This window comes from Leclercia sp. 119287, from assembly GCF_009734485.1.
GTDB classification, from domain to species: Bacteria; Pseudomonadota; Gammaproteobacteria; order Enterobacterales; family Enterobacteriaceae; genus Enterobacter; species Enterobacter adecarboxylatus_C.
The window spans coordinates 4,753,878-4,811,092 of the sequence record NZ_CP046445.1 but is presented as its reverse complement, the minus strand read 5'-3'; the positions used below and the strand labels follow the sequence as shown (position 1 = coordinate 4,811,092).

Below are 57,215 nucleotides of genomic sequence, written 5' to 3'. Positions count from 1 at the left end.
ACAGCACGCACAACACCACGATATCGGCCCAGCTATGGTGGTTGCAGATCAGCAAATACCAGTTTTTCTTGTTAAGCCCTTCCAGACCCTGAACATCCCATTTCAGATGCGGGTTAAGACGCAGTAGTACCGCCAGGCCTTCGCACCAGCAGTACATCATAAAGTTGCAGAAGGCAGAGACTGCACGCCAGACGACGGGGATCGGCAATAGCAGTTTAATTATTCCGGCGATGATGATCGGCACAGAACAGGCGATGGTGACCAGAATAGTTAATGCGATACTTAACAGGAGTATGATCGCAGCCAGCAGTCTAGACATGATGAATGTTTTCAGGTAGTTAGCTATAATTAGCGCCTGATAAACAGACACCGGGCGCTGATTTTACCAGAAAACGTTCTAAGGATGGCGCTTTTACCTGGTGGGAATTCTGAATTGCATACCCGGTGGAGAAAAATCCTGTGGCGCGGATCCAGTGTGGCTTATATCCACATGGAGTAAATTGTCATCAATCAGCAATATGAGATCGCGATCAAATTATAACTTATTGATTATTAAAATTTAATATTATTTCAACGATCGTCAGATAGCACATTTAGTCCAGGCCGCAGAAACTACTCACAAACTTATCCACAGATTTTATTTGCGAGCGATCCTCAGGATCGCAAAATCTTTGGCTGTATTGGCCGCGAAAAACTGATGTTTTCATCCTTCTGTGGCATCCTTTATTCATAAATTACTCAAAGGCACGGACATTATGGTTCAGATCCCCGAAAATCCGCTTATTCTCGTCGACGGTTCGTCTTACCTCTATCGGGCGTATCATGCGTTTCCTCCGCTGACTAACAGCGCGGGAGAGCCTACGGGCGCAATGTATGGCGTGCTGAACATGCTGCGTAGCTTGATTCTGCAGTATCAGCCGAGCCATGCCGCCGTAGTCTTCGATGCGAAAGGCAAAACTTTCCGGGATGAGCTGTTTGAACATTACAAATCCCATCGCCCGCCGATGCCGGACGATCTGCGCGCGCAGATTGAACCCCTGCATAAGATGGTGAAAGCGATGGGGCTGCCTTTAATGGCTGTCTCTGGCGTAGAAGCGGACGATGTGATCGGTACGCTGGCGCGGGAAGCCGAAAAGCTGGGTCGCCCTGTGTTGATCAGTACCGGTGATAAAGATATGGCGCAGCTGGTTACGCCGGGGATCACCCTGATTAACACCATGACCAATACTATCCTCGGCCCGGAAGAGGTGGTGACAAAGTATGGCGTGCCGCCGGAGCTTATCATCGACTTCCTCGCCCTGATGGGCGACTCCTCCGATAACATCCCGGGCGTGCCGGGCGTAGGCGAGAAGACGGCCCAGGCTCTGCTGCAGGGGTTGGGTGGGCTGGATACGCTGTATAGCGAGCAGGATAAAATTGCCGGGTTAACCTTCCGCGGTGCCAAAACCATGGCCGCTAAGCTTGAGCAAAACAAAGAGGTGGCGTACCTCTCCTATCAGCTGGCGACCATTAAAACCGACGTTGAACTGGATCTGACCTGCGAGCAGTTGGAAGTGCAGCAGCCTGCTGCCGAAGAGCTGTTGGGCCTGTTTAAGCAGTATGAATTCAAACGCTGGATAACCGATCTTGAAGCGGGGAAATGGCTGCAGGCGAAAGGGGCTAAACCGGCGGCTAAGCCGAAAGAGACGCGGGTGATCGATGCAGAAGAGGAGCCGGAAGAAGAAGCCAGCGTCCTCTCTTCTGAACATTACGAAACCATCCTTGATGAAGCACAGCTGCAGGTCTGGATTGAAAAATTAAAGCAGGCGCCGGTGTTCGCTTTTGATACCGAAACCGACAGTCTCGATAATGTCTCCGCCAATATGGTGGGTCTCTCCTTCGCCACTGAGCCTGGCGTTGCCGCCTATGTGCCGGTCGCACACGACTATCTGGATGCGCCTGAACAGATCGCCCGCGAGCGCGTACTCGAGCTCCTCAAGCCGATCCTTGAAGACGAAAAAGCACTCAAGGTGGGGCAAAACCTGAAGTTCGATCGCGGCATCCTGCAGAACTACGGCATTGAGCTGCGGGGCATTGCCTTCGATACCATGCTGGAGTCCTATATCCTCGACAGTGTGGCCGGTCGTCACGATATGGATTCACTCTCCGATCGCTGGCTGAAGCACAAAACCGTCACCTTTGAAGAGATTGCGGGTAAGGGCAAGAATCAGCTGACGTTTAACCAGATTGCTCTTGAAGAGGCGGGACACTATGCGGCTGAAGATGCCGACGTCACGCTGCAACTGCATTTAAAGATGTGGCCAAAGCTGCAAAAACACGCCGGGCCGCTGAACGTGTTCCAGAATATCGAGATGCCGCTGGTGCCGGTTCTGTCCCGGATTGAGCGCAACGGCGTGAAGATCGACCCGGCTGTGCTGCATAAGCACTCGGAAGAGATCGCGTTGCGCCTGAACGAACTCGAGCAAAAAGCGCATGAGATCGCCGGCGAGCCGTTTAATCTCTCGTCCACCAAGCAGCTGCAGACCATCCTGTTTGAAAAGCAGGGCATTAAGCCGCTGAAGAAGACTCCGGGCGGGGCGCCGTCCACTTCCGAAGAGGTGCTGGAGGAATTGGCACTGGACTATCCGCTGCCAAAAGTGATCCTGCAATACCGCGGGCTGGCCAAGCTGAAATCGACCTACACCGATAAGCTGCCGTTGATGATCAACCCGAAAACGGGTCGCGTGCATACCTCCTATCATCAGGCAGTGGCGGCTACCGGGCGACTGTCCTCAACCGATCCTAACCTGCAAAATATTCCGGTGCGTAATGAAGAGGGGCGTCGTATCCGTCAGGCGTTTATTGCGCCGCAGGACTACGTCATTGTCTCTGCTGACTACTCACAGATTGAACTGCGTATTATGGCGCACCTGTCCCGGGATAAGGGACTATTGACCGCCTTTGCGGAAGGACAGGATATCCACCGGGCCACGGCGGCCGAAGTGTTTGGCATGTCCCTTGAGAGTGTCACCGGGGAACAGCGCCGGAGCGCAAAAGCGATCAACTTTGGTCTGATCTACGGTATGAGCGCATTTGGTCTCTCCCGTCAGCTCAACATTCCGCGTAAAGAGTCGCAGAAGTATATGGATCTCTATTTCGAACGCTATCCGGGCGTGCTGCAGTACATGGAGACCACCCGCGCCCAGGCGAAAGAAAAAGGCTATGTCGAAACGCTGGAAGGACGCCGCCTCTATCTGCCGGATATCAAATCCAGCAATGCCGCCCGCCGTGCCGGTGCCGAGCGTGCAGCAATCAACGCCCCGATGCAGGGGACGGCGGCAGATATCATTAAGCGTGCAATGATCGCCGTTGATGCCTGGCTGGAGAAGGAGCAGCCGCGGGTTCGTATGATCATGCAGGTACACGATGAACTGGTGTTCGAAGTGCACAAAGACGATCTGGAAGCCGTCTCGAAAAAGATCCATGAACTGATGGAGAATACCGTGAAGCTGGATGTACCGTTGCTGGTGGAAGTGGATAGCGGAGAAAACTGGGATCAGGCTCACTAACTCTTTATGGGATATGACCTGTTTTTGTAAGTAAGCAACATATCCATGAACGTTTTGTGATGATCATTAGAATTCCCTATGTAAAGAATGAAAAAAAACTACAAAAAGTGCTTTGTCTATAGTCTAAAACAGAGTAGAGTTATTCACGTAGGGTACAGAGGTAAGATGTTCTATCTTTCAGACCTTTTACTTCACGTAATCGGATTTGGCTGAATATTTTAGCCGCCCCAGTCAGTAATGACTGGGGCGTTTTTTATTGCGGCAAAGTAAAATTCAGCGCAAAAAAAGCGCGGACATCGCCGCGCTTATTATCACTCTTCCGCTTCTGTTGCGGGTTCCAGCTCGCTGTACCAGTGATCCAGCTTCTCACGCAGTTTATCCACGCCGAGTTTCTTCAGCGAAGAGAAGGCTTCAACCTGGATGTCGCCGTTGAATGCCAGAACCGCTTCACGCACCATATTCACCTGCGCTTTACGCGCGCCGCTGGCCAGCTTGTCGGCTTTGGTCAGCAGTACCAGCACCTGGATCCCGCTTTCGACGGCCCAGTGGATCATCTGCTGATCAAGATCTTTAAGCGGATGGCGAATATCCATCAGCACGACCAGACCTTTCAGGCACAGGCGTTTTTCCAGATATTCACCCAGGGCGCGCTGCCACTTGATTTTCATCTCTTCCGGAACTTCGGCGTAGCCATAGCCTGGCAGGTCAACCAGGCGCTTGCCTGGCGCAACTTCGAACAAGTTAATCAGTTGGGTACGGCCAGGCGTTTTAGAGATACGGGCCAGGCTTTTCTGATTGGTCAGGGTATTCAGAGCGCTGGATTTCCCCGCGTTGGACCGGCCAGCAAATGCCACTTCAAGACCCGTATCAGCGGGTAAATGGCGAATATCAGGCGCACTAAGGACAAAATGCGTCTGGTGATAATTCAGGTTGGTCACGTGGTTGTCTCCAGAAATTCGTAACGTTGGGGGGATTATACCTGAACAGAGAGAAAAGGCTTTTCCCATCGGCAATGCGGCTGTAAGTAAAAACCATGAGCTTTGTAAGAGATCTGCCCTTTTTACTATGGGAGATTTAAGAAAAATCGCAGGGTGTTAAAAAATCAAAACCATTAAAATCAGACTATTAACGCTTAGTCTTAATCTGAAAGTCGCGCGTAAGTCGCGTGAGTGGGTTGTAGGTTTTGCCTGACAGCGTAAAGTAACGTTCAACGGCGAGGATGCCGAGAGGAACCGGACTTAAGGATAAGGGTCAGGAGCGCCAGGAGGCGAAGACACAGGATTGTCAGGAAGACGCACGCCTCGGAGGCGTTGAAAAGGGAAAAGGACCTATCACGGACGGTACCTGCTAACGGAAAAACAGGGTTAGTTGTCAGCAAACAGGGATTGTCAGACCCATAACGGGTTGTGAGTCAGGAAAAAAGGCGACAGATTGCTCTGTCGCCTTTTTTCTTTGCTTGCTTTCTGCTAGATTTCGCCGCAATTCTATACTGAAGAAAACGAGTTAAAGACAAAACAACATGAAAAAACCGACCTCCGCTGCAGGCGCTAAACGTCCAGCAAAAGCACGCCGCAAAACGCGCGAAGAACTGAATCAGGAAGCGCGCGATCGCAAACGCGATAAAAAGCATCGTGGTCATGCTGCCGGCAGCCGCGCGAGTGGCGGTGACTCATCCGGCGCGTCTGCGAAAAACAAGCAGCAGAAAGACCCGCGTATCGGCAGTAAAACACCTGTTCCATTAGGCGTGACCGATGCCCCGGTCACCAGGCAGCACAAACCCAAGAGCGAGAAACCTATGCTTTCACCGCAGGCTGAGCTGGATTTGCTGGAGAATGATGAGCGCCTGGACGCGCTGCTGGAACGTCTTGAAGAGGGTGAAACCCTGAATGCTGAAGAGCAGTCATGGGTGGATGCCAAACTGGACCGCATCGATGAGCTGATGCAGAAGCTTGGCCTCTCTTACGACGACGAAGAGGAAGAGGAAGAAGAAGAGAAGCAGGAAGACATGATGCGCCTGCTGAAAGGTGGAAACTAACATTTGCACCCGGCAGGCTTTATCGTCCTGCTTATAACCCTTCCGGTTATATGTTATCTGGTGTGGTTATTCGTTAAACTACGGCGGTTGTCGCGGCGACAGAAGTGGCTGCGCACCCGATTCATGGCCCGCACAGGGGCCAGAACGGGCCGCCGTATACGAACGCGACACCAACGGAAGGAGTGAACATGTCTGTACCAACCATCGACTGGGATCTGGCTCTGATCCAAAAATATAACTATTCCGGGCCGCGTTATACCTCTTATCCAACCGCGCTGGAGTTTTCCGACGCCTTCGGTGATAGCCATTTTCAGCAGGCAGTTGCGCGTTACCCTGACCGCCCGCTCTCTCTGTATGTTCATATCCCGTTCTGCCACAAGCTCTGCTACTTCTGCGGCTGCAATAAAATTGTGACCCGCCAGCAGCACAAAGCGGATCAGTATCTGGATGCGCTTGAGCAGGAGATCCTGCATCGCGCGCCGCAGTTTGCCGGTCGCCATGTCACCCAGCTCCACTGGGGCGGTGGTACGCCGACCTACCTGAATAAAGCGCAAATCAGCCGTTTAATGGCGCTGCTGCGTGGCAACTTTAATTTCAACCATGATGCCGAAATCTCGATCGAGGTTGATCCGCGTGAAATTGAGCTGGATGTACTGGATCACTTACGCACGGAAGGGTTCAACCGCCTGAGTATGGGCGTGCAGGACTTCAACAAAGAGGTTCAGCGCCTGGTCAACCGCGAGCAGGATGAAGAGTTCATCTTTGCCCTGCTAAATCACGCGCGGGATATTGGCTTCACCTCGACCAATATCGATCTGATTTATGGCCTGCCTAAGCAGACGCCAGAAAGTTTTGCCTTTACGCTGAAGCGCGTGGCAGAGCTTAACCCGGATCGCCTGAGCGTCTTCAACTATGCGCATCTGCCGACGCTGTTTGCTGCCCAACGCAAAATCAAGGATGCCGACCTGCCTTCTGCCCAGCAAAAACTGGATATTCTGCAGGAAACCATCACCTCTCTGACCGAGACCGGCTACCAGTTTATCGGCATGGATCACTTCGCCCGTCCGGATGACGAGCTGGCTATTGCTCAGCGTGAAGGGGTACTGCACCGCAATTTCCAGGGTTACACCACCCAGGGTGATACGGATCTGCTGGGGATGGGCGTTTCGGCCATCAGCATGATTGGCGACTGCTATGCCCAGAACCAGAAAGAGTTGAAGCACTATTATCAGCAGGTGGATGAAACCGGCAACGCTCTGTGGCGCGGCATCGCGTTAACCCGCGACGACTGTATCCGCCGGGACGTGATAAAAGCGCTGATCTGCAACTTCCGCCTCGACTTCAGCGAGGTTGAAGCGCAGTGGGATCTGCAGTTTAGCGATTACTTTGCGGAAGACCTGAAGCTGCTGGCGCCGCTGGCAAAAGATGGGCTGGTGGATGTCACGGAGCGTGCGATTGAGGTCACGCCGAAGGGGCGTCTGTTGATTCGTAATATCTGCATGTGCTTTGACGCCTATTTGCGTCAAAAAGCGCGTCTGCAGCAGTTCTCGCGGGTGATTTAAGGCGTACCGAAGTAAGTAGGCCGGGTAAGGCGTAGCCGCCACCCGGCAAACCCTCTAACTAAACAACCCAACCAGCGCCGCACACAGCACAGCTGCAATGGCCGCCTGTGGCGTATGTCCCGCTGCTGCGCTGGCTTCGACGCCGCCAGACAAGATTGTAACGATAGATTCCAGCATGATGATCCCCCCGTTTTCCCGGGCAAGATAATACTTAACTCATCGGAACAGTAAAGCGCAAAATAACGCCAGTTTGCGCTTAATTCATCCTCTTTACACAGCGGGTAAAATTTCACTCCATGCCCAGCTCTTTTAACTTACGCGTCAGGGTATTGCGACCCCAGCCGAGCAGGCGTGCTGCCTCCTGTTTATGGCCCTGGGTATGGCGCAGCGCGGTAGTGAGCAGCGTGCGTTCCATCTCGGGCTGTGCCTCGGATAGCAGGTTTTGATGACCGGAACGCAGGGCGCGATCGGCCCACTGCGCCAGCAGCGTCGCCCAGCTGTCAGGCAGGGTCTGACCGGTGCTGCTTTCTGGTACATGGGTTTCGAAAAGCTCAGGGGGAAGATCCTGAATCAGCACCTCCTGGCCTGCGGCCATCACCGTTAACCAGCGACAGGTATTTTCCAGCTGGCGCACGTTACCGGGCCAGGCCAGGCGCGTCAGCGCGGCCTCGGTTTCCGGGTGCAGCAGTTTGGCTTCCACCCCCAGTTCGCGGGCGGCATCCTGCAGGAAATGACGCGCCAGGCGCGGGATATCTTCCCGGCGCTCCCGCAGAGGAGGCAGATGTACGCGAATAACGTTCAGTCGATGGAATAAGTCCTCACGGAATTTCCCTTCCTGCACGCGCTGCTCCAGGTTCTGGTGCGTTGCGGCAATAATGCGCACATCCACCTTCACCGGGGCATAACCGCCTACGCGATAAAATTGTCCGTCGGCCAGCACGCGCAGCAGTCGGGTCTGAACGTCCAGCGGCATGTCGCCGATCTCATCCAGGAAAAGTGTGCCGCCATCAGCCTGTTCGAAACGACCCTGACGAATGGTATTCGCACCGGTGAACGCCCCTTTTTCGTGACCAAACAGCTCGGATTCAATCAAATCCTTGGGGATCGCCGCCATATTCAGGGCGATAAACGGGGCTTTGGCGCGCGGGCTGTGGCGATGCAGGGCATGCGCGACTAGCTCTTTCCCGGTGCCTGACTCGCCGTTAATCAGCACGCTTATGGAGGAGCGCGACAGGCGACCGATGATGCGAAACACATCCTGCATCGCCGGCGCTTCGCCAATGATATCGGTGGTAGGGCCGAATACCGGGGCGTTACGCGGCTGCTGCTGTTCCTGATAGTGGCTGATGGCGCGTTCAACCAGCGCCACTGCCTCGTCAATATCGAACGGTTTTGGCAGGTAATCGAACGCACCCTGCTGGTAGGCGCTGACCGCTGCATCCAGATCGGAGTGTGCAGTCATTATGATGACTGGCAGCATCGGGTGGCGCTGCTTAATCTGTTTTAACAGCGCCAGGCCGTCCATCCCCGGCATACGGATATCGGACAGCAGCACGTCCGGGGTTTTGGTGGTGAGTGCATCAAGCACGTCGGCCCCGCTCTCAAAAGCGGTGCAGCTTAATCCTGCTCCGGTAAGCGCCCGTTCAAGCACCCAGCGGATGGAGCTATCGTCATCAACTACCCAGACTATCCCTCGTTGCATAACCTAACCCTCTATTTCCTGATTGGCAGGTAAACCGAAAACTCGGTATGACCCGGCCAACTGGTAAATTCAATTTTGCCGGAATGCTGATCTATCAAATTACGCGCAATGGATAAGCCAAGCCCGGTCCCGCCTTCACGGCCGCTGACCATCGGGTAAAACAGCGTGTCCTGTAAATGAGAAGGGATCCCCGGGCCGTTATCTTCCACGTCGATGCGGGCCGCCAGACGGTAGCGCGTACCGTGCAGGGTGAGCTGAAAGGCGGTGCGGGTACGCAGAATAATTTCGCCGCCATCCGCCCCTAATGCCTGCAGGGCATTGCGCACGATATTCAGTAATACCTGTTCAATCTGGTCGGGATCGTGCGGCAGTTCCGGCAGGCTGGGATCGTAATCCCGAATCAGCCTGACGTTATCCGGCAGCTCCATCGACACCAGTTTGACGACGCGCTCGGCCACTTTGTGGATGCTCTCGGTGACGTGCATCCCGGGTTGCTGCGGACCTAACAGGCGATCCACCAGATTACGCAGGCGATCGGCCTGTTCAATGATGACGTTGGTGTACTCCGCCAGCGCCGGGTCGGGCAGGGCTTTGGTTAACAGTTGTGCCGCACCGCGCAGGCCACCAAGCGGATTTTTAATCTCATGGGCGAGGCCGCGCACCAGGTCGCGGGCTGCAATCTGCTGAGCATGCTGGAGCTGCTCCTGGCTCAGGCGACGCTGATTATCCATTGGCGCCATCTCCAGCAGGATCAGGCCTTCCGGCAGCCGTTGCGCGGTCAGGGAGAGAATATGCGAGCGCCCGTCGATCACCAGCGTGACTTCGTTATCGGTAAAGCCTTGTCCCGCCTGCAGGCTCTCCTGCATCAGGCCGATGTTCAGGGAAAAATAACTCAACAGCTCGGGTAGCGGCGCGCCAAACAGTTTGCGTGAACTCTGGGCAAGCAACTGCTGGGCCGCAGGGTTGGCGTAATGCACCGCCAGATCGTCGTCGACCAATAAAATGCTGTTGATCAGTGAATTGAGGATCTGCCCAGCATCGGGCAGCGTGCCAGTTGCCATTCAGCAGTCTCCTGGAGTTGGTTGCACCATTTTAGTGCAGTATAGCGTTTCTGCGGTAAAAAGCGCGTGAGATCAGTTTGTTGGTGGTGAAAAAAGCCCATCCGAAGATGGGCTGAAAAGTTTCCACGGCAACAAAAAAAACGGCTATCAATCTCGCGCGGAAAGGCCGCGCGACAGGGATTGAAGATTAAACGCTGTAGTACAGTTCGAACTCAACCGGGTGTGGCGTCATGCGAACACGGTCGTTCTCTTCCATACGCAGCGCGATGTAAGCATCGATCGCTTCGTCGGTGAACACGCCGCCAGCCGTCAGGAACTCACGGTCTGCGTCCAGCGCGTTCAGGGCTTCTTCCAGAGAGCCTGCAACCTGTGGGATCTCTTTCGCTTCTTCTGGCGGCAGGTCGTACAGGTTTTTGTCCATCGCTTCGCCCGGGTGGATCTTGTTCTTGATACCGTCAAGACCCGCCATCAGCAGCGCTGCGAAGCACAGGTATGGGTTAGCCGCTGGATCCGGGAAGCGAACTTCGATACGGCGTGCTTTCGGAGAGGAAACCACCGGAATACGGATAGAAGCAGAACGGTTACGGGCAGAGTACGCCAGCATTACCGGTGCTTCGTAGCCTGGGACCAGACGCTTGTAGGAGTTAGTGGTTGGGTTCGCCAGGGCGTTGATCGCTTTAGCGTGTTTGATTACGCCGCCAATGTAGTGCAGTGCCTGCTCGGACAGACCCGCATATTTGTCGCCAGCGAACAGGTTAGTCCCGTTCTTGGACAGAGACATGTGGCAGTGCATACCGGAACCGTTGTCACCAAACATTGGTTTTGGCATGAAGGTCGCGGTTTTACCGAAACGGTGCGCAACGTTGTGCACAACGTATTTGTAGATCTGAATTTCGTCCGCTTTCTTGGTCATGGTGTTGAAACGGGTGGCGATTTCGTTCTGGCCAGCAGTTGCAACTTCATGGTGGTGTGCTTCAACAACCAGGCCCATCTCTTCCATGATCAGACACATGGTAGAACGGATGTCCTGTGAAGAGTCGACCGGTGGAACCGGGAAGTAACCGCCTTTAACAGCAGGACGGTGACCTTTGTTGCCACCTTCGTATTTGGTGGAGGAGTTCCATGCGCCTTCGATATCATCGATAGCAACGTGGGAACCGGAAGTGGTCGCACCAAAACGGATGTCGTCGAACAGGAAGAACTCTGGCTCTGGCCCGAACAGAACGGTGTCTGCGATGCCGGTGGAGCGCAGGTACTCTTCAGCGCGTTTAGCGATAGAGCGTGGGTCGCGGTCATAACCCTGCAGGGTGCCCGGCTCGAGGATATCGCAACGGATGATCAGGGTAGATTCTTCGAAGAACGGGTCAATGAGCGCAGTGGATGCGTCAGGCATCAGAACCATGTCAGATTCGTTGATACCTTTCCAGCCACCAATCGAGGAGCCGTCAAACATTTTGCCTTCTTCAAAGAATTCGGCATTCACCTGATGAGCAGGAATAGTGACGTGCTGTTCTTTGCCTTTGGTATCGGTGAAGCGCAGATCAACAAACTTCACTTCATGTTCGTTCAGCATCGTCAAAACGTGTTCAGCGGACATACTTAACTCTCCAGATTGGTCATTGTCGTCGTGGTAACGAGGTCTTCAAATTCTGTGTAAGGCAGGCGATGTTGCCTTTGGTTGCCGTATTTTTTATTAAGCGAAATCTGTGCCAACTTTTAAAACACCCCAAAAAGGCGTTATCATGCGCACCATAGTGCAAAAGGGCTGCACCACGATGGTTTTGTTGCACCAGTATAGTGCTTCAATGTGAACATTGAGCACCATATTGGTGCAATTTACGTTAAAGTGCCCTTTTACCGCTCCGTGAAAGCGATCACAAAGCATCTCTGCGATACTTGTTTGCGGGGGATGTTTGTGATCCTGTTTTGTAGTGCGATTAATCCGTGTACAATAACGCGCTATTTCTAAATGCCTGAGGCAAAGTTGTGATCGAAAATCTGCGTAATATCGCCATCATCGCGCACGTTGACCATGGTAAAACTACCCTGGTTGATAAGCTGCTGCAGCAATCCGGTACGTTCGATGCGCGTGCCGAAACTCAAGAACGCGTGATGGACTCCAACGATTTGGAGAAAGAGCGTGGGATTACCATCCTCGCTAAAAACACCGCGATCAAATGGAATGACTACCGTATCAACATCGTTGATACCCCGGGGCACGCCGACTTCGGTGGTGAAGTTGAGCGCGTGATGTCCATGGTGGATTCCGTGCTGCTGGTGGTTGACGCATTTGACGGCCCAATGCCGCAGACGCGCTTCGTAACCAAAAAAGCATTCGCCCATGGCCTGAAACCAATCGTGGTTATCAACAAAGTTGACCGCCCTGGCGCGCGTCCTGACTGGGTTGTTGATCAGGTCTTCGACCTGTTCGTTAACCTCGACGCAACCGACGAGCAGCTGGACTTCCCTATCGTTTACGCTTCTGCGCTGAACGGTATCGCAGGTCTGGATCACGAAGACATGGCTGAAGACATGACTCCGCTGTATCAGACGATTGTTGACCGTGTTCCTGCGCCAAACGTTGATGTTGAAGGCACTCTGCAGATGCAGATCTCTCAGCTCGACTACAACAACTATGTTGGCGTTATCGGCATCGGCCGTATCAAGCGCGGTAAAGTGAAGCCTAACCAGCAGGTCACTATCATCGATAGCGAAGGCAAAACCCGTAACGGTAAAGTCGGTAAAGTACTGACCCACCTGGGCCTTGAGCGTATCGAGAGCGACATTGCTGAAGCAGGCGACATCATCGCGATCACCGGTCTGGGCGAGCTGAACATCTCCGATACCATTTGCGACACGCAAGCGGTTGAAGCGCTGCCAGCCCTGTCAGTTGATGAACCGACCGTAACCATGTTCTTCAACGTCAACACCTCTCCGTTCTGTGGTAAAGAAGGTAAGTTTGTTACCTCTCGTCAGATCCTTGACCGCCTGAACAAAGAGCTGGTGCACAACGTGGCACTGCGCGTTGAAGAGACCCCTGATGCGGACGCATTCCGTGTTTCCGGTCGTGGTGAGCTGCACCTGTCTGTTCTGATCGAAAACATGCGTCGTGAAGGTTTCGAGATGGCGGTTTCCCGTCCGAAAGTAATCTTCCGCGAAATCGATGGCCGTAAACAAGAGCCGTTCGAAAACGTAACGCTGGACGTCGAAGAGCAGCACCAGGGTTCTGTGATGCAGGCTCTGGGTGAGCGTAAAGGCGACCTGAAAAACATGAATCCAGATGGCAAAGGCCGCGTACGTCTCGACTACGTGATCCCAAGCCGTGGTCTGATCGGCTTCCGTTCAGAGTTCATGACCATGACTTCCGGTACGGGTCTGCTGTACTCCACCTTCAGCCACTACGACGACGTTCGTCCGGGCGAAGTTGGCCAGCGTAACAACGGCGTTCTGATCTCCAACGGTCAGGGTAAAGCGGTTGCGTTCGCCCTGTTCAGCCTGCAGGACCGCGGTAAGCTGTTCCTGGGTCACGGTGCAGAAGTTTACGAAGGCCAGATCATCGGTATTCACAGCCGTTCTAACGACCTGACTGTAAACTGCCTGACCGGTAAGAAACTGACCAACATGCGTGCGTCCGGTACTGACGAAGCAACGGTTCTGGTTCCACCGGTTAAGATGACTCTGGAGCAGGCTCTGGAATTCATCGATGACGACGAACTGGTAGAAGTGACTCCAACCTCTATCCGTATTCGTAAACGTCACCTGACTGAGAACGATCGTAAACGCGCAATGCGCGGCCCGAAAGAAGATTAATTTTCTTCTCTCCGTCCTCTAAAACCCCGCCTTCTGGCGGGGTTTTTCTTTTCCGCCATGCCGCACGCCTCATAGCCAAACATCTTCTTTCCCGCTACAGTTAATTTTCACGGCGAAAAGGAGAAACACATGCTCTATATCTTTGATTTAGGAAACGTAATCGTCGATATCGACTTCAATCGTGTGCTGGGAACATGGAGTGATTTCAGCCGCGTTCCGCTGGCAACGCTTAAGCAGACTTTTACGATGGGCGACGCCTTCCATCAGCATGAGCGCGGTGAGATTTCGGATGAGCAATTCGCCGAAATGCTCTGTCATGAGATGGATCTTCCCCTCAGTTACGAACAATTTTCTCACGGCTGGCAGGCGATCTTTGTCGGGATTCGCCCCGAGGTGATTGCCATTATGCACAAGCTGCGTGAGCAGGGGCATCGGGTGGTGGTGCTGTCCAATACCAACCGCCTGCACACTACCTTCTGGCCGGATGAATACCCGGAAGTGAAAGCGGCCGCAGATAAAATCTATCTTTCCCAGGAGATGGGCATGCGTAAGCCGGAAGCACGGATCTACCAGGCCGTCCTGCAGGCCGAAGGATTCTCTGCCGCCGACGCCCTCTTTTTTGACGATAACGTCGATAATATAGAGGGAGCTAACCAGTTGGGTATCACGTCAATTCTGGTGACCGGAAAACAGACGATACCTGACTATTTTGCGAAGCAGTTATGCTAAAAATCGTTCATCAAAAAGCCAGCCACCACACCCAACCACTGCGTGCGTGGCTAAAACTCCTCTGGCACCGCATCGATGAGGACAATATGACTACGCTAGCAGGTAACCTCGCCTACGTGTCGTTGCTCTCGCTGGTGCCGCTGGTGGCTGTCATCTTTGCGCTTTTCGCCGCCTTTCCGATGTTTTCGGATGTCAGCCTGCAGCTCCGCCATTTTGTCTTTGCTAACTTCATGCCTGCTACCGGGGATGTCATTCAGAATTACATCGAGCAGTTTGTCGCCAACTCCAGCAAGATGACGGCGGTTGGGGCGTGCGGGCTTATCGTCACCGCGCTGCTGCTGATGTATGCCATTGATAGCGCGCTCAATACGATCTGGCGCAGCACCCGCGCACGGCCTAAAGTTTACTCGTTTGCGGTGTACTGGATGATCCTGACTCTGGGGCCGCTACTGGCCGGGGCCAGCCTGGCGATCAGCTCTTATCTGCTCTCGTTACGCTGGGCCAGCGAACTCGATAGCGTAATTGACGATGTGTTGCGCATCTTCCCGCTGCTCTTGTCCTGGCTCGCTTTCTGGTTACTCTACAGCATTGTGCCGACCACGCGCGTGCCTAACCGGGATGCCATGCTGGGGGCGCTGGTGGCCGCTCTGCTTTTCGAACTGGGCAAGAAAGGATTCGCGCTCTACATCACCATGTTCCCCTCCTATCAGCTGATTTATGGCGTGCTGGCGGTGATCCCCATTTTGTTCCTCTGGGTTTACTGGACGTGGTGTATCGTCTTGCTTGGCGCGGAAATTACTGTCACTCTCGGGGTATACCGCGAACTCAAAAAAGCGGCCGAAGCCGAAAAACGACGAGAAGCAGACCAACCATGATTGCATTAATCCAGCGCGTAACCCGTGCCAGCGTCACCGTGGAGGGAGAGGTGACGGGTGAAATTGGCCCGGGACTTTTAGTCTTGTTAGGTGTCGAAAGGGATGACGACGAGCAAAAAGCCAACCGCTTATGCGAGCGCGTGTTGGGTTACCGTATCTTTGGCGATGCGGAAGGCAAAATGAACCTCAACGTTCAGCAGGCGGGTGGCAGCGTGCTGGTGGTGTCGCAGTTTACGCTGGCCGCCGATACCGAGCGCGGCATGCGCCCGGGATTCTCAAAAGGGGCGGCGCCGGATCGGGCAGAAGCGTTATATGAATACTTTGTTGACCGTTGCCGTCAGCAAGAGATGCATACACAGACCGGACGATTCGCTGCAGATATGCAGGTCTCGCTGGTAAATGATGGCCCCGTCACGTTCTGGCTCCAGGTATGAGTGAGCTGACGGTATGGCCGCGGGTAACAAGAGAGAGTACAGCTATGTATCACCTTCGAGTACCGCAAACGGAAGAAGAGTTGGCGCTTTACTACCAGTTCCGCTGGGAGATGCTGCGTAAGCCATTACATCAGCCGAAAGGGTCGGAGCGCGACGCCTGGGACGCCATGGCACATCACCAGATGGTGATGGATGAAGAGGGCAACCTTGTCGCCGTCGGGCGGCTGTATATCAATGCCGATAATGAAGCCTCCATCCGCTTTATGGCGGTCCATCCCAGCGTACAGGACAAAGGTCTCGGCACGCTGATGGCGATGACGCTGGAGTCCGTGGCCCGTCAGGAGGGCGTGAAGCGCGTCACCTGTAGCGCGCGTGAAGATGCGGTGGAGTTCTTTGCCAAGCTGGGTTTTATAAACCAGGGCGAAATCACCACCCCGCAAACCACGCCGATTCGCCATTTTTTGATGATCAAACCCATCGCCTCGCTGGATGATATTCTGCATCGTGCCGACTGGTGCGGTCAGCTGCAGCAGGCCTGGTATCAGCATATCCCGCTGAGCGAAAAGATGGGGGTACGCATTCAGCAGTACACCGGGCAAAAATTTATCACCACCATGCCGGAGATCGGCAATCAGAACCCGCACCACACCCTGTTTGCCGGCAGCCTGTTCTCGCTGGCGACGCTCACCGGCTGGGGACTTATCTGGCTGATGCTGCGCGAGCGCCACCTGGGTGGCACTATCATCCTCGCCGATGCCCATATTCGTTACAGCCGCCCGATCAGCGGTAAGCCGAGCGCGGTGGCGGACTTAGGCTCGCTGAGCGGCGATCTCGACCGTCTGGCCCGCGGCCGCAAAGCCCGCGTGCAGATGCTGGTGGAGCTGTTCGGTGACGAGAGGTCTGGTGCGGTGTTTGAAGGAACCTATATCGTGCTGCCCGCGAAGCCGTTTGGTGCCTACGAAGAGGGCGGGAACGAGGAAGAGTAGCATCAGGAGTGAGAGTTACCCGTTGAGAATGGGGTAACTCTCGGTGTTAAGCCTCAGCCCGTTTACTTAAAAACGATAGCCCATACCCACGTTGAAACCCTTGATCGTATAGTCACGCCCCAGGCTGGCCTTCGTGCCTTCATAGCCGAGATTAATGGAAAGATTGTCGAGCGGGTTCATCACCATGCCCACTCCCCAGGCGAAAGATGCTGATTTCTCGGAAATACCGTCATGGTTCACTTCATTATTACCGTAATTCACCCAGCGGGTATTTCCGGTCGCTTTTACCCATGCGGCACCGCCGAGGGCATAAAGTGAAACGTAGTCATTAATACGGTACGCCGGCCCTGCCAGCAGAGAGTAATAATTTACGTCTATGTCATTATGAACAACGTCGCGGGTCGCTAAATAATCCTGCTTAGTATGCGTTTTCATCCACGAGAAGGAACCAAGAAGGCTGAGCGGAGAATCGAATTCGTAGCGATACTGGACGTTGACGCCATTCAGGTTGTCAAAGCCCTTAACGTCGCTGTGCGCGAAGCCTAAAGAAAAGGTGTGATTATTTGCAAATGCCAGGCTGCTGGTCAGAGAGGCTACCAGTAATATTGCCAGAGAGCTTTTATTCATTGATGTAATCCATTAATCAAAGAAGCCAGATATTTAATAATGATGATAAGAGGGGAGCGTGATGATTATTTTTCCTTTATCACACTGCCTTGGGCGATTTATTTTGCTTTGCTAAATTTGCAGGAGCAAATCTTAATTGCTTTATCGTCAATATGGGATTTCTTAATTCATTCTCTTTCCGCCGACACAGCGCCCAAACGCCATGCGATATCCCTCATAACATCCCTCGCCGCCTGGCTTACGCCACCAAGCTGAAAGAAACCGTGAATCACACCCGACCAGCAGTGGCAGGTGCAGTTCACGCCTTGTTCGGTCATGTGTTGATACAAAGCTTCGCCTTCGTCACATAACGGGTCGTACTCGGCGGTGATGATATGGGTTCTCGGTAGGCCATAAAAGTCATCCCGCCATAGTGGGCTGGCTTCAGGATGCTGGCGTTCGGTATGGGGAAGATACATGTTGTATCCGCTGAGGAGCGTATCGCGGGTAATAACATAATCCAGCCCATTGCGAGTGTAGCTTTCAAAATGCGCCGTTGCGTCGAGCATAGGATAGATTAGGATCAGCTGAGCGGGCTGCCACAAACCTGCGGCCTTAAGCCGTAGCGCCGTCACCAGTGCCAGATGGCCTCCCGCACTGTCCCCGCAAAGGGTGATGCGGGTTTTATCCACGCCAAATCTGTCCGCGTACTTCCAGACCAGATTTGCGCCTCTTTCAGCATCATCATGAGCAGCAGGGAAGGTATGTTCGGGAGCCAGTCTATACTGCACTGCAATCACCCGACAGTTGCTGTAATACGCCAGCTGACGCAGTTGGGACTCGTGGGTATCAAAACCGCCACTGACAAAACACCCGCCATGATAATAAATAACGGCGGGTAGCGTTTCAGGCGCGTTGAGCGGTGAGTAGGTCTGAAACGTTATTCCGTCCAGCGCCAGCGTTGCTATCTGGACACGCCTTTCTTTCTCCCCGGCAAGCACTGTTCCGGCAACATAGCCAGCCCTCCGTTCATCAATATTCTGGGCGAGCGAAGAGGGTCGCCCTGCGGCGATAAATTCCTGAACCAGCTTATCAATACCCTTTTCCAGTGCCATCGTTTAATCCTTAAATCTGTATGGATATACAGCGTTATAGCCTGGTTTTCTGCGGATGAAAACAGCAGATTTGGGGAGGATACAAATCTGGAAAGCGGCGCGCAGAAACAAAATGTACTGAGCAGAGCGAGTGGATTTTTCCACTTCATCTCAATAACGTAACAGGGTAGGGATACGTCATTGGCGTACACTTAACTTTTGATACTATAAGCCAATGGCGTATGTTTTATGCTATTCATTGAAACGGATATCTTCACTGAAGACGTCAAAAAATTACTGGATGACGACGAATACCATAAACTGCAGGTCTTTCTGGCAATGCAGCCTGAATATGGCGATCTGATTCAGAACACGGGAGGCTTACGCAAGATTCGCTGGCTTGCTGGCGGTAAGGGAGGAAAGCGTAGTGGTGTGCGAGTCATTTATTTTTATCGCTCACGTGAAAATGAAATTCGATTGCTGCTCATCTATCGCAAAGGGATCAAAGATGACCTGTCAGCAAATGAGAAAGCCGTACTGAAAATGATTATTGAGAGGTGGTAAATGGATAAGGCGCTATTTGAGCGGTTAACTCAAAGCGTGGCTCAGATGAACGAAATTGCCGGGGGCAAACGCGAGCCATCGCGCACCTTTCAAATCGATGCCATGAAAATTAAAGAAATTCGTCAGGCGTCAGGGCTGTCGCAAAGTAAATTCGCGCAACTAATCTCGGTCAGTGTTGATACGCTACGCAACTGGGAGCAAGGTAGACGTTCACCTACAGGCCCGGCCAAGGCGCTACTTCGTGCTATTGCCAACGATCCGCAGCATGTTATTCCTGCTCTATCCCAGTAATTTAGCCCGGCAGCAAAACCTACCGGGCTAAAAGGCAGATTACTCCCCTTCACCCGGGAACAGGAACGGGTTAATAGAGCTGCGGGCAAAGCCCTCCTGCTCCATTTTGGCGTCCAGAATCAGGGTAGCAAGATCGTCAGCGACGGCCTCCACTTTCGGGTCTTTTTCCTGGTACAAAATCTTCAGGTAGGTGCCACAGTCGCCGCAGCTTTCGGCTTTCACCGCGGACTGCTCGTTCTCCAGCGACCAGTAGTGCAGATCGCGGGTCTGCTCGCAGTTGCTGCACTTGATGCGCACCACGTGCCACTCGGTTTCACACAGGTTGCAGTGCAGGTAGCGCAGCCCCTGAGTGGTACCGATTTGCACCATGCTGGAGACCGGCATCGAACCGCATACCGGGCAGAACTGGCGGGCTTCACCGTATTCGGCACGGGCTTTACCTGGGATCAGGCTGGCCATTTGTGCCCAGTAGAGCGACAGGGCGGCCCAGATAAACGGAGCTTTATCGCTGCTGACTGAGGCAAAATCAGAGGCAAAAAGCGCGCTCGCCATCTGCTCCAGTTCCTGCTCAGAGGCTTTCTCGAGATTCTCGATCACCGCCAGCGCAGGGCCGCTCATCTCGGGCTTCAGCTCGGCAATCAGCGAGTGCAACAGTTTATGCCAGTGCTTATCGCGCGGCAGCACGTGGATATCCAGCGGCGGCTTGCCCTGAACGTTGGCCTCTTTGATGCGCGCGGTCAGGTCCATTTGCAGCGGATGGTCGTACAGCACCACTTCCTGGGCATGGGCGATCAGCCCGGCAAAGCGCAAATAATCGCCAAGCGGGTTGTTCTCTGCCAGTTCACGCAGGCGTTCAGCGCGGCGGTTGTAGAGGTTTTTCAGTCTGGGGAACAGTAGCGGCGGAATCACTTCCGCCGTGCGTTTCTCGCTCGAACCCAGCTCATCTTGCGGGATTATGCGAATACTCATTCAGATGACTTTTCCTGTTTCTGGCGGACTTCACGGTACCAGCGCGGGTGATGTTTCTTCGCCCACGTCTTAGTGACCCAGCCTTCCACCATCGCGGTAATGGTGCCTTTCACCCAGAGGGCGGCGTAGATATGCACCATGATAACCACAATTAACGCCACTGCGGCAAATGAATGCAGCATTAACGCAAATCGGATCACCGGGATTGAGAAAGCAGGCGCAAAGTACGGACGCCAGATGATCACGCCGCTCACCAGCAACAGGACCAGGAAGATAATCGCCGCCCAGAATACGCATTTCTGGCCGAAGTTATAACGCCCGGTATCACCTACTTCCTCGTTGACGACGATCTTACGAATATTCTTCGCCCAAAAGATATCATCCCGATTGATTAGGTTATGGTGCCAGTAGCGGAAAAACATGATGATGAACGAGGCGAACATCACCACTCCCACAAACGGGTGCAGGATGCGCGCCAGCTGCGGCGTACCGAGGATCTGCATCAGCCAGTTGAAGGAGGGGAAGAAGAACCCCAGCCCGCTTATCGCCGCCAGCATGAAGCAGAAGGCGGTGACCCAGTGGTTGATACGTTCCGGCGCCGTGTAGCGCACGATGGTGTCACGTTTTCTCATTTGCGCACCTCGTCTTTCTCTTCATGCAGGTTGTCGTCTTCCTCTTCCGCACGGTTCGGACCAACGCCGACGTAGTGGAAGATGCTCGCTGCGAAGGTGGCAGCAAAACCGACCGCTGCCAGCGGTTTCCAGATGCCTTTCCAGAATTTCACCGTGGCGCTGATCTCCGGATTCTCCGGCAGGCCATGATACAGATTCGGCTTGTCGGCGTGGTGCAGGACGTACATCACGTGGGTACCGCCAACACCGGCCGGATCGTACAGGCCTGCGTTGTCGTAACCGCGGGTTTTCAGCTCGGATACGCGCTCGCCCGCCAGCGTTTTCATATCCTCTTTGGAACCAAAGTGGATAGCGCCGGTTGGACAGGTCTTCACGCAGGCCGGCTCCTGGCCGACATTCACACGGTCGACGCACAGCGTACATTTATAGACGCGGTTGTCTTCCGGGTTCAGGCGCGGCACGTCAAACGGGCAGCCGGCGATGCAGTAGCCGCAGCCAATGCACTGCTCGGACTGGAAGTCGACGATGCCGTTGGCATACTGAATGATCGCCCCTTCCGCCGGGCAGGCCTTCAGGCAGCCCGGATCCGCACAGTGCATACAGCCGTCTTTGCGGATCAGCCACTCCAGTTTGTCGTTCTGCTCCACTTCAGAGAAACGCATCACCGTCCAGGACTTGGCGGTCAGATCCGCCGGGTTGTCGTACACCCCGACGTTATGTCCCACTTCGTCACGGAGGTCGTTCCACTCTGAACAGGCCACCTGACAGGCTTTACAGCCGATACAGGTGGTCACGTCAATAAGCTTCGCCACTTCCTGCTGGTGGTCCCGCGCCTGAGGCGCGGGGGTGAAACTGTTAGTCGCGGAACGACGAATAATGTCTTGCGATTGATAAGCCATAAGTCGTCTCCGTTACACCTTTTCCACGTTCACGAGGAAGGCCTTAAACTCCGGCGTCTGCGTGTTCGCATCACCGACGAACGGCGTCAGGGTGTTTGCAATAAACCCTTTCTTCGCCACGCCCTCGTAACCCCAGTGAATCGGGATGCCGATGGTATCCACCTCTTGCCCGTGCACGTTCAGGGTGCGAATACGCTTGGTCACCACCGCCTTGGCTTTGATGTAGCCGCGGTTGGAGGAGACCTTGACGGTATCGCCCTGGGCGATGCCGAGCTTGTTCGCCAGCTTCTCGCCGATCTCCACAAACTGTTCCGGCTGCGCGATGGCGTTAAGCCGCGCGTGCTTGGTCCAGTAGTGGAAGTGCTCGGTCAGACGGTAAGTGGTACCCACATACGGGAACTTGTCTTTTTTACCCAGCGCGTCGAAATCGCCCTTAAAGATACGGGCTGCCGGGTTAGAAACCACGTTCGGGTGCAGCGGGTTGGTGCCCAGCGGCGTCTCAAACGGCTCGTAGTGTTCCGGGAACGGACCTTCCGCCATCTTATCGATCGCGAACAGACGTCCCATCCCTTCAGGCTGCATGATAAATGGCCCGACATCGCTGCCCGGAGGCGCGGTGCTGTAGTCCGGAATATCCACGCCGCCCCATTTCGCGCCGTCCCATTTCAGCAGCTGACGCTTCGGATCCCACGGGTTGCCCTGCGGGTCTGCGGAGGCACGGTTATAGAGGATGCGCCGGTTCAACGGCCATGACCATGCCCAGCCCAGCGTATTGCCGAGGCCCGACGGGTCGGCGTTATCGCGGTTGGCCATCTGGTTGCCTTTCGGCGTCCAGCTCCCGGCAAAGATCCAGCAGCCGCTGGAGGTGGTGCCGTCATCACGCAGGTGCGCAAAGGTGCTGAGCTGATCGCCTTTCTTCGCCAGAACCGCACCGGTAGCCGGGTCGATAACATCCGCCAGCGCTTTACCGTTGCTCTCCATCGCCACCTCTTCCGGGGAAGGGTTCTCCGGCGTCGAGTAGTTCCAGGTCATGTTCAGCACCGGTTCCGGGTTCGCGCCGCCTTCTGCCGCGTACATCTTACGCAGGCGTAAGAAGATACCGGCCAGGATCTCGCCGTCGTTCATGGCGATGCCCGGGGCATCCGCGCCTTTCCAGTGCCACTGCAGCCAGCGGCCGGAGTTGACGATGGAGCCGTTCTCTTCCGCGAAACAAGTGGACGGCAGACGGAACACTTCGGTCTGAATCTTCGACGGATCGACGTCGTTCGATTCACCGTGGTTCTGCCAGAAGGTCGCCGTCTCGGTATTGAGCGGGTCAATGGTGACCAGGAACTTTAGTTTCGACAGAGACGCCACAACCTTGTTCTTGTTCGGGAACGACGCCACCGGGTTAAAGCCCTGGCACAGATAGCCGTTGACCTGACCCTGGTTCATCATCTCGAAGTACTGCAGAACGTCGTAGCCTTTGTCCCACTTCGGCAGCCAGTCAAAGCCCCAGCTGTTTTCAGCCGTCGCTTTATCACCATAGAAGGCCTTCATCATAGAGACGAAGAACTTCGGATAGTTGCCCCAGTAGTTCACCTGGCCTTCGAGCAGCGGTTTTGGCGTGCTGGCCGTCAGATAGGTTTGCAGGTCGGTCTGTTTTTCGCTTGGCAGGTTCATATAACCCGTCAGGCTCTGCGACAGCAGGCCGAGGTCGGTCAGACCCTGGATATTGGAGTGACCGCGCAGGGCGTTGACGCCGCCGCCAGCCATCCCCATGTTGCCGAGCAGCAGCTGCACCATCGCCATGGTACGGATGTTCTGCGCGCCGATGGAGTGCTGGGTCCAGCCGAGGGCATACAGGAACGAGGCGGTTTTATCATGAACGCTGGTTTCAGCGATCATCTCGCACACCTTCAGGAAGTCCGCTTTCGGCGTCCCACAGATGTTTTCAACCACGTCCGGCGTATAGCGGGAAACGTGCTCTTTCAGCAGGTTCCAGACGCAGCGCGGGTGTTGCAGCGTGATATCGCGTTTCGCGAAGCCTTTCTCATCCAGCTCGTAGTTCCAGCTGGTTTTGTCGTACTTACGTTTTTCGGCGTCGTAACCGCTGAACAGGCCATCTTCGAAGTGGTAATCCTCACGCACGATCAGGCTGGCGTTGGTGTAGGCTTCGGTGTATTCGCGGTTATATTTTTCGTTAGTCATCAGGTACAGCAGTACGCCCGACAGGAAAGTGATGTCAGTACCTGAACGAATAGGGGTGTAGAAATCCGCCACTGACGCCGTACGCGTAAAGCGGGGATCGATCACAATCAGTTTTGCACCGTTGTGGATTTTGGCTTCCATCGCCCAGCGGAACCCGACGGGGTGCGCTTCAGCGGCGTTACCGCCCATCACCACGATGAGGTTGGCGTTCTTGATGTCGACCCAGTGGTTGGTCATCGCACCGCGACCAAATGTTGGAGCAAGACTTGCTACCGTTGGTCCGTGTCAGACACGCGCCTGGTTGTCGACCGCGAGCATGCCGAGTGCGCGCGTGAATTTCTGGGTTAAATAGCCGGTTTCGTTACTGGAGGCAGAGGCACACAGCATCCCGGTGGAGAGCCAGCGGTTAACGGTGGTACCTTCGGCGTTCTGCGCCATGAAGTTAGCATCGCGATCTTCTTTCATCAGCTTAGCGATGCGATCGAACGCTTCGTCCCAGCCAATTTGCTGCCATTTATCGGAGCCTGGCGCGCGATATTCCGGGAATTTCAGGCGGCTTTCTGAATGGATAAAGTCCACCAGACCTGCCCCTTTCGGGCAGAGCGCACCGCGGTTGACCGGATGATCCGGGTCCCCTTCGATATGGAAAATAGATGCTTTGGCGTTTTTTGCACCGTCACCGAGGCTATACATCAACAGCCCACAACCGACAGAGCAGTACGTACAGGTGTTACGGGTTTCGCGGGTGCGCAGCAGTTTGTACTGCCGTGTTTCCGCCAGCGCTACGCCGGGCGCAAAGCCCAGTGCCGCCGCCGTGGTGCCTGCCATACCGCCAGCGCAGATCTTAAAGAACTGCCTTCTGCTGACCTGCATGGTCACTCCTTGTTTCGACATTGCTACCTTTATAGGTCGAGCCGCAGGAGCGTTTTGCTGCTTGCCTGCAACGCGCATTATTCGGGTATATATAGTTTTACTTTACGGTTACAAAACAACCGCAAAGGGTTGGGATTTTGTATTCCCACAATTCCTTGAGGGATAGGGCGCAGAATACCACATTGTCGGTAGGCTTGTTTGAATGGAGTTAAAACATCGTGAATAAAATCTAAGCGTGCTAATTTAAAAATGTGAATTAGATCACGTTATTAACTTTATGTGTTACAAGGCTGTATCAACCTGGCGAGACTCCTCCTCCCGTGGGAGTAAGACAGGAGAAAAGGCGTCCTAATGAAAAATTGATCCATCTCTGGGGCGCATCGCCGCCATTTATGCTGCAATAGCACACTTATTTTCGAAGTTGCCAGGAACGATGTCGTGTCAAAACAAAACCGAGATACCTCCTCCCAGCCCGTCGGCGTAGTGGCGTGCGAGGTGCGCAGACCCCCTCAGCTCAACCAACCCATCCCGGACTGGATTGCGCAAGAGGTGCCCGTGGCGCTGGTCTACAACGGTATCTCGCACGTGGTGATGATGGCTTCGCCAAAAGATCTGACGCTCTTTGCCATCGGCTTTTCGCTCTCTGAGGGGATAATCGACCACCCGCAGGAGATCTACGGGATGGATGTGGTTCAGGCCTGCAACGGAATGGAGGTGCAGATTGAACTCTCCAGCCGGCGTTTTATGGCCCTGAAGGAGCGCCGTCGCGCCCTGGCCGGGCGTACCGGCTGCGGCGTCTGCGGCGTAGAGCAGCTGAACGACATCGGCAAACCTATCGCCCCGCTGCCCTTTAGCCAGACCTTTACGCTGGCGAACCTCGATATCGCCTTGAACAACCTTCACTCGGTACAGCCGGTAGGCAATCTGAGCGGCTGCACGCACGCCGCCGCCTGGGTACTGCCGTCGGGCGAAATAGCCGGTGGGCATGAAGATGTCGGACGCCATGTGGCGCTGGATAAACTGCTGGGCCGACGGGCGGGAGAGAGTGCCGCCTGGCAGCAGGGTGCCGCGCTGGTCTCCAGCCGGGCCAGCTACGAGATGGTGCAAAAGGCGGCGATGTGCGGGGTTGAGATCCTGTTTGCGGTCTCCGCGGCCACCACGCTGGCGGTTGAGGTGGCCGAGCGCTGCAACCTGACGCTGGTGGGGTTCTGCAAGCCGGGAAGGGCCACGGTTTATACTCATCCGCAGCGTTTGAATATTGTTCAATAAATTTGAATTGTTATAGCAAATCCTTCCGCTATCAGTTGTCGGTGATGAGGCTTATTATTTATCACATCAAGGCACAACGCCTTACACCAACAACTTATCGCAAGGGTCACTATCATGAAAAGCATCAAAACTTTTGTCGCAGTAATCGCTCTGGCTACTTCTTTCGGTTCTTTCGCTGCGCAGACCGTGACTGCAACCGGTTCAACCATCGATGGCACTGAAGCTAAAATCGCGGCTCAGGCCGAGCAGGCTGGCGCGTCCTCTTACACCATTACTCAGGCGTTCTCCGGTAACCGTGTGCACATGACCGCTGAGCTGAACAAATAAAAGCGAAGTATCTGTCGAAAGAGCGCCCCAGGGGCGCTTTTTTAGTTTATGCCCGCCAGGCGTAATAACGCCGTCACCACTGCCGCCGCGACAATCACGAAAATCAACGGCACCTTGCGGCAGGCAAGGAATACCGCAAAGGCCACGCCCAACACCCGCGCCATCCCGGCAAAATGCTCCCCTTCATAGAAGGTGGTCGCCAGCGCCACTGAAAACAGCAGCACCGTTGCCGCATCCGACAGCAGCGCCTGGGAGCGTTCAGACAGCGCTAACCGGCTGCCCAGCTTCGCCCCGCCGAGACGCATCAGGTAGGTGCCCGCCGACAGCAGGGCGATGCCGAGAATAAAGACGGTCATGTTTTCCATTATTTCTTCCTCGCCGCGAGGCCCAGCAGAGAGAGCAATACCGGCAGCCCCACCGGCGCAAGGGGCACCGCGGCCAGCGACAGGGCGGCTCCGCTACAGGCGCGGATAAGCGTGGTGCGGTTCTTAAAGGCGGGCACGACTAACGCCAGTAAAATGGCCGGGAATACCGCATCCAGCCCGATGGTTTCCGGGTCGGGCAGCAATTTGCCGACCATCGCCCCCAGCAGGGTGCCCAGCGGCCAGATAATGGCCACCCCAAGGCCGCAGAGCCAGTAGGCGGCTTTGCGCTGCTCCGGCGTTTTTTGCGACAGGCCAAACACCACGCTTTCGTCATTCATAATGTGGCAGCCCAGGAAGCTGGCGCCGCGTTTGCCCACCAGCTCACGCACCGTTACGCCAAAAGGGACATGGCGGGCATTGACCAGCAGTCCGGCCGCCGCGGCGGCAAGGGGATTGCCCCCGCTGGCGACGATGCCGATAAACATAAATTCCGAAGCGCCCGCCAGCACTGAAAGGGAGAGCACAAAGGGCACCCACAGCGGGAAGCCATACGCCATCGCCAGCGAGCCGTAGGACATCCCCACAACACCCACCGCCAGACACACGAGAATAATCGCCTTGATGGTGTCGCCTTTGAGACAAGAGAACGCGTGTTTCATACAGTTTTAGCCATAACGAACGAGTATCCATTATAATGAACGCATCACATTCGTTTATCAAGATGAACGATTCGTTCGATTTATAGAACAAGAGACCGTTTTATGACGCAGCCAATCAGCGTAATCGCCAAAAGTCTGGTGCGGGAGCGCATGCGGACCGGACTTTCACTGGCGGAAATCGCTCGCCGGGCCGGGATCGCCAAATCAACACTCTCTCAGCTGGAGTCCGGAAACGGCAACCCCAGCCTCGAAACCCTGTGGTCGCTCTGCGTGGCGCTGGATATTCCCTTTGCCCGTTTGCTCGAACCGCAGCAGCCCACCACCCAGGTGATCCGCCTCGGGGAAGGAACAAAAGTCATTGCTGAACAGGCTAACTTTGAGGCCATTTTGCTGGCGACCTGTCCGCCGGGCGCGCGACGCGATATCTATATCCTGACGGCGCAGCCCGGGGCCGACCGTATCTCCCATCCGCACCCGCCGGGGTCGGTTGAGCATATTATTGTCATGAAGGGCCGGGCGCTGGTTGGCCTCACCGGGGCACCGGAAGAGCTCGGGATTGGGGACTATATTTGCTATCCTGCCGACCAGCCGCACATCTTCAAAGCCCTTGAGCCAGACACTTACGCGCTCATGGTGGCGGAACAAAACTGACACACTAAGACACGGATAATCATGTCGCTTAAAGCCATTGCTAAAGAACTGGGACTGTCGGTAACGACGGTGAGCCGCGCCCTCAACGGCTATTTTGACGTTTCCAGCGAGACGCGCGCCCGCGTGGAAGCCGAAGCGCAGCGTCGCGGCTATCGCCCGAACACCTTCGCCCGTCGTCTGAAGATGGGCAAGATCGACGCCGTGGGGCTGGTCTTTCCGGTGCATCCCGTTCCGCTCAATAACAGCGTCTTTATGGACATGGTCGGCGAAATTAGCCATGAACTGGCGCAACATGAGATCGATCTGCTGCTGATTGCCGATGACGATCTGGCCGACAAACACAGCTACATGCGCATGGTGCAGAGCCGTCGCGTGGATGCGCTGATCGTGGCCCATACTCTGGACAACGATCCGCGACTTGAGCAACTTCAGGCCGCCGGGTTCCCCTTCCTGGCACTCGGCCGCAGCCATCTGCCTGAACCCTATGCCTGGTTCGATTTCGATAATTATGCGGGCACGTACACCGCGACCCGGCGGTTAATTGAGCGGGGGCATCAGCGCATCGCGCTGTTGGGTGAGAGCAACAATCAGGCGTTTATTACCCAGCGCCGTCAGGGCTACCTTGATGCCCTGAACGAGGCAGGGCTCTCCAGCGAATGGCTGCGCACCATGCCGCCTTCCCGCCGGGCGGGTTTCACCACCACTCAGGAACTGCTGGCGCTGGATGTCGCCCCCACGGCGATCGTCACCGACTGCAACACCCATGGCGACGGGGCCGCGATGGCGCTGGCGCAGATGGGGCGCTTAACGGGCGAGAACGCCGTTGCGCTGGTGGTCTACGACGGCCTGCCGCAGGACAGCATTGTCGATATCGACGTGGCGGCGGTGATCCAGTCCACCCGTCAGGGGGTGGGCAAGCAGATTGCCGACATGGTGCTGCAGCTGATTAACGGCGATGACATCAGCCAGCTGCAGGTGCTGTGGCAACCGGAATTCTCTCCGGGCCAGACGGCATAAATTTCCCCAAATTCTAAACCCGATCACAAATCCGAAACGTTTTGGTTTGTATCCGAAACGTTTCGGATCAACACTCAGGATATCCCGATGACAGGAGATGTCCGATGCAAGAGGCAGTTTTACGACTCGCGAGCGAAACGGTCGATGTGGTGATCAAAACCCATCCGTTCGCCGAAATTCTTTACTGGGGGCCGCACCTTCGCCACTTTTCGCCGCAGGATGCGGCCACGCTTTCCCGCCCGATCGCCAACGGCAGACTGGACGTTGACTCGCCGGTGACGCTGATGGCGGAACTTGCCCACGGCCTGTTCGGCGCGCCGGGCATTGAAGGCCACCGTCAGGGGCTGGATGGTTCGCCGCTGTTCCGTACCGTTGCGGTCGCGCAGCAGGGACAAACCCTGACCCTTACCGCCGAAGATGACACCGCCGGCCTGCGTCTGACCAGCGAGATCGCCCTCGATGACAGCGGCGTGCTGGCGGTTCGTCATGGCCTGACCAATCTCAAAAGCCAGCCGTGGCAGGTTGAGCGCCTGGCCGTCACCCTGCCGCTGGCGGAACATGCCCGCGAGGTGATGGCGTTTCATGGCCGCTGGATCCGCGAATTCCAGCCGCATCGCCTGCTGCTGGAGCATGACAGCTTCGTGATTGAAAACCGCCGCGGGCGCAGCTCCCACGAGCATTTCCCGGCCCTGATTAGCGGCACGCCGGGCTTCAGCGAAATGCACGGCGACGTCTGGGGCGTGCATCTGGGCTGGAGCGGCAACCATCGTCTGCGCGCGGAGGCCAAAACCGATGGCCGTCGTTATCTGCAGGCTGAAGCGCTGTACCTGCCGGGTGAAAAGGCGATTGAGGAGGGTGAAACCCTGTGGACGCCGCGGCTCTACGCCAGCTACTCCGCTCAGGGGCTGAACGGCATGAGCCAGCAGTTCCACCGCTATCTGCGCGACAACATTATTCGTTTCCCGGAGAACAAACCGCGTCCGGTGCATCTCAACACCTGGGAGGGGATCTACTTTAACCACGATCCTGAGTACATCATGCGGATGGCAGACGAAGCGGCCTCGCTGGGGGTGGAGCGCTTTATCATTGACGATGGCTGGTTTAAAGGACGCAACGACGACCATGCTGCGCTGGGAGACTGGTATCTCGACGAGCAGAAATACCCCAATGGCTTAACGCCGGTGATCGACCACGTCAAAAGCCTCGGGATGGAGTTTGGTATCTGGGTCGAGCCAGAGATGATCAACCCGGATTCCGATCTGTATCGCGCTCACCCGGACTGGGTGCTGGCTCTGCCAGGCTATGCACAGGCCACCGGTCGCCACCAGTGGGTGCTGAACCTCAACATTCCTGCCGCGTTCAACTACCTGCTGGAGCGCATGAGCTGGCTGCTGGGTGAGCACCAGGTGGACTATGTGAAGTGGGACATGAACCGCGAGCTGGTGCAGCCGGGCCATAACGGCAGGGCCGCTGCCGACGCCCAGACCCGCCAGTTCTACCGTCTGCTGGACAACCTGGGCGAGCGCTTCCCGCACGTGGAGTTTGAATCCTGCTCCTCCGGCGGCGGGCGTATCGACTATGAGGTCCTGACCCGCTGCCATCGTTTCTGGGCTTCGGATAACAACGACGCGCTGGAACGTAATACTATCCAGCGTGGCATGAGCTACTTCTTCCCGCCGGAGGTGATGGGGGCGCATATCGGTCATCATAAATGCCATGCCACTTTCCGCCAGCACAGCATCGCCTTCCGGGGCCTGACGGCGCTGTTCGGCCATATGGGGCTGGAGCTGGATCCGCTCGCCGTGGATGAGCAGGAGCGCGAAGGCTATCGGCACTATGCGGCCCTGCATAAGCAGTGGCGGGAGGTGATCCACCACGGCACCCAGTGGCGGGTGGATATGCCCGACAGCACCACGCTGGCGCAGGGGATAGTGAGTCAGGATCAGGGCCAGGGGCTGTTTATTGTCAGCCAGTTGGCGATGCCGGATTACACCCTGATGATGCCGCTGCGCATGCCGGGGCTTGCGGCTAACGCCCAGTACCGTATCACGCTGCTCGACCACCCCAACATCCGCCTGACCGGCGAAGGGGGGCACACCATGCGCAAGCTGCCGGCGTGGATGGAATCTCCGCAAACGGTGAGCGGCGAATGGTTGATGCAGGCGGGGCTTGCCCTGCCGGTTCTGGATCCGGAAACCGCCATCCTGATTGGCGTTGAACGCGTATAAGGGCAATGGGCCGGGCAACCGGCCCTGAGTTGAGGATAAAAATAATGAACACGACTGCCTGTACCCACAAAGACAACCCGAACTTCTGGATTTTCGGGTCGTTCTTCTTTCTCTACTTCTTCATCATGGCCACCTGCTTTCCGTTCCTGCCGATCTGGCTGTCGGATATCATCGGCCTGAATAAAACCGATACCGGGATCGTCTTCTCCTGCATCTCGCTGTTTGCCATCTCGTTCCAGCCGGTGCTGGGAGTCGTGTCGGATAAGCTGGGGATGAAAAAACACCTGCTGTGGATCATCGCGGTCCTGCTGTTTCTCTTTGCACCCTTTTTCCTCTACGTCTTCGCTCCGCTGCTGAAGACCAACATCTGGCTCGGGGCCCTGAGCGGGGGGGTCTATATCGGCTTCGTCTTCTCGGCGGGAGCGGGCGCGATTGAGGCCTACATTGAGCGCGTGAGTCGCAACAGCTTCTTTGAATACGGCAAGGCGCGGATGTTTGGCTGTCTCGGGTGGGGGCTGTGCGCCTCGACGGGCGGGATCCTGTTCGGGATTGACCCCTCGTATGTGTTCTGGATGGGTTCCGCGGCGGCGCTGGTGCTGATGGTGCTGTTGGTGGTGGCAAAACCTAAGCCTAACCAGACCGCGCAGGTGATGAACGCCCTCGGTGCTAACCAGCCGCAGATCACCGCCAAAACCGTGATTAACCTGTTCCGCCAGCGCAAAATGTGGATGTTCATTTTGTACGTGATTGGCGTGGCCTGCGTGTATGACGTCTTCGATCAGCAGTTCGCCACCTTCTTTAAAACCTTCTTCGCCACGCCGGAGGAGGGGACGCGGGCGTTTGGTTTTGCGACCACCGCCGGGGAGATCTGCAACGCCATCATCATGTTCTGCTCGCCGTGGATCATTAATCGCATTGGCGCGAAAAATACGCTGCTGATCGCCGGGGTGATTATGGCGACGCGCATTATTGGTTCGTCATTTGCGACCACCGCCGTGGAAGTGGTGGCCCTGAAGATGCTGCACGCGCTGGAGGTGCCGTTCCTGCTGGTGGGCGCGTTCAAGTACATCACCGGCGTGTTCGATACCCGACTGTCCGCCACCATCTATCTGATTGGTTTCAACTTTGCCAAACAGCTGGCGGCGATTTTCCTCTCCGCCTTTGCCGGGAATATGTATGACCGGATCGGCTTCCAGGATACCTACCTGATGCTGGGCTGTTTTGTGCTGGCGGTAACGGTGTTGTCAGCCTTTACGCTGAGCAGCAGGCAGGAGATCGCGGCGCGCGGTAATACGGCGGAAGTGAACTAAAAAGACGCTGAACCAGGTTGAGGCCCGCGAAAACGACGAAACCCACCAGAGGTGGGTTTCATAAATCGCTTTGCCTATGATGTACGCAACTAGAACCTATAAAAGGGGAAGTAGACAGTACAGGCTGCTGGGAGCAGATACTAAAGGTTGATGGTTTATTCGTCAACCCTTCTACGAGTATAGGGTATGCTTCGACCCATTGTTATGGGAGCAAGAAGAAATGCCGCAAGCTACTCATTATAAACGGATTATTTCATTGATCTCGTCAATACGCCTTGATAGTTATCGCACGACTTTTCGTCCCGCTGATGAGTGTGAGCTGTATGGAATATACATCTGGTCCCAGCATGCAGCAGCGTCTATTTATCCGTTACTCCAAAACCTTGAGATTTCGTTAAGGAACGCCGTTGACAGAGAAGCAAGGGCAAGATTTGGCGAAAGGTGGTGGGAAAGCATTCACAGCACAAAAGGCAGAGAACAATGTCATTTCCATAAAAATCTTGAAAAGGCTAAAGATTGCCTCGTTCGTGAATGGCGTAAAAAAGAGATGAGACGCAGGCGGGGCGTACATGCACAGGCCCGCTCTGTGCCGGACTGGACTCACGATCAGATTATTGCCGCAACGGATTTTAGTACCTGGCATTATGTATTAAATAATGAGTACAGAGCCCCCGCGCCGCGAGATAACCCGCTGTACTTGTGGCCTAAATCCTTAAGTAAGGTCTTTAAGAATTACGCAAAAATCAACGCGAATCCGCAAAGGGTCAGAAAAGAGCTGATTGATATCATCTTTGAACTGAGAGAGTACAGAAACCGTATCTCCCATCATGAACCTATCTGGGCCAAAGCGCCTAATGTTAACGATGCAAGAACAGCTATCGATACGATTAGGGTCAAGATAAATAAGATCGAACTTGTCATCGAAGCCCTTGATATCAATTTACTTAATGTGATGAAAAAGGTGGGGCTGTTTGAAAATGCCAGACGGGTTTGTTCAGTAGAGGAGCTGGATATTTTTCGCTATACCAAACCCTATTGTGCGTTATCACCCGAGCAGATTTCAGTCATTGAACAACCCTGCCGCGATGCGAAAGAGAGAAATGAAACCATTATACGGGAGCATGATGCGACGGTGTATGGCCTAAGAACGGTGCGCTAAAAGCAGGTGACACTTACTTGCATCACCTGCCTTATGATTATGCTAAATAAAACACCTCCTGCAGCCCGGTACTCACCGGGCTGTTATCCGGGTTAGACGGCATCACTTCCCCCATATATTTCCACCAGCGCTGGCAGACATCGGTGTTCGCCACCGCGTTCCAGCGCTCTTCCGATTCAATCTCCACCGTGGCAAACAGCAGGTTGCGGGTCTTATCCAGATAAATGGCGTAGCGGTGCGCGCCGTGGTCTTTCAGCACCGCTTCCAGCTCGGGCCAGATCGGGTTATGGCGACGCTCATACTCCTCGTGTGCATCAGGGTTCACCTGCATTACAAAGGCTTTGCGGATCATAATGCCTCCAGATAGAGTTCGCGCACCTCGTCGCGGCTGGCGCTGCGCGGGTTGCAGGGGGCGCACGGGTCGGCGAGGGCTTTGTCGAGCCAGCCTTCGATATCGGCTTTGGTGACGCCGAGCTTGCTGAAGCCGGACGGGATCCCGACGCGGGTGCTCAGGGCACGGATAGCGTTGATGGCCGCCATGCTGGCCGCTTCGTCGCTCATGTCACGGGTATCGACGCCCATCGCCTGCGCCACGCGGGCAAAGCGTTCCACGGCGCTCGGGCGGTTAAAGTTCTCGATGATCGGCAGCAGGATGGCGTTGCATACACCGTGCGGCAGGTTGTGCGTGGCCCCCGGCTGGTGGGCCAGGGCGTGCACCAGCCCGAGCCCGGCGCTGTTAAAGGCCATACCGGCCAGATACTGGCCGAAGGCCATCTGCTCGCGCGCGACAATATTGTGGCCGTTGTCCACCGCCTCCGGCAGCCAGTGGGCGATCAGGCGAATGGCCTCCAGCGCATTGGCGTCGGTCAGCGGATGGGCGCCGACGGAGACATAGGCTTCGATGGCGTGGGTCAGGGCATCCATTCCGGTGGCGGCGGTGACGGAAGCCGGAATGTCGAGCATCACGCTGGCGTCATCCACAGCGATATCCGGAATGATGTTCGGGTCGATAATCACCTCTTTCACCTGACGCGTGGAGTCGATGATCACCGCATTGCTGGTCATCTCTGCCGCCGTGCCTGCGGTGGTATTGATGGCTACCAGCGGCACGCCAGCGTTGATCACCTTGCCGACGCCGGAATAGGCGGTAGATGGACCCGGGTTAGCGGTGAGAATCTTAATTGCTTTCGCGGTATCGATCGGGCTGCCGCCGCCGAAGGCAATGATGTAATCACAGTGCGCGTCCTGATACGCGGCATAGCCCTGCTGCACCAGTTCTTCGGTCGGGTTCGGGAAGACCGCGTCGAACAGGTGATAAGACATCTGCTGCGCGTCGAGGGCGGTAAACAGGCTGTCGAGCAGGCCCATTTTCACCAGCTGACCGTCAGTGACGATCAACGCGGTGCCCCACTGTTTGTTTGCCACCAGCTTAACCATATCGCCGATTGCGCCTGCGCCGTGCAGGCTGATTTTCGGCAGCGCCAACATAAAGCTCATGATAATTCTCCTTAATTACGGTGATTTTTATGCCGGGCGGCGCTGCGCTTGCACGCAGCGCCGCCCGGCATTTAGATCCGTCTTCGCTGCATAATCCGGCGGGTGATGATCGGCAGGGAGATCACCACAATCAGCATCGCGCCGATGATCACCGACATTACGATGCCCGGCACGTTGAGCAGGCTCAGGCCGAAGGTGACCAGCCCCATCAGGAAGGCGGCGATAATCACGCCCACCATGCTGCCGGAACCGCCGAGAATATTGACCCCGCCGAGCACTGCCATGGTCACCACCGCCAGCTCCCAGCCCATCGCAATGGTCGGGCGGGTACTGCCCAGACGCGAGGTGAGCAGCACCGAGGCCAGCCCGGCCATCAGCCCCACCAGGGCAAATAGAATCAGGTTGTGACGCTTGACGTTGATGCCGGAATACCAGGCCCCGGTCGGGTTATTGCCGATGGCATAGGTGCGGCGCCCGAAGTTGGTCTTGTGCAGCACGAAGGCAAACACGGCCGCCAGCACGATGAACAGCGTGAACTCAAACGACAGCGCCCCCCAGACATACCCCTGACCAAACCAGGCGAAGCTCTCCGGGTACGCGTTCAGGGCCTGGTCGCCCAGCAGAATGTAGGTGATGCCGCGATAGAGGCTCATGGTGCCGATGGTGATCACAATCGACGACAGGTTAAAGCGGGTCACCAGCAGGCCGTTGAACAGCCCGCACAGCAGGCCAACCCCCAGGCCGACGCAGACCAGCCACGGGGTATCCAGCCCGGCCGCCGCGCAAAAGCCCATCACCGTGGAACTCAGGGCGATGGTGGAGGCCACCGACAGGTCAATTTCACGGGCAATAATCAGCATCGCCATCGGCAGCACGATGATCGCTTTTTCGGTGAAGTTGAACGTGGCGTCGGACAGGTTCCAGATATCGAGGAAATAGGGGGAGGCCAGGGCGTTAACCACGAACACCGCCAGGGTGACCGCCAGCAGAAAGCCTTCCCAGCACAGCAGGCGCTGGAAAATGCCTGCCGGGGCGGGGGTATTTTTAATCTCTTCAGACGTCATTACTTTACTCATGATCTTACCGCCTGTTTCTGACGTGCCAGCGCCGCATCACGCAGGATCAGCCGTCCTTTGCGTTTGTTGCCGCGCTCATTGAGCAGCACCGCAATCACGATCACCGTCCCGGAGATCGCCATCTGCCAGAACGGCGACACGCCGATCACCGGCAGGGCATTGTTGATCACTCCGAGGAACAGCGCTCCGCACAGACAACCCAGCACCCGGCCGGTGCCGCCCATGGTGCTGATGCCGCCGATGACGCAGGCCGCCACCACCTGCAGCTCAAAGCCGTTCGCCACATCGACATAGGCCACCGCAAAGCGGGAGATCCACAGATAGCCGCAGAACCCGGCCAGCGCCCCGGAGAGGCAGAAGCTGACGAACTGCATTTTGCCCGCGTTGATCCCGGTGTAGTACGCCGCCGTGGCGTTACCGCCTGCGGTGTAGAGCGCCCGCCCGGTGCGGCTGTAGCGCAGGAAGTAGCCCACCAGCAGCAGGGCGGCAATGGCGCACCAGCTCAGCACCGGTAAGCCCAGCACCGACGCCCGCGGCAGGCCGAGGAAGTCGGCACCCATCTGGTTGGAGTTAACCCAGCCGCCGCCGGAGAGCAGAAAGATAATCCCGCGATAGATGCTCATGGTGCCCAGCGTCACCACAATCGCCGGAATGCCCATCTTCCATACCAGCAGGCCGTTTATGAGGCCCATCACCAGGCCCAGCGCGGTGGCCAGGATCAGCAGCGCCCAGACCGGTACCCCGGGATAGTTAAAGTTAATCAGGGCGACAATCATCCCGGTCAGCGCCAGGTTGGCCGCCATCGACAGGTCGATGCCCCTGGTGAGCAGCACCATCATCTGCCCGAGAGCGAGAATGATCAGAATGGAGGTGTCGTTAAACATCTCCACCAGGTTGCCCGGGGCGATAAACGACGGGACGCGGGTGCCGATGGCGATCGCCATCAGCACGATCACCGCCGCCAGCAGCGCCTCGCGGTGTTTAAGCAGCTGTTGCACCATTATGCGGCCTCCTGTCTGGCACCGCTGGCGGCGCTGACGATGGTTTCGGCCGTCGCGCCTCCCGCCTGATATTCCGCCACCATTAATCCTTCATGCATGACGATAATGCGGTCGGCCATGCCCATCACTTCCGGCAGTTCGGAGGAGACCATGATCACCGCCAGCCCCTGACCAACCAGCTCGGACATAAACTGATGCACTGCCGCTTTGGAGCCGATATCGATCCCTTTGGTCGGCTCATCGAGGATAATGACGTCCGGTTGGGTCGCCAGCCATTTGCCGATCACCACTTTCTGCTGGTTGCCGCCGGAGAGCGTTTCCACCGCCTGTTTCCAGCTAAAGGCTTTCACCTGCAGGCGTTTGGCATATTCATCCGCCAGCTGCCACTCGCGATCGTCATTCAGCACCCCGCTGGCGTTGAGTTTGCCAAGCTGCGGCAGGCTGATGTTCTGGGCAATCGACAGCTCGATAATCGCCCCCTGCTTCTGGCGTTCTTCAGGCACGCAGACAATCCCGGCCCGGATGGCATCCGCCGGCTGGCGGAAATGCTGCTCTTTACCGTTCAGCACGATGCTGCCGGAGGAGGGACGCGAGACGCCGGAGAGCGCCTGCATCAGCTCGGTACGCCCGGCCCCCACCAGCCCATAGAAGCCGAGGATCTCGCCTTTGCGCAGGCTAAAGGAGATATTCGCGAACTCGGTGGGATGGCAGAGATTTTTCACCTCCAGCACGGTGTCGCCTTTTTCGCACGCCACTTTCGGGAAGGTCTGGGTAATGGCGCGGCCGACCATCATCGCCACCATCCGCTCTTCGGTGATGTCGTTGATGGCTCCAGCACCAACAAACACGCCGTCGCGCAGGATGGTGTAGTGATCCGCCAGCTCAAAAATCTCGTCGAACTTGTGCGAGATAAACAGGATCGCTTTCCCCTCCTGTTTCAGGCGTTCGACGATCTGATAGAACTCAAGAATTTCATGCTGCGACAGGGCGGCGGTGGGTTCATCGAGGATCACCACTTGGGCGTCAAACGACAGCGCCCGGGCAATCGCCACCATATGCCGCTGGGCGATGCTCAGGGTTTTCAGCGTCGCGCGCGGGTCAATCTGCACCTCCAGACGGGTGAGGATCGCCTGCGCCCGGCGGTGCATCTCTGGCCAGTCGAGTTTTTTGAAAATGCCTTTATAGAGGTACTGACCGACAAAAATATTTTCGGTGACCGACAGCTCATCGAACAGCACGGTCTCCTGGTGAATTGCGGTAATGCCCACCTTGTGCGCCGAATCGGGCGTCGGCAGGTGGATAGGAATGGCTTTGTAGAGGATCTCGCCCTCGTCGGGCTGGTAGATGCCGGTCATCACTTTGACCAGAGTCGATTTGCCCGCGCCGTTTTCACCGATCAGGGCGGTGACTTTGCCGGGCCAGAGTTCAAGCTGCACGTTCTCAAGGGCGCGCACACCGGGGAAAACCTTGGTGATGCCTTTAAGTTGAAGCAATGGGGTCATGATAGTTCTCCATTTGATCTCCTCTCCCCTCGGGAGAGGGGAGAGGGAGAAGGAATCAGAAGATTTTCGAGAACTTATCAATGTTGCTGGCATCGTAAACAAACGGCTCAGCCATCGCGCCGCTGCCGTCGGCATCCAGCTTCACTTTGCCCAGTTTGCCCATGCTGGCTTCTTCTTTGGTCGCCGTGCCTTTCACCAGGTCATCCGCTAAGTAAGTGGCGGCATACCCGAGGTCGATCGGGTTCCAGATGGCGAAGCTCTTGCTGGCACCGGATTTCACCGCGCCTGCCATCTCAGACGGCAGGCCCAGACCGGTGACGTACACTTTGCCAATCTTGCCCTGATCTTTCACCGCCTGCGCCGCCGCCACGATGCCGACCGACGACGGAGAGACGATCACTTTCAGATCCGGGTAGGTTTTCAGCAGGCCGACCGCTTCGCGGTAGCTCTTATCCGACAGATCGTCGCCATAGGCCACGGTCACCAGATTGACGGACGGGTACTGCGGCAGCACCTTTTTCATCTCGGCAATCCAGGTGTTCTGGTTGGTGGAGGTTGGGGTGGCGCTCAGCACCGCCACGTCGCCTTTCTCTACGTTCAGCGCTTTCAGCGCTTCGGCCGCCAGCTTGACGTTCGTCTCGCCAATCAGCGCGTTATTGGAAGGGTTGAGGTGGATCTGGCGCCCGGCTTTCGCCACGCCGGAGTCCCATGACACCACTTTGATCCCGCGCTGCATCGCTTTTTTCAGCACCGGCACCACGGCATCAGGATCGTTGGCGGAGATAGCGATCGCATCCACACCCTGGGCGATCAACCCGTTCAGCACTTCGATCTGCGCTTCGGCGGTGGTGGTGGTCGGCCCGGTATAGATCACTTTGACATCACCTAACTCTTTGGCTGCCTCCTGGGCACCCACGTTTGCCGCTTCAAAGAAGCCGTTACCTAAGGATTTCGCCACCAGGGCGATTTTCACTTCAGCTAAAGCAGAACCGGACAACGCCAGGGCGGCAACGGTGAGGATCAAGCTTGTCTTTATTTTCATTGCTTTTACTCCACTTAATTAGGTGATTTGTGTAGGGATTGCAGGTGTAGCTTCGCCCCGTCTCAGTGAGCGGGGCGCGATGTTCTTATTTGTACAGATCTAACGCCGACTGCACAGGGTTAACGCCAAAGCGTTTGCCCAGCGCAATCAGTTCTTCCCGGGTGATGGTCTGCTTCATGCCACCCATCGAATACACTTTTACCAACACTTCGGCAGACTTCTCGGCGGTGTCGATCAGACCAAAGGTTTCATCGAGCGTCGGGCCGCTGCCGAACACGCCGTGGAACGGCCACAGCACCAGAGAGTGTTTTTGCATCTCAATCGCCGTGGCTGCGCCGATCTCGTCGGTACCCGGCACCATCCACGGCAGAATGCCCACGCCATCCGGGAATACCACCAGGCACTCGGTGCTGCCTTCCCACAGCTGACGGGTAATAACGTCAGTGTTGTTCTCCAGTACGAAGGTCAGGGCGATCAGGTTGGTGGCGTGGCAGTGCATGATCACGCGATCTTTCCCACTGGTGGCCTTGATACGTTCGCAGTGGGAGAGGAAGTGGGCCGGCAGCTCAGAGGTTGGCACCGCTTCGTCCGTCAGTCCCCAAAGAATGTGGTAGCCCGCGCCGTCGCTGTCCACTTTTACCACCCCTAAATTCGCGGTGGGATCGAGCTGCACGTTGCGGAAGAATTTGCCGGAACCGGTGACGATAAACGGCGTGTTGGCGAGCAGCGGCATCGGCTGGCTCAGGGCGATATAGCGCGGCTTCTGATGGAAGTCGGCGGCAAAGGGTTCAATATCCGCGTCATCCAGGCGCAGCGTCAGGTTGCCGCCGTTGCGCTCGTCCCAGCCTTTCAGCCAGGCGTCGGAGGTGGCTTTGATCATGCCCTGAACGAACCAGGATTGGGTGATGGTCTGCATAGTCTTTCATTTCCTTCAGAATGCCGGGGGCGCTGCGCTTGCCCGGCCTACGGTCATTTCCAGGCCCGGCAAGCGAAGCGCCGCCGGGCAATGTCTTTACTTACGATTAGCTAATACGTCCTGCTCATACGCCCGCACGGTATCCAGCCACTGGCTGCCCGCCGGGGCGTCGTTGCGCTGGCAGTACATTTCCCATACCGCCTGCCACGGCAGTGACTTTTGCTCCTCCAGCAGTGCCAGACGTGCGGTGTAATCCCCTGCGGCTTCCAGCGCGCGCAGCTCGGAGGTCGGCTCCAGCAGGGCGCGCAGCAGGGCTTTCTTCATGTTGCGGGTGCCGATAACCCAGGCCGCGATGCGGTTGATGGAGGCATCGAAGAAGTCGAGGCCGATATGCACCCGGTCAAACAGGTCATGGCGGACGATCTCGCTGGCGATGGCCTGGGTTTCGTCATCCAGCAGCACCACGTGGTCGCTGTCCCAGCGCACCGGACGGCTGACGTGCAGCAGCAGGTGCGGCACATACAGCATCGCGGCGGATATTTTGTCGGAGATCACTTCGGTGGGATGGAAGTGTCCCGCATCCAGGCACAGCGCGGTCTGACGGCTGGTGGCGTAGCCCATGTAGAACTCGTTGGAACCCACGGTGTAGCTCTCGGCGCCAATGCCGAACAGCTTGCTCTCCACGGCGTCGATGTGGTGCGCCGGGTCCAGCTTTTCGCTGATCGCTTCATCCAGCGCGGCCAGCAGGCGCTGACGCGGGGCGAGGCGGTCAACGGTAATGTCTTTCATCCCGTCCGGGATCCAGATGTTCATCACCGACGGGGTGCCCAGCTGCTCGCCAAAGTACGCCGACACGCGACGGCTGGCCTTCACGTGGTCGATCCAGAACTGACGGATCTCGTCATCGGCATGGGCGAGAGTAAAGCCGTCGGCGCTCAGGGGATGCGAGAAGCAGGAGGGGTTAAAATCGAGCCCCAGCTTGTTGGCTTTGGCCCACTCGACCCAGTTCTTAAAATGTTCCGGCTTGATGGCGTTGCGATCGACCGGCGTGTCGGACTCCAGATAGATGGCGTGCAGATTCAGGCGTTTTGGCCCCGGGATCAGGCTCAGGGCCAGCTCCAGATCGGCCCGCAGTTCGGCGGCGTTACGCGCCTTGCCCGGATAGTTACCGGTGGCCTGAATACCGCCGGTCAGCGCGCCGCCCGGATTCTCAAAACCGGCGACGTCATCGCCCTGCCAGCAGTGCATAGAGACGGGCAGACGGTCGAGCTGACGCAGAGCCTCCTCGACATCCACGCCCACGGCGGCGAAACGCTGTTTAGCCAGTTCCCAGGCTTGTTCAAGTTGAGTGGTCATGCGCAAAGCTCCTTAGTCAGTCGTTTTTGCTGAAACTGCGCCCGGTAGCGGGCAATTTCATGGCAGGGATTGGGTGTGAAGGTGGTCAGGCCGTAATTCGCCGATACCACCGAACGGAAATCGTCCACGCTGGTCAGCTCGTCCAGGGTCATCAGCTGAATGCCGATATTGCCGAGGGTAGAAGCCTCGACCGGGCCCGCCACTACGGTAATACCGCAGGCATCGGCACAAAGCTGGTTGAGCAGCTGGTTCTGGCAACCGCCCCCGACGATATGCAGCTGGCTGAACGGCTTACCGCGCAGGTCAGCCAGTTCGTGCAGAATGTCGGCATACAGCAGGGCAAGGCTGTCGAAAATGCAGCGCGCCAGTTCGGCCGGGCGGGAAGGAACCGGGTGTCCGGCCTCGAAGCAGGCGGCCTGGATCTCAGCGCTCATGTGCGCCGGATTGATAAAGCGGTCGTCGTTTGGGTTGATCAGGAACGTGCAGGCCGTCAGCTTTTCGGTCTCGGCGATCAGCGCAGGCAGGTCGGTAATGTTTTGCTCTTTCAGCACCCGCTGCAGCAGCCACAGGCCCATGATGTTTTTCAGCACCCGGTAGCGGCCTTCGGCGCCGCCTTCATTGGTGATGTTCGCCGCCATTGCCGCATCGCTGGTGTACGGAGTCTTGCTCTCAAAGCCCATCAGCGACCAGGTGCCGGAGGAGAGATAGGCGGCGTCTTTACTGGCAAGCGGAGAGGCGATGACCGCGCTGGCAGTATCGTGGCTTGCCACCGCGACCACCGGAATGTGATTGCCCTGCGGGCAAAGCCACTGACCGATCACATTACCCGGATGGGTTGGTGTGCCAAACCAGGCGGGCGAGGCGCCGGTCCAGTTCAGCAGCTTTTCATCCCAGTTATCCGAGTTGATATTAACCAGTTGGGTGGTGGTCGCGTTGGTATATTCCCAGTTCATGTTGCCGGTCAGGCGATAGCTGAAATAGTCCGGGATCAGCAGCGCGTGCGCCACGCTGGCGGCCAGGTCCGGCTGTTGCTCAACCAGCGCGCGCAGCTGGTACAGCGTGTTAAAGGGCAGGAACTGGATGCCGCTGCGCCCGTAAATGGTCTCTTTGCCAAGCTGGGCAATAGCATGCGCCATCACGCCATCGGTACGGTTATCACGATAGGAGACTGGCAGGCCGACGCGCTCGCCGTGGCGGTTAAGCAGCACGTAGTCAACGCCCCAGGTATCAATGCCAATGCTGTCAATGAGAATGCCTTCATTGCAGACGTTGGCCAGGCCGGTACGGATCTCCGTCTCCAGAGCGTCAATATCCCAGGTATCGAAGCCATCCTGCTTTTGCAGGCAGTTAGCAAAACGGTGCATTTCACGAAGCGAAAGCGTGCGCTGGTTACAGTCCCAGGTGGCCAGCATGACGCGGCCGCTGGATGCGCCTAAATCGACTGCCACACAATGGCGAAAAGTCATGGTCGGGTCCTTCTTTAAGTCATTGGCGATGAGTGTAAGAAAGGGAAGAAAAAGCCACCTTCTCGCCACTGACAGACGAAATCTGCGGCTGGCAAGAAAGCAAAGATGAACGTGAGGAAGTTCACAGTTTCCAGTAATGGCGGGGTTTGTGGGCAATGTGATGGTTACCGCATTTCCTGATCTTTCCGCCTGTTTCTTGAAAAACAGACAGCTTTTGCGAGGTTTGCTGCCGAAAATTTAAGGTGAGTCCGGAGAGCCTTAATTACTATTTTGAGAACATTTCTCATTGGTGGGGACCGTTATGACCGTACTACACAGCGTGGATTTTTTTCCTGCGGGAGGTTCGCCTGTCGCGATTGAGCCACGGCTCCCTCAGGCAGCGTTTCCAGAACATCATCATGATTTTCATGAGATTGTTATCGTTGAGCACGGTACGGGCATTCACGTATTTAACGGCCAGCCGTACACCATCAGCGGCGGCACGGTGTGCTTTGTGCGCGACCATGACAGGCACCTGTATGAACATACCGACAACCTGTGCCTGACCAATGTGCTCTACCGCTCCCCGGACGCGTTCCAGTTTCTCTCCGGGCTGAACCAGCTGCTGCCGCAGGAAAAGGACGGGCACTATCCGTCACACTGGCGGGTGAATCAATCCACGCTCCAGCAGGTGCGCCAGCTGGTAAGCCAGATGGAGAAGAGCGAAGAGGGTCAGGAAACGCACGCCATTGCCACCCGGGAGCTGTTGTTTATGCAGCTACTGGTGCTGCTGCGCCGCAGTAGCCTGGTGGAAGGGCTGGACAATAACGACGCGCGGTTAAACCAGCTGATGGCCTGGCTGGAAGATCACTTTGCTGAGGATGTCTGCTGGGAAACGCTGGCGGATGATTTTTCCCTGTCGCTGCGCACCCTGCATCGCCAGCTTAAGCAGCACACCGGCCTGACGCCCCAGCGCTATCTCAACCGGCTGCGTTTAATCAAAGCCCGTCACCTGCTGCGCCATACCGACGAAAGCGTGACGGATATCGCCTATCGCTGCGGTTTCGGCGACAGTAACCACTTTTCGACGCTTTTTCGCCGCGAGTTTAACTGGTCGCCGCGTGACATTCGCCACGGCAAGGACGCTTCACTTCAGTAACGCGAAGGCAGTCACCGTTTTTCACCGCAAAAAGGCTAATAATGTCAGGTTATTGGCCGTTGAGGTGATGGTGTGGTTGCTCAGTTAATTCTCCGTAAAGATGATTTTTTTACCTCCGCAGGCCAGGCCGTCGCGGTGGCGGATCGCTATCCGCAAAACGTCTTTGCTGAGCACACCCATGAGTTCTGTGAACTGGTGCTGGTCTGGCGCGGCAACGGTTTGCACGTTCTCAACGATCGGCCCTACCGCATTACCCGCGGGGATCTGTTCTACATCCGCGCCGAAGATAAACACTCCTACGCCTCAGTGAACGACCTGGTGTTGCAGAACGTCATTTACTGTCCGGAAAGGCTGAAACTCAACGTCGACTGGGCCGCCAATATCCCCCGTTTTAATGAAGCAAAGAGTACGCCGCACTGGCGCTTAAGCAGCAACGGCATGGCCCAGGTGCGCCAGGTGATCTCCCAGCTGGAGCAGGAGAGCCAGAAAAGCGATCCTGCTGCTAACCAGATGGCGGAGCTGCTCTTCGCCCAACTGTTAATGACCCTCAATCGCCATCGTTACGCCACCGATAACCCCTCAGCTACTGCCCAGGAAGCCCTGCTCGATAAGCTGATCACCACCCTGGCGGGCAGCCTGAATAAAAGCTTCGTGCTGGAGAGGTTTTGTGAACAGGAGCAGTGCAGCGAGCGCGCCCTGCGCCAGCAGTTCCGCTCCCAGACCGGGATGACGGTAAACCACTATTTGCGCCAGCTGCGCATCTGCCACGCCCAGTATCTGCTGCAGCATACGGAGCTGATGGTCAGCGAAGTGGCGATGCGCTGTGGCTTTGAGGACAGTAATTACTTTTCGGTGGTGTTTAACCGGGAGGTAGCGATGACGCCAGTACAATGGCGTCATCGCAGTCGAAAGGCCGCGTAATCAGTTTGCCATGCCAAGGCCGACAATGTTGGCCGCGATAATAATCACCACGCAGCCCAGGCTCAGCACGCCCACCGGACGACGCCCGGCGTTGTTCCACTCCTTCAGGATCAAGCCCACCAGCCCGCCGCAGAGCACGTAGAAGCTCATGTGCAGCATCCAGCTCATGTAGTCATACTGCGCCGGAATGCTGGCATGGCCCCAGGCGTAGAAGAAGAACTGCAGATACCACATCAGGCCGCCGAGCGCCGAGAGCAGCACGTTGGTGACGATCAGCGATTTTGCCAGTGAGAAATCCGCTTTTACCGACAGATCCTTCACTTTGGCCAGACGAATAAAGCAGAAGCCGAGGTTAACCAGCGCGCCGCCGCCCATGATCACCACGTAGCTTGGCAGAGCGACGTACAGCGGATCGGCCCCCAGCGCGGCTGCGGCTTCATGCATCGGTTTGGCGGTGTTCATCGCAAACGACATCCCCGCTGAGAAGATGCCGCACATGACCGCCAGCACCAGGCCTTTCTTCAGGTTGAAGTCCTCTGCCTTGATGCCCATTTTGCGCTCTTTCAACTGACCTGCGCGGGTGACAATACCCACGCCGATCACCGCCACCAGCACCCCCAACAGCGTCATACGGCCGCCTTCGGTGTTGATCAGCACGTCGAAGTTGCCGTTGAGGATCGGCGTCATCAGGGTGCCGACAATCAGCGTAATGCCGATCGCGATGCCGATACCCATCGACATGCCAAGGTAGCGCATGGTCAGGCCGTAGTTGATGTTGCCGATGCCCCACATGGCGCCAAACAGAAACACCGGCAGCAGGGTGGAGGCGCTGAAGGAAGAGAAGTAACCCCAGAAATCCGGGAGCAGCATGGCGCTAATGGTCCAGGGTAAAATCAGCCATGACACGGTACCGCCAACGGACCACATGGTTTCCCATGACCAGCCTTTAACCTTTTTAAACGGGGCATAGAAACAGGCTGCACTGGCCGCGCCTATCAAATGCCAGAAAATACCCATCGTAATCACATGATTCATTTTTACATCCTCATCGTTTTTATAGTCAGTAGCTTCCCGCCGACTTGATGAGTGTAAAAATTAGGCGGTTTGGGTACCTTCGGTAGGTTGCCGCACCTTCGTTTTGAATGGCAATCAACGCGTTAACCGCGTGAGCAGACTCACAAATTCGTTATTTATCAAAACTGAATAACCTTATTAAAACTACGGCATTGATAAACATTTTCAATATCATTTAATTAACTATAATGAACCAACTGCTTACGCGGCATTAACACGTTTGCCGCCCGACTATAATGGAGATGATTATGAGCTATACCCTGCCATCCCTGCCGTACGCTTACGACGCCCTTGAGCCGCATTTCGACAAGCAGACGATGGAGATCCATCACAACAAACACCACCAGACTTACGTTAACAACGCCAACGCGGCGCTGGAAAGCCTGCCAGAGTTCGCCAGCCTGCCTGCTGAAGAGCTGATCACCAAACTGGATCAACTGCCAGCTGACAAGAAAACCGTACTGCGTAACAACGCTGGCGGCCACGCTAACCACAGCTTCTTCTGGAAAGGCCTGAAAACCGGCACCACCCTGCAGGGTGACCTGAAATCCGCTATCGAGCGCGACTTCGGCTCCGTTGATAACTTCAAAGCTGAGTTTGAAAAAGCCGCTGCGACCCGTTTCGGCTCTGGCTGGGCGTGGCTGGTACTGAAAGGCGACAAACTGGCTGTGGTTTCTACCGCGAACCAGGATTCCCCGCTGATGGGCGAAGCAATTTCTGGCGCGTCTGGCTTCCCAATCGTGGGCCTGGACGTGTGGGAACACGCTTACTACCTGAAATTCCAGAACCGTCGCCCGGACTACATCAAAGCCTTCTGGGACGTGGTGAACTGGGACGAAGCAGCAGCACGTTTCGCCGCTAAAAAATAAGGTTGCAAAGCCGCCTGTGAGAAGCGAGTCTGATGACTCGCTTTTTTTATACCCACAATCTGCACAAGGAGCCGCGATGAACTATCCCGTTAATGTATTCACCGGAAAAATAAGGGACTATAACGGTAGCCGCCCGAGCGCGATTGCCAAACTGCAGGTTGACGGGGAACTGACGTTAACCGAGCTGGGTCTGACGGGAGATGAGCAGGCGGAGAAGAAAATCCACGGCGGGCCGGATCGGGCGCTGTGCCACTATCCGCGCGAGCATTATCAGCACTGGGCGAGCGAATATCCTGCCCAGGCCGGGCTTTTTGTCGCGCCGGCGTTCGGCGAAAACCTCTCCACTGAGGGGCTGACGGAGAAGAACGTCTTTATCGGGGATATCTTTCGCTGGGGCGACGCCCTGATCCAGGTGACCCAGCCGCGCTCCCCGTGCTTCAAACTCAACTTCCATTTCGGCATTAACGACATGGCCACGCAGTTACAGAACGCAGCGAAAACCGGCTGGCTCTATCGCGTGGTGCTGGCAGGGCAGGTTTCGGCTGATGCGCCGCTGACGTTGGTCTCCCGCCTGAGCGATGTGTCGGTGCATGACGCCTGCGCCATCGCCTGGCACATGCCCTTTGACGATGACCAGTACCGCCGCCTGCTGTCGGCGGCGGGGCTATCGACCAGCTGGACAAGAACCATGCAGAAGCGGCGAATTAGCAACAAGATCGAGGATAATTCCCGGAGATTATGGGGAAGATAGGCCGGGTAAGGCGAAGCCGCCACCCGGCACAATAGCTACGATCGTTTGTACAACGGCAACCAGAGCGTTAACCGTAATCCGCCCAGCGGGCTGTCGTCGGCTTTCACCCAGCCGCGGTGCTGCTGAATGGCGGTTTCGACAATCGCCAGGCCCAGCCCGGTACCGCCAGATTCCCTGTCGCGTGCCTCATCGGTACGATAGAACGGACGGAAAATCTGCTCGCGATCTTCCGGGCTCACGCCAGGACCATCGTCATCGACGTTGATGGTGATACCGTCTTTATCCACCGAGAACGCCACCTCGATTTTGGTATGCGAGTAGCGCAGGGCGTTACGTACGATATTTTCCAGCGCGCTTTCCAGCGTATTGGGGTTACCGTACAGCGGCCATGGCCCCGGTGGGAAGTTAACCGTGAAGGATTTCCCCATCTGCTCGGCTTCGAATGCCGCGTTATCCAGCACCTCATGCCACAGGTGGTTAGCTTTCACCGTTTCGCTCACCAGCGCGTTTTTCTGCTGATTGCGTGACATCACCAGCAGGTCATTGATCATGCTGTCCAGACGATGCGCTTCCGTTTCGATACGCTCCAGCTCTTTGCTCTCTCCGCCGCGGCGGCGCAGCAGGGCGGTGCCCAGTTGCAGACGCGTCAGCGGAGTGCGCAGTTCGTGGGAGATATCAGAGAGCAGACGCTGCTGTGTGGTCATCATCCGCTCCAGCGCCGTCACCATCTGGTTGAAGCTGGCACCCGCCGCCAGGAACTCCTGCGGCCCGGCTTCCAGTTCCGGGTGCTGCCGCAGGTTACCCTGCGCCACTTCATCCGCGGCGTTTTTCAACTTACGCGCCGGTTTCGCCAGGCTCCACGCCAGCCACAGCAGCAGCGGTGAACTCACCAGCATAGTGACAATTAAGAGCAGCAGCGGGCGGTCAAACAGCAGGTTGATAAAGTCGGACTGGGAGTTGCTCGCCGGACGAATCAGATAGAGCTGGTAGTTATCTTCCCCGTCATTGACGGAGAATGGCCCCACCATCTCTACCCGACCATATTTTTTCTTTTGCGGATGATCGGCGTTATCCGCCTGGCCAATGAAGTTGCGGATGATCTGCATTTCATTGCGATCGGCACCGATTACGCGGCCTTCGCTGGTGACCAGCAGCAGGCGTTGCCCCGGCGGCGCCCATTTTTCGATAGCGCGAAACAGCCTGCGCCACCACATCAAATCATTGGGCGGATCGATGGCCAGCTCTGCTTCTACGTGCTGCTCGATCATCACACCCTGACGTTGCTCGCTGTCGAGGAGCTCCGTCATCTGGCGTGAGTCGAGTTTGGGTAACATCAAAACCAGCATTAACACCAGTGCCAGCGTCAGCCAGAAGATGGCGAAGATGCGGGCGGTTAAGCTGCCTATCATGAAGCGGACACCATCAGATAGCCGCGTCCGCGCAGGGTTTTAAACCACGGGTGACCATCCTTGCGCTCCGGTAATTTGCGGCGCAGGTTGGAGATGTGCATATCAATGGCACGGTCGAAAGGGGTCAGGCGCTTACCCAGCACTTCCTGGCTCAGATGTTCACGCGATACCACCTGGCCCAGATGCTGCGCCAGCAGATAAAGCAGGGTGAATTCGGTGCCGGTCAGCTCCAGCGCCTGGCCGTCGAAACTGGCCTCCTGGCGGCCCGGATTGAGGCTCAGGGAATCCACTTCAAGGGTTGGCGAACCGTTGTCGGTGTTCTGCTGCTGCTCGCTCCAGTGCGAACGACGCAGGATCGCCCGAATACGTGCCACCAGCTCCCGGTCGTTAAACGGCTTAGGCAGATAGTCATCGGCACCCAGCTCAAGGCCCAGCACGCGATCGAGTTCGCTGCCGCGCGCGGTCAGCATAATTACAGGGGTCTGGTGAGTCTGGCGCAGCTCTTTAAGGGTGTCGATGCCGTTCTTCTTCGGCATCATGACGTCGAGCAAAAGCAAGTCGATGCTATCGTCGAGTTGACTCAGCGCCTGCTCCCCGTCATGGGCCACCGACACGTCAAAGCCTTCCATGTCGAGCAACTCCTTTAAAAGGGATGTCAGCTCTCGGTCATCATCAACTAACAGGATTTTATTCATTGTTTAAATACCTCCGAGGCAGAAATTACGTCATCAAGGCTCTCTAATCCATGACTTTACGTTGTTTTACACCCCCTGACGCATGTTTGCAGCCTGAATCGTAGACTGGTTCTCGTTGAATCGCGACACGAAAGATTTTGGGAGTAAGTGATGCGCAAAGTTACCGCTGCCGTCATGGCCTCAACGCTGGCGTTTAGTGCATTTAGCCAGGCTGCTGGAGTCATCACCGGCGATAACCGCTCCTCAACGGAGGGCATCGCGCAGCAGAGTGGCCAGGGCCATATGTTCGACGGCATAAGTTTAACCGAACATCAGCGTCAACAGATGCGAGATCTGATGCAGCGGGCTCGACATGACCAGCCCCCTGTTAATGTTAGCGAAATGGAGACAATGCATCGCCTTGTCACCGCAGAAAATTTTGACGAGAACGCTGTGCGCGCTCAGGCAGACAAAATGGCGCAGGAGCAGGTTGCCCGACAGGTCGAAATGGCTAAAGTCCGCAACCAGATGTTCCACCTGCTAACGCCCGAGCAGCAAGCGGTTTTGAACCAGAAACACCAGCAACGTATGGATCAGTTGCGTGAGGTTGCACGGATGCAGAAGAACGCTGAATCGACGCTTTTTAGTAGCAATACCCGTAGTAACCAGTAGACCCTGTTTTCCTTGCCATAGACACCATCCCTGTCTTCCCCCTCATGATGAGGGGGTTTTTTTTGCCCGTCATTCAAACGTAGTAACCGTTTATTCATCTTAATGACTCCTCTGCATCCGTTATACTAGCGGCATAGCATGACAGGAGTGTTTATGAATCAATCCTATGGGCGGCTGGTAAGCCGGGCCGCATTGGCTGCGACGATCATGGCGTCGTGCCTGTTAGTGATTAAAATTTTTGCGTGGTGGTATACCGGTTCAGTCAGTATTCTGGCGGCGCTGGTCGATTCGCTGGTGGATATTGCCGCTTCGCTCACTAACCTGTGGGTGGTGCGCTACTCGCTGCAGCCGGCGGATGAAGAGCATACCTTTGGTCACGGCAAAGCCGAGTCGCTGGCGGCGCTGGCACAAAGCATGTTTATTTCCGGTTCGGCGCTGTTCCTCTTTTTGACCGGGATTCAGCATCTGTATACCCCGTCACCGATGAAAGATCCGGGCGTGGGCGTTGTCGTCACGGTTATTGCACTTATTAGCACATTGATTCTGGTAACGTTCCAGCGCTGGGTTGTGCGCAAAACGCAAAGTCAGGCGGTACGGGCCGATATGCTTCATTATCAGTCTGATGTTATGATGAACGGCGCGATCCTGATTGCGCTCGGTCTGGCCTGGTATGGCTGGCATCGGGCCGATGCGCTATTTGCGTTAGGGATTGGCTTTTATATTTTATACAGTGCGTTGCGCATGGGGTACGATGCGGTGCAATCGCTTCTCGATCGCGCCTTGCCAGACGCAGAACGGCATGAAATCTTCGAAATTGTGACCTCCTGGCCCGGTGTCAGCGGCGCTCACGATCTTCGCACGCGGCAGTCAGGGCCGACCCGCTTTATTCAGATTCATTTAGAAATGGAAGATAACCTGCCGCTGGTTCAGGCACATCTGGTGGCTGAGCAGGTTGAGCAGGCGATTTTGCAGCGTTTCCCGGGGTCAGACGTCATTATTCACCAGGATCCCTGTTCAGTCGTACCTAAGCCAGGCAATGGACATTTTGAGCTTTCGTAATTCGTTGTAAAAAAGTGAACCGGGCCAGCATTTTGTGGAAAAATAACCGCCATATGGCCTGACCTGAATCAATTCAGCTGGAAGTGATTGATATACTATTTGCAGTATTCGTTGGTCGTCAGAAGTCTTCCGGCAACAGATTTCATTTTTGCATTCCTAAGTTCAGAGGTAGTCATGATTAAGAAAATCGGTGTGTTGACAAGCGGCGGTGATGCGCCCGGCATGAACGCAGCAATTCGTGGTGTAGTTCGTGCTGCGTTGACGGAAGGTCTGGAAGTTTTTGGTATCTATGACGGTTATCTGGGCCTGTATGAAGATCGCATGGTGCAGCTCGACCGCTACAGCGTGTCCGACATGATTAACCGCGGCGGTACCTTCCTGGGTTCCGCTCGTTTCCCGGAATTCCGCGATGACCGCATCCGTGAAGTGGCTATCGAAAACATGAAAAAACGCGGCCTCGACGCGCTGGTCGTTATCGGTGGTGACGGTTCCTATATGGGCGCCAAACGTCTGACCGAAATGGGCTTCCCGTGCATCGGTCTGCCTGGCACCATCGACAATGACATCAAAGGTACCGACTACACCATCGGCTACTTCACTGCCCTGGGCACCGTGGTTGAAGCGATTGACCGCCTGCGCGACACCTCTTCTTCTCACCAGCGTATCTCTATCGTTGAAGTAATGGGCCGCTACTGTGGCGACCTGACTCTGGCTGCGGCGATTGCCGGTGGCTGTGAGTTTGTCGTGGTTCCGGAAGTGGAATTCAGCCGTGAAGACCTGGTTGCGGAAATCAAAGCCGGTATCGCGAAAGGTAAGAAACACGCCATCGTAGCCATCACCGAGCACATCTGCGACGTTGACGAGCTGGCGAAGTACATCGAAACCGAAACCAAACGCGAAACCCGCGCCACCGTTCTCGGCCACATCCAGCGCGGCGGCTCCCCGGGTCCTTACGACCGTATCCTGGCCTCCCGTATGGGTGCGTACGCGATTGAACTGCTGCAGCAGGGCTTCGGCGGTCGTTGCGTCGGCATTCAGAACGAAAAGCTGGTTCACCATGACATCATCGACGCTATCGAAAACATGAAGCGTCCGTTCAAAGGTGACTGGCTGGACTGCGCGAAAAAACTGTACTAATCAGCTGATTGTTGCCGGGTGGCGGCTACGCCTTACCCGCCCTACAAAAGCAGGGTCCGTAGGCCCGGTAAGCGAAGCGCCACCGGGCTTTTTTGTGTCTACAATACCGCTTTTTATTCCCTGAAGTTATAGCCAATCTTTTTTTATTCTTTAATCATTGGTTTCCTTTCTGGCACGCTGCATTCATCAAACACAACATTAAGAGAGTGGGACGATGAACAAGTGGGGCGTGGGGTTAACTTTATTGCTGGCATCGACCAGCGTTCTGGCAAAGGATATCCAGTTACTGAACGTGTCTTACGATCCGACACGTGAACTGTACGAACAGTACAACAAAGCGTTTGCCGCACACTGGAAACAGGAAACCGGCGATAACGTGGTGATCCGTCAGTCGCACGGCGGCTCCGGCAAGCAGGCGACCTCGGTGATTAACGGTATTGAAGCCGATGTCGTGACTCTGGCGCTGGCGTACGACGTGGACGCGATTGCGGAACGCGGTCGTATCGATAAAAACTGGATCAAACGTCTGCCAGACAACTCTGCGCCATACACCTCCACCATCGTTTTCCTGGTGCGTAAAGGCAACCCGAAACAGATCCACGACTGGAACGACCTGATTAAGCCGGGCGTTTCCGTGATTACCCCGAACCCGAAAAGCTCCGGCGGCGCGCGCTGGAACTATCTTGCAGCCTGGGGCTACGCCCTGCACCACAACAATGGCGATCAGGCCAAAGCCCAGGACTTCGTGAAATCGCTGTTTAAAAACGTTGAAGTGCTGGACTCCGGCGCGCGTGGCGCAACCAACACCTTTGTTGAACGCGGCATTGGCGATGTGCTGATTGCATGGGAAAACGAAGCGCTGCTGGCGACCAACGAGCTGGGTAAAGACAAGTTTGAAATCGTGACCCCAAGCGAATCGATTCTGGCTGAGCCGACCGTCTCTGTGGTCGACAAAGTGGCGGATAAGAAAGGCACCCAGGCCGTGGCGGAAGCCTATCTGAAGTACCTTTACACCCCGGAAGGTCAGGAGATCGCCGCGAAGAATTTCTATCGTCCACGTGATGAAGCGGTGGCGAAGAAGTATGGGAACGAATTCCCGAAACTGAAGCTGTTCACTATCGATGAAGAGTTTGGCGGCTGGACCAAAGCGCAGAAAGATCACTTCTCGAATGGCGGCACCTTCGATCAGATCAGCAAACGTTAATCACCCATAGCGTTTAAAAAGCCCGGCAGAATCATACTGCCGGGCTTTTTTGTTTGTCATCAAAGTGCGTTACTCTTTTGGTTCAACCGGATACAGGGAACGCGTTGTGAAAAAAATAATTGTGCTGGCACTGATCCTCATCGCGCTTGCCGCGGGGGGCTGGTTCTGGATGAAGTCGGGTAACCCAAACGCATTACGGCATATCGTTCTCGACCAGTGTGTACCCAATCAGATGCAAAACCGTAACCCGGCGCCCTGTGTCCTGGTGAAGAGGGATGCGGGATATGTGGTATTCAAAGACCGCAACGGCCCCCTGCAATATCTTCTGATGCCAACGTACCGCATCAACGGCACCGAAAGCCCGCTTCTGACTGAGGCCTATACGCCGAACTTCTTCTGGCTGGCGTGGCAGTCGCGCAACTTTATGAGCATGAAGCGGGGTGCCAAAGTGCCTGACAGCGCCATTTCCCTGACCATTAACTCCCCAACGGGCCGTACGCAAAATCATTTTCATATCCATATCTCGTGCCTGCGGCCGGACGTGCGCGAGAAGCTCAATACTCATCAGGGGCAAATCAGCACCCAATGGCTGCCGTTTCCCGGTGGGCTGGAAGGGCACGAATATCTGGCGCGTCGGGTAACGGAAGCGGAGCTGGTGAAACGCAGCCCGTTTATGATGCTGGCAGAAGAGCTGCCGGAAGCGCGCGACCATATGGGACGCTTTGCGCTGGCGATGGCGCAGCAGGCGGACGGCTCTTTTGTCCTGCTGGCGACCGAGCGTAATCTGCTGACGTTCAACCTGGCCTCCGCTGAGGAATTGCAGGATCATCAATGTCATATCCTGAATTGACCCCACCATAAATAGCGTTTACTCCCGCTGCCTGCCGCCGTAGACTTGCTGAAAAATTCTACAGGAGACAGGCATGTCGCTCTGGATCACTCACCCGCTGTTTCTGCCCTCGCTGATTATCGTCGTCACCATCATCCTGTGGGCGACCTCGCTGCTGCCGGAATTCCTCACCGCGCTGCTGTTCTTTACCGCAGCGATGATCGCCAAAATTGCGCCGCCGGAGGTGATATTCGGCGGGTTTGCCTCGTCGGCATTCTGGCTGGTGTTCAGCGGGTTTGTGCTGGGCGTGGCGATCCGTAAAACCGGGCTGGCGGACAGAGCCGCGCGGGCGTTGTCGTCCAGGCTGACCGACTCCTGGCCGCTGATGGTGGCCAGCGTCGTGCTGCTTACCTATGCGCTGGCGTTTGTGATGCCCTCCAACATGGGGCGCATCGCGCTGCTGATGCCGATTGTGGCGGCGATGGCGAAGCGGGCGGGCATTGCCGATGGCTCCCGGGCGTGGTTTGGTCTGGCGCTGGCGGTGGGATTTGGCACTTTCCAGCTGTCGGCCACTATCCTCCCGGCTAACGTACCTAATCTGGTAATGAGCGGGGCGGCGGAAGGGTCGTATGGTATGCATCTCAACTATGTTCCGTACCTGCTGCTGCACACTCCGGTGCTGGGCATTCTCAAGGGCCTGATTCTGATCGGCCTGATCTGCTGGCTGTTTCCCGGCGCCCCCAAACCGGCAAAAGATCTGTCTCCGCCGGAGCCCATGGGCCGTGACGAAAAGCGCCTCGCCTGGCTGCTGGCGGTAGTGCTGGTGATGTGGGTGACGGAGAGCTGGCACGGTATCGGCCCGGCATGGACCGGGCTTGCGGCATCGCTGGTGGTGATGCTGCCGCGGATCGGTTTTATCACCGGCGAGGAGTTCTCGGCCGGGGTGAACATGCGCACCTGTATTTACGTGGCGGGCATTCTCGGGCTGGCGATCACCGTGACGCAGACCGGGATCGGCAGTGCCGTGGGCGAGGCGCTGATGCGGGTGATGCCGCTGGATGCCGACGCGCCCTTCACCAGTTTCCTGGCGTTAACCGGCATCACTACCGCGCTGAATTTTATCATGACCGCCAACGGTGTTCCGGCGCTGTATACCACTCTGGCGCAAAGCTTCTCGGACGCCACTGGCTTCCCGTTATTGTCGGTGATTATGATTCAGGTGCTGGGATACTCCACGCCGCTGCTGCCGTATCAGGCGTCGCCGATAGTGGTGGCGATGGGGCTGGGAAGAGTGCCTGCGCGGGCGGGGATGCTGCTCTGCCTGGCGCTGGCGGTGGCAACCTATCTGGTGCTGCTGCCGCTGGATTATCTGTGGTTTAGTATCCTGGGACGGCTGTAAAAAAGCCCGGTGGCGCTGGCGCTTACCGGGCCTGGAGAACCGTAGGGCGGGTTAGCGAAGCGCCACCCGCCGCAAAGGTTTTTTACGCCTGTTTAGCCGCTTCTGCTGCTTTAACGATCACCGCGAAAGCGTCTGCTTTCAGGGATGCGCCGCCAACCAGCGCGCCGTCGATGTCCGGCTGGGTGAACAGCTCTGCTGCGTTCGCTGCGTTTACGGAACCGCCGTACTGGATGATTACTTGCTCAGCCACTTTCGCGTCTGCTTTAGCAATATGGTCACGGATGAATTTGTGAACCGCCTGAGCCTGAGCTGGGGTTGCAGATTTGCCGGTACCGATCGCCCATACTGGCTCGTAAGCAATGACCGCGCCTTCGAACG

Annotated in this window: 54 protein-coding genes and 1 pseudogene (2 of these 55 cut by a window edge); 28 read left to right on the top strand and 27 right to left on the bottom strand. The window is 56.2% G+C overall.

Annotated features, from left to right (window positions below):
* Positions 1-319, bottom strand: the 5' portion of a protein-coding gene (locus GNG27_RS23140; RefSeq protein WP_156264975.1) for an acyltransferase. It extends 590 nt beyond the left edge of the window; 319 of the gene's 909 nt are visible here — the first part of the coding sequence; it begins with the start codon at positions 317-319; its stop codon lies beyond the left edge, outside the window.
* A 436-nt stretch (positions 320-755) separates the two neighbouring features.
* Between GNG27_RS23140 and polA the strand changes: the two genes are divergently transcribed.
* Positions 756-3,548: a DNA polymerase I gene (polA, locus tag GNG27_RS23135; RefSeq protein WP_156264973.1), complete on the top strand. Its 2,793-nt coding sequence runs from the start codon at positions 756-758 to the stop codon at positions 3,546-3,548.
* A 311-nt stretch (positions 3,549-3,859) separates the two neighbouring features.
* Here the strand turns inward: polA and yihA are convergent, their stop codons facing one another.
* The gene (gene yihA, locus GNG27_RS23130; protein WP_142487618.1) at positions 3,860-4,486 is read right to left on the bottom strand and encodes a ribosome biogenesis GTP-binding protein YihA/YsxC; all 627 of its coding nucleotides are present in this window, start codon (positions 4,484-4,486) and stop codon (positions 3,860-3,862) included.
* 281 nt (positions 4,487-4,767) lie between these two features.
* Here yihA and GNG27_RS23930 point away from each other — a divergent pair.
* The 3 genes and pseudogenes from GNG27_RS23930 to hemN form a co-directional block, all read left to right on the top strand.
* Positions 4,768-4,875, top strand: a pseudogene (locus GNG27_RS23930) (hypothetical protein); the annotation flags it as partial.
* Positions 4,876-5,067: 192 nt separating this feature from the next.
* On the top strand, positions 5,068-5,583 hold the full coding sequence (yihI, locus tag GNG27_RS23125; protein WP_142487617.1) for a Der GTPase-activating protein YihI: 516 nt from the start codon (positions 5,068-5,070) through the stop codon (positions 5,581-5,583).
* 188 nt (positions 5,584-5,771) lie between these two features.
* Complete coding sequence (gene hemN / locus GNG27_RS23120; protein WP_142487616.1) at positions 5,772-7,145, top strand: oxygen-independent coproporphyrinogen III oxidase; 1,374 nt, start codon at positions 5,772-5,774, stop codon at positions 7,143-7,145.
* Positions 7,146-7,199: 54 nt separating this feature from the next.
* Here the strand turns inward: hemN and GNG27_RS23115 are convergent, their stop codons facing one another.
* The 4 genes from GNG27_RS23115 to glnA form a co-directional block, all read right to left on the bottom strand.
* On the bottom strand, positions 7,200-7,322 hold the full coding sequence (locus tag GNG27_RS23115) for a YshB family small membrane protein (RefSeq protein ID WP_142487615.1): 123 nt from the start codon (positions 7,320-7,322) through the stop codon (positions 7,200-7,202).
* Between the two features lie 112 nt (positions 7,323-7,434).
* Complete coding sequence (glnG, locus tag GNG27_RS23110; protein ID WP_142487614.1) at positions 7,435-8,847, bottom strand: nitrogen regulation protein NR(I); 1,413 nt, start codon at positions 8,845-8,847, stop codon at positions 7,435-7,437.
* An 11-nt stretch (positions 8,848-8,858) separates the two neighbouring features.
* Positions 8,859-9,908, bottom strand: a complete 1,050-nt coding sequence (gene glnL, locus GNG27_RS23105; protein WP_142487613.1) for a nitrogen regulation protein NR(II) — start codon at positions 9,906-9,908, stop codon at positions 8,859-8,861.
* A gap of 187 nt (positions 9,909-10,095) precedes the next feature.
* Positions 10,096-11,505 (bottom strand): glutamate--ammonia ligase, encoded by a 1,410-nt coding sequence (glnA, locus tag GNG27_RS23100; protein ID WP_142487612.1) that lies wholly within the window; start codon positions 11,503-11,505, stop codon positions 10,096-10,098.
* A gap of 389 nt (positions 11,506-11,894) precedes the next feature.
* On the opposite strand from glnA, the gene typA reads away from it, so the two are divergent.
* From typA to fabY, 5 genes are all read left to right on the top strand, one after another.
* A complete protein-coding gene (gene typA / locus GNG27_RS23095; RefSeq protein ID WP_142487611.1) occupies positions 11,895-13,718 on the top strand; it encodes a ribosome-dependent GTPase TypA in 1,824 nt (607 codons plus the stop codon).
* A gap of 129 nt (positions 13,719-13,847) precedes the next feature.
* On the top strand, positions 13,848-14,447 hold the full coding sequence (gene yihX, locus GNG27_RS23090; RefSeq protein ID WP_142487610.1) for a glucose-1-phosphatase: 600 nt from the start codon (positions 13,848-13,850) through the stop codon (positions 14,445-14,447).
* The gene (locus tag GNG27_RS23085) at positions 14,441-15,322 is read left to right on the top strand and encodes a virulence factor BrkB family protein (RefSeq protein WP_142487609.1); all 882 of its coding nucleotides are present in this window, start codon (positions 14,441-14,443) and stop codon (positions 15,320-15,322) included. The genes yihX and GNG27_RS23085 overlap by 7 nt, the downstream gene beginning before the upstream one ends.
* Positions 15,319-15,756: a D-aminoacyl-tRNA deacylase gene (gene dtd, locus GNG27_RS23080; RefSeq protein ID WP_142487608.1), complete on the top strand. Its 438-nt coding sequence runs from the start codon at positions 15,319-15,321 to the stop codon at positions 15,754-15,756. Before GNG27_RS23085 ends, dtd begins: the two co-directional genes overlap by 4 nt.
* A 44-nt stretch (positions 15,757-15,800) precedes the next feature.
* Entirely contained in the window at positions 15,801-16,742 is a 942-nt protein-coding gene (fabY, locus tag GNG27_RS23075; RefSeq protein ID WP_156264971.1) for a fatty acid biosynthesis protein FabY, read from the top strand.
* Positions 16,743-16,808: 66 nt separating this feature from the next.
* Here fabY and GNG27_RS23070 read toward each other — a convergent pair whose 3' ends face one another.
* Positions 16,809-17,369: an Ail/Lom family outer membrane beta-barrel protein gene (locus GNG27_RS23070; protein ID WP_156264969.1), complete on the bottom strand. Its 561-nt coding sequence runs from the start codon at positions 17,367-17,369 to the stop codon at positions 16,809-16,811.
* Positions 17,370-17,536: 167 nt separating this feature from the next.
* Positions 17,537-18,463 carry an alpha/beta hydrolase gene (locus GNG27_RS23065; RefSeq protein WP_156264967.1) on the bottom strand — a complete coding sequence of 309 codons (927 nt, stop codon included), beginning with the start codon at positions 18,461-18,463 and terminating at the stop codon, positions 17,537-17,539.
* 228 nt (positions 18,464-18,691) lie between these two features.
* Between GNG27_RS23065 and GNG27_RS23060 the strand changes: the two genes are divergently transcribed.
* Positions 18,692-19,006: a type II toxin-antitoxin system RelE/ParE family toxin gene (locus GNG27_RS23060; RefSeq protein WP_156264965.1), complete on the top strand. Its 315-nt coding sequence runs from the start codon at positions 18,692-18,694 to the stop codon at positions 19,004-19,006.
* The gene (gene nadS, locus GNG27_RS23055) at positions 19,007-19,297 is read left to right on the top strand and encodes a NadS family protein (RefSeq protein WP_156264963.1); all 291 of its coding nucleotides are present in this window, start codon (positions 19,007-19,009) and stop codon (positions 19,295-19,297) included.
* Positions 19,298-19,336: 39 nt separating this feature from the next.
* Here the strand turns inward: nadS and fdhE are convergent, their stop codons facing one another.
* The 4 genes from fdhE to fdnG are packed head-to-tail and all read right to left on the bottom strand — an operon-like array spanning position 19,337 to position 24,860.
* The gene (gene fdhE / locus GNG27_RS23050) at positions 19,337-20,266 is read right to left on the bottom strand and encodes a formate dehydrogenase accessory protein FdhE (protein WP_142487602.1); all 930 of its coding nucleotides are present in this window, start codon (positions 20,264-20,266) and stop codon (positions 19,337-19,339) included.
* Complete coding sequence (gene fdoI / locus GNG27_RS23045; RefSeq protein ID WP_015569914.1) at positions 20,263-20,898, bottom strand: formate dehydrogenase cytochrome b556 subunit; 636 nt, start codon at positions 20,896-20,898, stop codon at positions 20,263-20,265. Before fdoI ends, fdhE begins: the two co-directional genes overlap by 4 nt.
* Positions 20,895-21,797, bottom strand: a complete 903-nt coding sequence (gene fdxH / locus GNG27_RS23040; RefSeq protein WP_156264961.1) for a formate dehydrogenase subunit beta — start codon at positions 21,795-21,797, stop codon at positions 20,895-20,897. The genes fdoI and fdxH overlap by 4 nt, the downstream gene beginning before the upstream one ends.
* Positions 21,798-21,809: 12 nt before the next feature.
* Entirely contained in the window at positions 21,810-24,860 is a 3,051-nt protein-coding gene (fdnG, locus tag GNG27_RS23035) for a formate dehydrogenase-N subunit alpha (protein WP_142490036.1), read from the bottom strand.
* A gap of 438 nt (positions 24,861-25,298) precedes the next feature.
* Between fdnG and fdhD the strand changes: the two genes are divergently transcribed.
* Both fdhD and GNG27_RS23025 read left to right on the top strand, forming a co-directional pair.
* Complete coding sequence (gene fdhD / locus GNG27_RS23030; RefSeq protein ID WP_156264959.1) at positions 25,299-26,129, top strand: formate dehydrogenase accessory sulfurtransferase FdhD; 831 nt, start codon at positions 25,299-25,301, stop codon at positions 26,127-26,129.
* A gap of 114 nt (positions 26,130-26,243) precedes the next feature.
* Positions 26,244-26,456: a YdgH/BhsA/McbA-like domain containing protein gene (locus tag GNG27_RS23025; protein WP_142487599.1), complete on the top strand. Its 213-nt coding sequence runs from the start codon at positions 26,244-26,246 to the stop codon at positions 26,454-26,456.
* Between the two features lie 41 nt (positions 26,457-26,497).
* On the opposite strand, the gene GNG27_RS23020 is transcribed toward GNG27_RS23025, so the two are convergent.
* Entirely contained in the window at positions 26,498-26,821 is a 324-nt protein-coding gene (locus GNG27_RS23020; RefSeq protein ID WP_156264957.1) for an AzlD domain-containing protein, read from the bottom strand.
* On the bottom strand, positions 26,821-27,480 hold the full coding sequence (locus GNG27_RS23015) for an AzlC family ABC transporter permease (RefSeq protein WP_156264955.1): 660 nt from the start codon (positions 27,478-27,480) through the stop codon (positions 26,821-26,823). Before GNG27_RS23015 ends, GNG27_RS23020 begins: the two co-directional genes overlap by 1 nt.
* A gap of 102 nt (positions 27,481-27,582) precedes the next feature.
* Between GNG27_RS23015 and GNG27_RS23010 the strand changes: the two genes are divergently transcribed.
* The 5 genes from GNG27_RS23010 to GNG27_RS22990 all read left to right on the top strand — a co-directional run bounded on the left by GNG27_RS23010 (position 27,583) and on the right by GNG27_RS22990 (position 33,845).
* A complete protein-coding gene (locus tag GNG27_RS23010) occupies positions 27,583-28,131 on the top strand; it encodes a helix-turn-helix domain-containing protein (protein ID WP_142487597.1) in 549 nt (182 codons plus the stop codon).
* 21 nt (positions 28,132-28,152) lie between these two features.
* Positions 28,153-29,148 carry a LacI family DNA-binding transcriptional regulator gene (locus tag GNG27_RS23005; protein WP_156264953.1) on the top strand — a complete coding sequence of 332 codons (996 nt, stop codon included), beginning with the start codon at positions 28,153-28,155 and terminating at the stop codon, positions 29,146-29,148.
* Between the two features lie 104 nt (positions 29,149-29,252).
* Positions 29,253-31,376 (top strand): alpha-galactosidase, encoded by a 2,124-nt coding sequence (locus GNG27_RS23000; protein WP_156264951.1) that lies wholly within the window; start codon positions 29,253-29,255, stop codon positions 31,374-31,376.
* 44 nt (positions 31,377-31,420) lie between these two features.
* Positions 31,421-32,686 (top strand): MFS transporter, encoded by a 1,266-nt coding sequence (locus tag GNG27_RS22995; protein ID WP_156264949.1) that lies wholly within the window; start codon positions 31,421-31,423, stop codon positions 32,684-32,686.
* A gap of 220 nt (positions 32,687-32,906) precedes the next feature.
* Positions 32,907-33,845 (top strand): Abi family protein, encoded by a 939-nt coding sequence (locus GNG27_RS22990; RefSeq protein ID WP_156264947.1) that lies wholly within the window; start codon positions 32,907-32,909, stop codon positions 33,843-33,845.
* Positions 33,846-33,882: 37 nt separating this feature from the next.
* Here the strand turns inward: GNG27_RS22990 and rhaM are convergent, their stop codons facing one another.
* The 9 genes from rhaM to rhaB form a co-directional block, all read right to left on the bottom strand.
* Positions 33,883-34,197: an L-rhamnose mutarotase gene (gene rhaM, locus GNG27_RS22985; protein WP_156264945.1), complete on the bottom strand. Its 315-nt coding sequence runs from the start codon at positions 34,195-34,197 to the stop codon at positions 33,883-33,885.
* Positions 34,194-35,342: a lactaldehyde reductase gene (fucO, locus tag GNG27_RS22980; RefSeq protein ID WP_156264943.1), complete on the bottom strand. Its 1,149-nt coding sequence runs from the start codon at positions 35,340-35,342 to the stop codon at positions 34,194-34,196. The genes rhaM and fucO overlap by 4 nt, the downstream gene beginning before the upstream one ends.
* 71 nt (positions 35,343-35,413) lie before the next feature.
* Positions 35,414-36,418, bottom strand: coding sequence for an ABC transporter permease (locus tag GNG27_RS22975; RefSeq protein WP_142487590.1), 1,005 nt, complete (start codon positions 36,416-36,418; stop codon positions 35,414-35,416).
* Entirely contained in the window at positions 36,415-37,419 is a 1,005-nt protein-coding gene (locus GNG27_RS22970) for an ABC transporter permease (RefSeq protein WP_142487589.1), read from the bottom strand. Before GNG27_RS22970 ends, GNG27_RS22975 begins: the two co-directional genes overlap by 4 nt.
* Positions 37,419-38,921 carry a sugar ABC transporter ATP-binding protein gene (locus GNG27_RS22965; RefSeq protein ID WP_156264941.1) on the bottom strand — a complete coding sequence of 501 codons (1,503 nt, stop codon included), beginning with the start codon at positions 38,919-38,921 and terminating at the stop codon, positions 37,419-37,421. Before GNG27_RS22965 ends, GNG27_RS22970 begins: the two co-directional genes overlap by 1 nt.
* A 55-nt stretch (positions 38,922-38,976) precedes the next feature.
* Positions 38,977-39,963 (bottom strand): rhamnose ABC transporter substrate-binding protein, encoded by a 987-nt coding sequence (gene rhaS / locus GNG27_RS22960; RefSeq protein ID WP_032615332.1) that lies wholly within the window; start codon positions 39,961-39,963, stop codon positions 38,977-38,979.
* A gap of 85 nt (positions 39,964-40,048) precedes the next feature.
* Positions 40,049-40,879: a rhamnulose-1-phosphate aldolase gene (gene rhaD / locus GNG27_RS22955; RefSeq protein WP_142487587.1), complete on the bottom strand. Its 831-nt coding sequence runs from the start codon at positions 40,877-40,879 to the stop codon at positions 40,049-40,051.
* A gap of 96 nt (positions 40,880-40,975) precedes the next feature.
* Complete coding sequence (rhaA, locus tag GNG27_RS22950; RefSeq protein WP_156264939.1) at positions 40,976-42,235, bottom strand: L-rhamnose isomerase; 1,260 nt, start codon at positions 42,233-42,235, stop codon at positions 40,976-40,978.
* Complete coding sequence (gene rhaB, locus GNG27_RS22945) at positions 42,232-43,701, bottom strand: rhamnulokinase (RefSeq protein ID WP_142487585.1); 1,470 nt, start codon at positions 43,699-43,701, stop codon at positions 42,232-42,234. Before rhaB ends, rhaA begins: the two co-directional genes overlap by 4 nt.
* Positions 43,702-44,002: 301 nt before the next feature.
* Here rhaB and rhaS (GNG27_RS22940) point away from each other — a divergent pair, with 301 nt between their 5' ends.
* Both rhaS (GNG27_RS22940) and rhaR read left to right on the top strand, forming a co-directional pair.
* Positions 44,003-44,839 (top strand): HTH-type transcriptional activator RhaS, encoded by an 837-nt coding sequence (rhaS, locus tag GNG27_RS22940; RefSeq protein ID WP_142487584.1) that lies wholly within the window; start codon positions 44,003-44,005, stop codon positions 44,837-44,839.
* A gap of 72 nt (positions 44,840-44,911) precedes the next feature.
* The gene (gene rhaR, locus GNG27_RS22935) at positions 44,912-45,760 is read left to right on the top strand and encodes an HTH-type transcriptional activator RhaR (protein ID WP_156264937.1); all 849 of its coding nucleotides are present in this window, start codon (positions 44,912-44,914) and stop codon (positions 45,758-45,760) included.
* On the opposite strand, the gene rhaT is transcribed toward rhaR, so the two are convergent.
* Entirely contained in the window at positions 45,761-46,795 is a 1,035-nt protein-coding gene (rhaT, locus tag GNG27_RS22930) for an L-rhamnose/proton symporter RhaT (RefSeq protein WP_156264935.1), read from the bottom strand.
* A 287-nt stretch (positions 46,796-47,082) separates the two neighbouring features.
* Between rhaT and sodA the strand changes: the two genes are divergently transcribed.
* Positions 47,083-47,703 (top strand): superoxide dismutase [Mn], encoded by a 621-nt coding sequence (gene sodA / locus GNG27_RS22925; protein ID WP_156264933.1) that lies wholly within the window; start codon positions 47,083-47,085, stop codon positions 47,701-47,703.
* 76 nt (positions 47,704-47,779) lie between these two features.
* Positions 47,780-48,454: a 6-hydroxyaminopurine reductase gene (yiiM, locus tag GNG27_RS22920; protein ID WP_156264931.1), complete on the top strand. Its 675-nt coding sequence runs from the start codon at positions 47,780-47,782 to the stop codon at positions 48,452-48,454.
* Positions 48,455-48,489: 35 nt separating this feature from the next.
* On the opposite strand, the gene cpxA is transcribed toward yiiM, so the two are convergent.
* Both cpxA and cpxR read right to left on the bottom strand, forming a co-directional pair.
* Complete coding sequence (gene cpxA / locus GNG27_RS22915; RefSeq protein WP_142487580.1) at positions 48,490-49,863, bottom strand: envelope stress sensor histidine kinase CpxA; 1,374 nt, start codon at positions 49,861-49,863, stop codon at positions 48,490-48,492.
* Positions 49,860-50,558: an envelope stress response regulator transcription factor CpxR gene (gene cpxR / locus GNG27_RS22910; RefSeq protein ID WP_106995771.1), complete on the bottom strand. Its 699-nt coding sequence runs from the start codon at positions 50,556-50,558 to the stop codon at positions 49,860-49,862. The genes cpxA and cpxR overlap by 4 nt, the downstream gene beginning before the upstream one ends.
* A gap of 150 nt (positions 50,559-50,708) precedes the next feature.
* On the opposite strand from cpxR, the gene cpxP reads away from it, so the two are divergent.
* The 6 genes from cpxP (at position 50,709) to GNG27_RS22880 (ending at position 56,837) form a co-directional block, all read left to right on the top strand.
* Positions 50,709-51,209, top strand: a complete 501-nt coding sequence (cpxP, locus tag GNG27_RS22905) for a cell-envelope stress modulator CpxP (RefSeq protein WP_156264929.1) — start codon at positions 50,709-50,711, stop codon at positions 51,207-51,209.
* 153 nt (positions 51,210-51,362) lie between these two features.
* Complete coding sequence (fieF, locus tag GNG27_RS22900; protein ID WP_142487578.1) at positions 51,363-52,268, top strand: CDF family cation-efflux transporter FieF; 906 nt, start codon at positions 51,363-51,365, stop codon at positions 52,266-52,268.
* Between the two features lie 174 nt (positions 52,269-52,442).
* Entirely contained in the window at positions 52,443-53,405 is a 963-nt protein-coding gene (gene pfkA, locus GNG27_RS22895) for a 6-phosphofructokinase (protein ID WP_142487577.1), read from the top strand.
* A 214-nt stretch (positions 53,406-53,619) separates the two neighbouring features.
* The gene (locus GNG27_RS22890) at positions 53,620-54,609 is read left to right on the top strand and encodes a sulfate ABC transporter substrate-binding protein (protein ID WP_156264927.1); all 990 of its coding nucleotides are present in this window, start codon (positions 53,620-53,622) and stop codon (positions 54,607-54,609) included.
* A gap of 106 nt (positions 54,610-54,715) precedes the next feature.
* On the top strand, positions 54,716-55,459 hold the full coding sequence (locus tag GNG27_RS22885; RefSeq protein ID WP_156264926.1) for a CDP-diacylglycerol diphosphatase: 744 nt from the start codon (positions 54,716-54,718) through the stop codon (positions 55,457-55,459).
* Positions 55,460-55,532: 73 nt separating this feature from the next.
* The gene (locus tag GNG27_RS22880) at positions 55,533-56,837 is read left to right on the top strand and encodes an SLC13 family permease (protein WP_156264924.1); all 1,305 of its coding nucleotides are present in this window, start codon (positions 55,533-55,535) and stop codon (positions 56,835-56,837) included.
* Between the two features lie 82 nt (positions 56,838-56,919).
* On the opposite strand, the gene tpiA is transcribed toward GNG27_RS22880, so the two are convergent.
* A protein-coding gene (gene tpiA / locus GNG27_RS22875) for a triose-phosphate isomerase (RefSeq protein ID WP_106995778.1) crosses the window boundary here: on the bottom strand, positions 56,920-57,215 show its end. 472 nt of this gene lie beyond the right edge of the window; the window shows 296 of its 768 coding nt (coding positions 473-768); its start codon lies beyond the right edge, outside the window; the stop codon is at positions 56,920-56,922.

What these genes read in the sequence shown, in the direction of transcription:
- polA (WP_156264973.1), top strand. Translation starts at nt 756, where the DNA reads ATGGTTCAGATCCCCGAAAATCCGCTTATTCTCGTCGACGGTTCGTCT.
- yihI (WP_142487617.1), top strand. Translation starts at nt 5,068, where the DNA reads ATGAAAAAACCGACCTCCGCTGCAGGCGCTAAACGTCCAGCAAAAGCA.
- hemN (WP_142487616.1), top strand. Translation starts at nt 5,772, where the DNA reads ATGTCTGTACCAACCATCGACTGGGATCTGGCTCTGATCCAAAAATAT.
- GNG27_RS23115 (WP_142487615.1), bottom strand. Translation starts at nt 7,322, where the DNA reads ATGCTGGAATCTATCGTTACAATCTTGTCTGGCGGCGTCGAAGCCAGC.
- glnG (WP_142487614.1), bottom strand. Translation starts at nt 8,847, where the DNA reads ATGCAACGAGGGATAGTCTGGGTAGTTGATGACGATAGCTCCATCCGC.
- glnL (WP_142487613.1), bottom strand. Translation starts at nt 9,908, where the DNA reads ATGGCAACTGGCACGCTGCCCGATGCTGGGCAGATCCTCAATTCACTG.
- glnA (WP_142487612.1), bottom strand. Translation starts at nt 11,505, where the DNA reads ATGTCCGCTGAACACGTTTTGACGATGCTGAACGAACATGAAGTGAAG.
- yihX (WP_142487610.1), top strand. Translation starts at nt 13,848, where the DNA reads ATGCTCTATATCTTTGATTTAGGAAACGTAATCGTCGATATCGACTTC.
- GNG27_RS23085 (WP_142487609.1), top strand. Translation starts at nt 14,441, where the DNA reads ATGCTAAAAATCGTTCATCAAAAAGCCAGCCACCACACCCAACCACTG.
- dtd (WP_142487608.1), top strand. Translation starts at nt 15,319, where the DNA reads ATGATTGCATTAATCCAGCGCGTAACCCGTGCCAGCGTCACCGTGGAG.
- fabY (WP_156264971.1), top strand. Translation starts at nt 15,801, where the DNA reads ATGTATCACCTTCGAGTACCGCAAACGGAAGAAGAGTTGGCGCTTTAC.
- GNG27_RS23070 (WP_156264969.1), bottom strand. Translation starts at nt 17,369, where the DNA reads ATGAATAAAAGCTCTCTGGCAATATTACTGGTAGCCTCTCTGACCAGC.
- GNG27_RS23065 (WP_156264967.1), bottom strand. Translation starts at nt 18,463, where the DNA reads ATGGCACTGGAAAAGGGTATTGATAAGCTGGTTCAGGAATTTATCGCC.
- GNG27_RS23060 (WP_156264965.1), top strand. Translation starts at nt 18,692, where the DNA reads ATGCTATTCATTGAAACGGATATCTTCACTGAAGACGTCAAAAAATTA.
- nadS (WP_156264963.1), top strand. Translation starts at nt 19,007, where the DNA reads ATGGATAAGGCGCTATTTGAGCGGTTAACTCAAAGCGTGGCTCAGATG.
- fdhE (WP_142487602.1), bottom strand. Translation starts at nt 20,266, where the DNA reads ATGAGTATTCGCATAATCCCGCAAGATGAGCTGGGTTCGAGCGAGAAA.
- fdoI (WP_015569914.1), bottom strand. Translation starts at nt 20,898, where the DNA reads ATGAGAAAACGTGACACCATCGTGCGCTACACGGCGCCGGAACGTATC.
- fdxH (WP_156264961.1), bottom strand. Translation starts at nt 21,797, where the DNA reads ATGGCTTATCAATCGCAAGACATTATTCGTCGTTCCGCGACTAACAGT.
- GNG27_RS23025 (WP_142487599.1), top strand. Translation starts at nt 26,244, where the DNA reads ATGAAAAGCATCAAAACTTTTGTCGCAGTAATCGCTCTGGCTACTTCT.
- GNG27_RS23020 (WP_156264957.1), bottom strand. Translation starts at nt 26,821, where the DNA reads ATGGAAAACATGACCGTCTTTATTCTCGGCATCGCCCTGCTGTCGGCG.
- GNG27_RS23015 (WP_156264955.1), bottom strand. Translation starts at nt 27,480, where the DNA reads ATGAAACACGCGTTCTCTTGTCTCAAAGGCGACACCATCAAGGCGATT.
- GNG27_RS23010 (WP_142487597.1), top strand. Translation starts at nt 27,583, where the DNA reads ATGACGCAGCCAATCAGCGTAATCGCCAAAAGTCTGGTGCGGGAGCGC.
- GNG27_RS23005 (WP_156264953.1), top strand. Translation starts at nt 28,153, where the DNA reads ATGTCGCTTAAAGCCATTGCTAAAGAACTGGGACTGTCGGTAACGACG.
- GNG27_RS23000 (WP_156264951.1), top strand. Translation starts at nt 29,253, where the DNA reads ATGCAAGAGGCAGTTTTACGACTCGCGAGCGAAACGGTCGATGTGGTG.
- GNG27_RS22995 (WP_156264949.1), top strand. Translation starts at nt 31,421, where the DNA reads ATGAACACGACTGCCTGTACCCACAAAGACAACCCGAACTTCTGGATT.
- GNG27_RS22990 (WP_156264947.1), top strand. Translation starts at nt 32,907, where the DNA reads ATGCCGCAAGCTACTCATTATAAACGGATTATTTCATTGATCTCGTCA.
- rhaM (WP_156264945.1), bottom strand. Translation starts at nt 34,197, where the DNA reads ATGATCCGCAAAGCCTTTGTAATGCAGGTGAACCCTGATGCACACGAG.
- fucO (WP_156264943.1), bottom strand. Translation starts at nt 35,342, where the DNA reads ATGAGCTTTATGTTGGCGCTGCCGAAAATCAGCCTGCACGGCGCAGGC.
- GNG27_RS22975 (WP_142487590.1), bottom strand. Translation starts at nt 36,418, where the DNA reads ATGAGTAAAGTAATGACGTCTGAAGAGATTAAAAATACCCCCGCCCCG.
- GNG27_RS22970 (WP_142487589.1), bottom strand. Translation starts at nt 37,419, where the DNA reads ATGGTGCAACAGCTGCTTAAACACCGCGAGGCGCTGCTGGCGGCGGTG.
- GNG27_RS22965 (WP_156264941.1), bottom strand. Translation starts at nt 38,921, where the DNA reads ATGACCCCATTGCTTCAACTTAAAGGCATCACCAAGGTTTTCCCCGGT.
- rhaS (WP_032615332.1), bottom strand. Translation starts at nt 39,963, where the DNA reads ATGAAAATAAAGACAAGCTTGATCCTCACCGTTGCCGCCCTGGCGTTG.
- rhaD (WP_142487587.1), bottom strand. Translation starts at nt 40,879, where the DNA reads ATGCAGACCATCACCCAATCCTGGTTCGTTCAGGGCATGATCAAAGCC.
- rhaA (WP_156264939.1), bottom strand. Translation starts at nt 42,235, where the DNA reads ATGACCACTCAACTTGAACAAGCCTGGGAACTGGCTAAACAGCGTTTC.
- rhaB (WP_142487585.1), bottom strand. Translation starts at nt 43,701, where the DNA reads ATGACTTTTCGCCATTGTGTGGCAGTCGATTTAGGCGCATCCAGCGGC.
- rhaS (WP_142487584.1), top strand. Translation starts at nt 44,003, where the DNA reads ATGACCGTACTACACAGCGTGGATTTTTTTCCTGCGGGAGGTTCGCCT.
- rhaT (WP_156264935.1), bottom strand. Translation starts at nt 46,795, where the DNA reads ATGAATCATGTGATTACGATGGGTATTTTCTGGCATTTGATAGGCGCG.
- sodA (WP_156264933.1), top strand. Translation starts at nt 47,083, where the DNA reads ATGAGCTATACCCTGCCATCCCTGCCGTACGCTTACGACGCCCTTGAG.
- yiiM (WP_156264931.1), top strand. Translation starts at nt 47,780, where the DNA reads ATGAACTATCCCGTTAATGTATTCACCGGAAAAATAAGGGACTATAAC.
- cpxA (WP_142487580.1), bottom strand. Translation starts at nt 49,863, where the DNA reads ATGATAGGCAGCTTAACCGCCCGCATCTTCGCCATCTTCTGGCTGACG.
- cpxR (WP_106995771.1), bottom strand. Translation starts at nt 50,558, where the DNA reads ATGAATAAAATCCTGTTAGTTGATGATGACCGAGAGCTGACATCCCTT.
- cpxP (WP_156264929.1), top strand. Translation starts at nt 50,709, where the DNA reads ATGCGCAAAGTTACCGCTGCCGTCATGGCCTCAACGCTGGCGTTTAGT.
- fieF (WP_142487578.1), top strand. Translation starts at nt 51,363, where the DNA reads ATGAATCAATCCTATGGGCGGCTGGTAAGCCGGGCCGCATTGGCTGCG.
- pfkA (WP_142487577.1), top strand. Translation starts at nt 52,443, where the DNA reads ATGATTAAGAAAATCGGTGTGTTGACAAGCGGCGGTGATGCGCCCGGC.
- GNG27_RS22890 (WP_156264927.1), top strand. Translation starts at nt 53,620, where the DNA reads ATGAACAAGTGGGGCGTGGGGTTAACTTTATTGCTGGCATCGACCAGC.
- GNG27_RS22880 (WP_156264924.1), top strand. Translation starts at nt 55,533, where the DNA reads ATGTCGCTCTGGATCACTCACCCGCTGTTTCTGCCCTCGCTGATTATC.